The 56,851-nt window shown below is 66.8% G+C and carries 53 protein-coding genes (2 of these 53 only partly in view); 39 read left to right on the top strand and 14 right to left on the bottom strand.

Features of this window, described 5'->3' with window-relative positions; all coding sequences use genetic code 11:
• The 9 genes from FS885_RS05200 to FS885_RS05160 all read left to right on the top strand — a co-directional run.
• Positions 1–1,399, top strand: the 3' portion of a protein-coding gene (locus FS885_RS05200; protein ID WP_144744006.1) for an ABC transporter substrate-binding protein. The gene continues 218 nt to the left of window position 1, outside the view; the window shows 1,399 of its 1,617 coding nt (coding positions 219–1,617); its start codon lies off the left edge, out of view; it ends in the stop codon at positions 1,397–1,399.
• Between the two features lie 78 nt (positions 1,400–1,477).
• Complete coding sequence (locus tag FS885_RS05195; RefSeq protein WP_144744004.1) at positions 1,478–2,437, top strand: ABC transporter permease; 960 nt, start codon at positions 1,478–1,480, stop codon at positions 2,435–2,437.
• Positions 2,437–3,345 carry an ABC transporter permease gene (locus FS885_RS05190; protein WP_144744002.1) on the top strand — a complete coding sequence of 303 codons (909 nt, stop codon included), beginning with the start codon at positions 2,437–2,439 and terminating at the stop codon, positions 3,343–3,345. The genes FS885_RS05195 and FS885_RS05190 overlap by 1 nt, the downstream gene beginning before the upstream one ends.
• A gap of 12 nt (positions 3,346–3,357) precedes the next feature.
• Positions 3,358–4,386, top strand: coding sequence for an ABC transporter ATP-binding protein (locus FS885_RS05185; protein ID WP_144744000.1), 1,029 nt, complete (start codon positions 3,358–3,360; stop codon positions 4,384–4,386).
• Positions 4,383–5,411, top strand: a complete 1,029-nt coding sequence (locus FS885_RS05180) for an ABC transporter ATP-binding protein (RefSeq protein ID WP_246060797.1) — start codon at positions 4,383–4,385, stop codon at positions 5,409–5,411. Before FS885_RS05185 ends, FS885_RS05180 begins: the two co-directional genes overlap by 4 nt.
• Positions 5,412–5,638: 227 nt before the next feature.
• On the top strand, positions 5,639–6,901 hold the full coding sequence (locus tag FS885_RS05175; protein ID WP_144743998.1) for a M20 family metallopeptidase: 1,263 nt from the start codon (positions 5,639–5,641) through the stop codon (positions 6,899–6,901).
• Between the two features lie 12 nt (positions 6,902–6,913).
• Positions 6,914–8,380, top strand: a complete 1,467-nt coding sequence (locus FS885_RS05170; RefSeq protein WP_144743996.1) for a S10 family peptidase — start codon at positions 6,914–6,916, stop codon at positions 8,378–8,380.
• A gap of 92 nt (positions 8,381–8,472) precedes the next feature.
• The gene (locus FS885_RS05165) at positions 8,473–8,889 is read left to right on the top strand and encodes a peptide deformylase (protein ID WP_144743994.1); all 417 of its coding nucleotides are present in this window, start codon (positions 8,473–8,475) and stop codon (positions 8,887–8,889) included.
• Between the two features lie 15 nt (positions 8,890–8,904).
• Positions 8,905–10,242: a M18 family aminopeptidase gene (locus FS885_RS05160; RefSeq protein WP_144743992.1), complete on the top strand. Its 1,338-nt coding sequence runs from the start codon at positions 8,905–8,907 to the stop codon at positions 10,240–10,242.
• Between the two features lie 133 nt (positions 10,243–10,375).
• Here FS885_RS05160 and FS885_RS05155 read toward each other — a convergent pair whose 3' ends face one another.
• From FS885_RS05155 to FS885_RS05125, 7 genes are all read right to left on the bottom strand, one after another.
• Positions 10,376–11,170 carry an ABC transporter ATP-binding protein gene (locus FS885_RS05155; RefSeq protein ID WP_144743990.1) on the bottom strand — a complete coding sequence of 265 codons (795 nt, stop codon included), beginning with the start codon at positions 11,168–11,170 and terminating at the stop codon, positions 10,376–10,378.
• A gap of 2 nt (positions 11,171–11,172) precedes the next feature.
• The gene (locus FS885_RS05150; RefSeq protein WP_144743988.1) at positions 11,173–12,126 is read right to left on the bottom strand and encodes an ABC transporter permease; all 954 of its coding nucleotides are present in this window, start codon (positions 12,124–12,126) and stop codon (positions 11,173–11,175) included.
• Between the two features lie 314 nt (positions 12,127–12,440).
• Positions 12,441–13,472: an ABC transporter substrate-binding protein gene (locus FS885_RS05145; protein ID WP_144743986.1), complete on the bottom strand. Its 1,032-nt coding sequence runs from the start codon at positions 13,470–13,472 to the stop codon at positions 12,441–12,443.
• Between the two features lie 55 nt (positions 13,473–13,527).
• On the bottom strand, positions 13,528–14,535 hold the full coding sequence (locus tag FS885_RS05140; protein WP_144743984.1) for an ABC transporter substrate-binding protein: 1,008 nt from the start codon (positions 14,533–14,535) through the stop codon (positions 13,528–13,530).
• A 99-nt stretch (positions 14,536–14,634) separates the two neighbouring features.
• Positions 14,635–15,468 (bottom strand): helix-turn-helix domain-containing protein, encoded by an 834-nt coding sequence (locus FS885_RS05135; protein WP_144743982.1) that lies wholly within the window; start codon positions 15,466–15,468, stop codon positions 14,635–14,637.
• 185 nt (positions 15,469–15,653) lie between these two features.
• Positions 15,654–17,093: an asparagine--tRNA ligase gene (asnS, locus tag FS885_RS05130; RefSeq protein ID WP_144743980.1), complete on the bottom strand. Its 1,440-nt coding sequence runs from the start codon at positions 17,091–17,093 to the stop codon at positions 15,654–15,656.
• 108 nt (positions 17,094–17,201) lie between these two features.
• Complete coding sequence (locus FS885_RS05125; RefSeq protein WP_144743978.1) at positions 17,202–17,834, bottom strand: HAD family hydrolase; 633 nt, start codon at positions 17,832–17,834, stop codon at positions 17,202–17,204.
• 275 nt (positions 17,835–18,109) lie between these two features.
• On the opposite strand from FS885_RS05125, the gene feoB reads away from it, so the two are divergent.
• Positions 18,110–20,467: a ferrous iron transport protein B gene (gene feoB / locus FS885_RS05120; protein WP_144743976.1), complete on the top strand. Its 2,358-nt coding sequence runs from the start codon at positions 18,110–18,112 to the stop codon at positions 20,465–20,467.
• Between the two features lie 22 nt (positions 20,468–20,489).
• On the opposite strand, the gene FS885_RS05115 is transcribed toward feoB, so the two are convergent.
• Positions 20,490–21,023, bottom strand: coding sequence for a cysteine hydrolase family protein (locus tag FS885_RS05115; protein WP_144743974.1), 534 nt, complete (start codon positions 21,021–21,023; stop codon positions 20,490–20,492).
• 107 nt (positions 21,024–21,130) lie between these two features.
• Between FS885_RS05115 and FS885_RS05110 the strand changes: the two genes are divergently transcribed.
• Complete coding sequence (locus FS885_RS05110; protein ID WP_144743972.1) at positions 21,131–21,688, top strand: uracil-DNA glycosylase family protein; 558 nt, start codon at positions 21,131–21,133, stop codon at positions 21,686–21,688.
• 18 nt (positions 21,689–21,706) lie between these two features.
• On the opposite strand, the gene FS885_RS05105 is transcribed toward FS885_RS05110, so the two are convergent.
• Both FS885_RS05105 and FS885_RS05100 read right to left on the bottom strand, forming a co-directional pair.
• Positions 21,707–22,459 carry a hypothetical protein gene (locus FS885_RS05105; protein ID WP_144743970.1) on the bottom strand — a complete coding sequence of 251 codons (753 nt, stop codon included), beginning with the start codon at positions 22,457–22,459 and terminating at the stop codon, positions 21,707–21,709.
• Between the two features lie 14 nt (positions 22,460–22,473).
• On the bottom strand, positions 22,474–24,264 hold the full coding sequence (locus FS885_RS05100; protein ID WP_144743968.1) for an ABC transporter ATP-binding protein: 1,791 nt from the start codon (positions 24,262–24,264) through the stop codon (positions 22,474–22,476).
• Between the two features lie 397 nt (positions 24,265–24,661).
• Between FS885_RS05100 and rplJ the strand changes: the two genes are divergently transcribed.
• The 11 genes from rplJ (at position 24,662) to rpsJ (ending at position 41,333) form a co-directional block, all read left to right on the top strand.
• On the top strand, positions 24,662–25,183 hold the full coding sequence (gene rplJ / locus FS885_RS05095; RefSeq protein ID WP_144743966.1) for a 50S ribosomal protein L10: 522 nt from the start codon (positions 24,662–24,664) through the stop codon (positions 25,181–25,183).
• Between the two features lie 104 nt (positions 25,184–25,287).
• Positions 25,288–25,671: a 50S ribosomal protein L7/L12 gene (gene rplL / locus FS885_RS05090; protein WP_144743964.1), complete on the top strand. Its 384-nt coding sequence runs from the start codon at positions 25,288–25,290 to the stop codon at positions 25,669–25,671.
• Between the two features lie 610 nt (positions 25,672–26,281).
• A complete protein-coding gene (locus FS885_RS05085) occupies positions 26,282–27,187 on the top strand; it encodes a UTP--glucose-1-phosphate uridylyltransferase (protein ID WP_144743962.1) in 906 nt (301 codons plus the stop codon).
• Positions 27,188–27,198: 11 nt separating this feature from the next.
• Positions 27,199–28,008 carry a glycosyltransferase family 2 protein gene (locus FS885_RS05080; RefSeq protein WP_144743960.1) on the top strand — a complete coding sequence of 270 codons (810 nt, stop codon included), beginning with the start codon at positions 27,199–27,201 and terminating at the stop codon, positions 28,006–28,008.
• Between the two features lie 275 nt (positions 28,009–28,283).
• Positions 28,284–31,793, top strand: a complete 3,510-nt coding sequence (rpoB, locus tag FS885_RS05075; protein WP_186365790.1) for a DNA-directed RNA polymerase subunit beta — start codon at positions 28,284–28,286, stop codon at positions 31,791–31,793.
• Positions 31,794–31,799: 6 nt separating this feature from the next.
• On the top strand, positions 31,800–36,296 hold the full coding sequence (locus FS885_RS05070) for a DNA-directed RNA polymerase subunit beta' (RefSeq protein WP_186365785.1): 4,497 nt from the start codon (positions 31,800–31,802) through the stop codon (positions 36,294–36,296).
• 213 nt (positions 36,297–36,509) lie between these two features.
• Positions 36,510–37,655: a CPBP family intramembrane glutamic endopeptidase gene (locus FS885_RS05065; RefSeq protein WP_186365784.1), complete on the top strand. Its 1,146-nt coding sequence runs from the start codon at positions 36,510–36,512 to the stop codon at positions 37,653–37,655.
• Positions 37,656–37,901: 246 nt separating this feature from the next.
• Positions 37,902–38,276 (top strand): 30S ribosomal protein S12, encoded by a 375-nt coding sequence (rpsL, locus tag FS885_RS05060; protein WP_102372583.1) that lies wholly within the window; start codon positions 37,902–37,904, stop codon positions 38,274–38,276.
• A 67-nt stretch (positions 38,277–38,343) separates the two neighbouring features.
• Positions 38,344–38,817, top strand: a complete 474-nt coding sequence (gene rpsG / locus FS885_RS05055) for a 30S ribosomal protein S7 (RefSeq protein WP_144743952.1) — start codon at positions 38,344–38,346, stop codon at positions 38,815–38,817.
• Between the two features lie 18 nt (positions 38,818–38,835).
• On the top strand, positions 38,836–40,959 hold the full coding sequence (gene fusA / locus FS885_RS05050) for an elongation factor G (protein ID WP_144743950.1): 2,124 nt from the start codon (positions 38,836–38,838) through the stop codon (positions 40,957–40,959).
• Positions 40,960–41,024: 65 nt separating this feature from the next.
• A complete protein-coding gene (gene rpsJ / locus FS885_RS05045) occupies positions 41,025–41,333 on the top strand; it encodes a 30S ribosomal protein S10 (RefSeq protein ID WP_144743948.1) in 309 nt (102 codons plus the stop codon).
• 283 nt (positions 41,334–41,616) lie between these two features.
• Here the strand turns inward: rpsJ and FS885_RS10080 are convergent, their stop codons facing one another.
• Complete coding sequence (locus FS885_RS10080) at positions 41,617–42,138, bottom strand: GNAT family N-acetyltransferase (RefSeq protein WP_246060796.1); 522 nt, start codon at positions 42,136–42,138, stop codon at positions 41,617–41,619.
• 613 nt (positions 42,139–42,751) lie between these two features.
• On the opposite strand from FS885_RS10080, the gene FS885_RS05030 reads away from it, so the two are divergent.
• The 13 genes from FS885_RS05030 (at position 42,752) to rplX (ending at position 49,697) form a co-directional block, all read left to right on the top strand.
• A complete protein-coding gene (locus FS885_RS05030) occupies positions 42,752–43,717 on the top strand; it encodes a Gfo/Idh/MocA family protein (RefSeq protein ID WP_186365783.1) in 966 nt (321 codons plus the stop codon).
• Between the two features lie 286 nt (positions 43,718–44,003).
• Positions 44,004–44,624: a 50S ribosomal protein L3 gene (rplC, locus tag FS885_RS05025; RefSeq protein WP_102372578.1), complete on the top strand. Its 621-nt coding sequence runs from the start codon at positions 44,004–44,006 to the stop codon at positions 44,622–44,624.
• A gap of 45 nt (positions 44,625–44,669) precedes the next feature.
• Positions 44,670–45,296, top strand: coding sequence for a 50S ribosomal protein L4 (gene rplD, locus FS885_RS05020; RefSeq protein WP_144743944.1), 627 nt, complete (start codon positions 44,670–44,672; stop codon positions 45,294–45,296).
• Positions 45,297–45,584 (top strand): 50S ribosomal protein L23, encoded by a 288-nt coding sequence (rplW, locus tag FS885_RS05015; protein ID WP_144743942.1) that lies wholly within the window; start codon positions 45,297–45,299, stop codon positions 45,582–45,584.
• 152 nt (positions 45,585–45,736) lie between these two features.
• Positions 45,737–46,567, top strand: coding sequence for a 50S ribosomal protein L2 (rplB, locus tag FS885_RS05010; protein ID WP_144743940.1), 831 nt, complete (start codon positions 45,737–45,739; stop codon positions 46,565–46,567).
• A gap of 30 nt (positions 46,568–46,597) precedes the next feature.
• On the top strand, positions 46,598–46,858 hold the full coding sequence (rpsS, locus tag FS885_RS05005) for a 30S ribosomal protein S19 (RefSeq protein ID WP_022349932.1): 261 nt from the start codon (positions 46,598–46,600) through the stop codon (positions 46,856–46,858).
• A gap of 14 nt (positions 46,859–46,872) precedes the next feature.
• Positions 46,873–47,244, top strand: a complete 372-nt coding sequence (gene rplV / locus FS885_RS05000; RefSeq protein ID WP_144743939.1) for a 50S ribosomal protein L22 — start codon at positions 46,873–46,875, stop codon at positions 47,242–47,244.
• Between the two features lie 5 nt (positions 47,245–47,249).
• Positions 47,250–47,960, top strand: coding sequence for a 30S ribosomal protein S3 (rpsC, locus tag FS885_RS04995; RefSeq protein ID WP_144743937.1), 711 nt, complete (start codon positions 47,250–47,252; stop codon positions 47,958–47,960).
• Entirely contained in the window at positions 47,960–48,388 is a 429-nt protein-coding gene (rplP, locus tag FS885_RS04990; RefSeq protein ID WP_144743935.1) for a 50S ribosomal protein L16, read from the top strand. Before rpsC ends, rplP begins: the two co-directional genes overlap by 1 nt.
• Positions 48,388–48,603: a 50S ribosomal protein L29 gene (gene rpmC / locus FS885_RS04985; protein ID WP_144743934.1), complete on the top strand. Its 216-nt coding sequence runs from the start codon at positions 48,388–48,390 to the stop codon at positions 48,601–48,603. Before rplP ends, rpmC begins: the two co-directional genes overlap by 1 nt.
• A 16-nt stretch (positions 48,604–48,619) precedes the next feature.
• Positions 48,620–48,883 (top strand): 30S ribosomal protein S17, encoded by a 264-nt coding sequence (gene rpsQ, locus FS885_RS04980; RefSeq protein WP_102372569.1) that lies wholly within the window; start codon positions 48,620–48,622, stop codon positions 48,881–48,883.
• Between the two features lie 100 nt (positions 48,884–48,983).
• Positions 48,984–49,352, top strand: a complete 369-nt coding sequence (rplN, locus tag FS885_RS04975) for a 50S ribosomal protein L14 (RefSeq protein WP_019239652.1) — start codon at positions 48,984–48,986, stop codon at positions 49,350–49,352.
• Positions 49,353–49,370: 18 nt separating this feature from the next.
• Positions 49,371–49,697, top strand: coding sequence for a 50S ribosomal protein L24 (gene rplX, locus FS885_RS04970; RefSeq protein ID WP_144743932.1), 327 nt, complete (start codon positions 49,371–49,373; stop codon positions 49,695–49,697).
• A gap of 411 nt (positions 49,698–50,108) precedes the next feature.
• Here the strand turns inward: rplX and rpiB are convergent, their stop codons facing one another.
• Positions 50,109–50,570, bottom strand: coding sequence for a ribose 5-phosphate isomerase B (gene rpiB, locus FS885_RS04965; protein ID WP_144743930.1), 462 nt, complete (start codon positions 50,568–50,570; stop codon positions 50,109–50,111).
• A gap of 156 nt (positions 50,571–50,726) precedes the next feature.
• Positions 50,727–51,380 (bottom strand): ribulose-phosphate 3-epimerase, encoded by a 654-nt coding sequence (gene rpe, locus FS885_RS04960; protein WP_144743928.1) that lies wholly within the window; start codon positions 51,378–51,380, stop codon positions 50,727–50,729.
• A gap of 289 nt (positions 51,381–51,669) precedes the next feature.
• Between rpe and FS885_RS04955 the strand changes: the two genes are divergently transcribed.
• From FS885_RS04955 to FS885_RS04940, 4 genes are all read left to right on the top strand, one after another.
• Positions 51,670–52,608, top strand: a complete 939-nt coding sequence (locus FS885_RS04955; protein ID WP_144743926.1) for a sugar phosphate isomerase/epimerase family protein — start codon at positions 51,670–51,672, stop codon at positions 52,606–52,608.
• 138 nt (positions 52,609–52,746) lie between these two features.
• Positions 52,747–54,126: a PTS transporter subunit EIIC gene (locus FS885_RS04950; protein ID WP_144743924.1), complete on the top strand. Its 1,380-nt coding sequence runs from the start codon at positions 52,747–52,749 to the stop codon at positions 54,124–54,126.
• A gap of 129 nt (positions 54,127–54,255) precedes the next feature.
• Positions 54,256–54,999, top strand: a complete 744-nt coding sequence (locus FS885_RS04945) for a DeoR/GlpR family DNA-binding transcription regulator (protein ID WP_144743922.1) — start codon at positions 54,256–54,258, stop codon at positions 54,997–54,999.
• 110 nt (positions 55,000–55,109) lie between these two features.
• A complete protein-coding gene (locus tag FS885_RS04940) occupies positions 55,110–55,634 on the top strand; it encodes a PTS sugar transporter subunit IIA (protein WP_144743920.1) in 525 nt (174 codons plus the stop codon).
• Positions 55,635–55,776: 142 nt separating this feature from the next.
• On the opposite strand, the gene FS885_RS04935 is transcribed toward FS885_RS04940, so the two are convergent.
• Positions 55,777–56,851: the 3' end of a U32 family peptidase gene (locus FS885_RS04935; RefSeq protein ID WP_246060800.1), read on the bottom strand. The gene runs 1,412 nt beyond the window's last position; 1,075 of the gene's 2,487 nt are visible here — the last part of the coding sequence; its start codon lies beyond the right edge, outside the window; the stop codon is at positions 55,777–55,779.

The raw sequence follows: 56,851 nt of genomic DNA, 5'->3' as shown, positions 1-56,851 counted from the left end.
TGAGTCGCAGATCATCAACACCGTCTGCGACACGCTCGTCCAGTACTCCATGGACCTCACCGAGATCGTGCCCTGCTTGGCGACCGAGTGGACCATCTCCGACGACGGTCTCACCTATACCTTCACCCTGCGCGACGACGCGAAGTTCCAGCCCGGTGAATACCAGGATGGCCGCGCCATGACCGCCGATGACGTGAAGTACTCCCTCGAGCGCTCCAACGTCGAGTCCACCAACAACCGCCTCGACATGCTCGATCACTGCAACGTGATCTCCGACACCGAGATCGAGTGCGTCCTCAAGACCCCGAACTCCGCCTTCCTCACGGCGCTCACCGATGGCGGCAACGCCATCCTCCCCAAGGAGGAGGTCGAGGGCTGGGGCGACAACTTCGGCGAGCACCTGGTGGGCACCGGCCCCTTCCAGATGGTTCAGTTCACGCGCGACCAGCAGACCGAGCTCAAGCGCCACGAGGGCTACTGGGGCGACCGCCCGAACCTCGACGGCGTGGTCTGGAAGGTCATCACCGACTCCACGCAGCAGGCAAACGCCCTGTTCACCGGCGAGGTCGATCTCGTCACCGACCTGGGCGGCGAGTCGCTGCAGACCGTTTCGGAGAACTCTGACTACATCGTGGAACAGCAGGAGGGCCTGAACTTCAACTACATCTACATGAACATGGTCAATGGCCCCACGGCCAGCCTCGACGTGCGCCGTGCGATCCTCATGGCGATCGACCGCGAGGAGATCCTCGCTGCCGCCTACCCCTACGGCGGAGCGACCGTGGCATCGGTTCCGCTGCCGCGCGGTAGTTGGGGCTACGATGAGTCCATCGAGGAACTCGTCCCGGCGCACGACCCCGAGGGCGCCAAGGAGCTCCTTGCCAGCGCCGGCTATCCGGACGGTTTCGCGATCGATCTGTACACGGGGAACACCACGACGAGCCTCGATGTGGGCACGGTGCTCCAGCAGCAGCTTAAGGAGACCCTGAACATCGACCTCACGATCCATCAGAACGACTGGGCCACGCTCTCCTCGAACGCTTCGTCCGGCGAGAGCGACATGGTCGGCATGAGCTGGACGTGGTACCCCGATCCGTACTTCTTCCTGAACAAGCTGTTCAGCACCTCGGAGATCGGCGGCAACGGGAACTCCGGGCGCTTCAGCATGCCCGAGGTCGACGACCTGCTCCAGCAGGCTCTCGAGGTCACCGACCAGGATGAGCGCGCGGACCTCTACAAGCAGGCGCTGCGCATCATCGTGGAACAATGCCCCATGATCGTGTACAGCACGGCCAACTCCAAGAACGGTCTCTCCAAGAACGTCCAGGGCTTCGTGCAGCGCGCCGATAACCTGGTCTATGTCGTGAACTCCGAGGTCAACATCTCGAAGACCGCGTAGCGACCGCTGCGTGTGCCGCCGCGCGCGGTTTGGCGAGAGCCTGCCGCGCGCGGCGTTTGCTAAGAAAGGTAGGGATTCGTGGCTAAGACGATTCTCAAGAGGGTGCTGCAGGCGATCCCCGTGCTCTTCGTGGTGATCACTGCGACGTTCATCCTCACGCGCATGGTCCCCGGTGACCCCGCCGTCACCATGCTGGGACCCCAGGCATCTCCCGATGCCGTCGCCGAGCTGCGCGAGCAGCTGGGCCTCAACGAACCCATGTGGAAGCAGTACATCGACTACCTGCTCGGTGTGCTGCAGGGTGACTTCGGCTGGTCGACCTCGTATAACAGCGACGTCATGCCCCTCATCTTGAGCCGTCTTCCCGCCACGCTCTCCATCACCATGACCGGCCTCGTCATCGCGGCGCTCGTGGGCATCCCCATCGGCGTCGAGTCCGCCCTGCACCAGAACTCGGTGCTCGACTACGTGTTCATGGTCGTCGCGCTCGTTGGCGTCTCGATGCCGATCTTCTGGCTCGGCCTCATGTTGGTCCTCACGTTCAGCGTGAACCTGGGGCTTCTGCCCGCCATGGGCATGGGCTCGTTCGCCAACGGCGTCTGGGACGTGGTGAGCCATATGATCCTGCCGGTGTTCTGCCTTGCTACCATCCCCGCCGCGACGCTCGCGCGCATCTCGCGCTCGAGCATGCTGGACACGATCGGGACCGACTACATCAAGTCGCTGCGCTCGCGCGGTGTGCGCGAGACGCTTGTGATCTGGAAGCACGCGTTCAAGAACGCTCTGCCGCCCATCGTGACGGTCCTGGGCCTTCAGATCGCCTCCGCCTTCACGGGCGCCATCCTCACCGAGACGATCTTTTCGTGGCCGGGTCTCGGCACGCTGATCGTGAACGCCGTGAACGGCCGCGACTACTCGCTCATCCAGGGCACGGTGCTCTTCACTGCCGTGGTCTTCGTCGTGGTCAACCTGATCGTCGACATCGTCTACGCCGTGATCAACCCACGCGTGAGTTACGAGGGAGGTGGCCAGAACTGATGGCAGCCAACGAAACCAAGGGCGGCGCACTCGGCGTCGAGGCCCAGCTCGAGATGGTGCGCCGCGAGCGCAAGGCGAACAACGCCTGGCACAAGCTCTCGCGCAACAAGATGGCCGTCGTGGGCCTCATCATCGTCGTCGCGATGGTGCTTTTGGCGGTCTTCGCGAACCAGCTCGCGCCGTATGACCCCAACGCCATCGACATGACGAACGCCTATGCGGCGCCGGGCAGCGCCGGCCATATCTTCGGGACCGATAACTACGGGCGCGACCTGCTCTCGCGCATCATCTACGGAGCCCGGATCTCAATCTTCGTCGCCGTGGGCGGCACGCTCGTGGGAGCGTTCGTGGGAGTCCTCATCGGTCTTGTCGCCGGCTTCTTCGGCGGGCTCCTCGACTCGATCATCATGCGCATCATGGACGGCATGATGTCCTTCCCGTTCGTCCTGCTCGCGCTCATCCTCATGACCATCCTGGGCCAGGGTGCCATCAACGTAGTCATCGCGCTCGGCATCGGGAACATCCCCTACTTCGCGCGCGTGGTCCGCGGCCAGGTGCATATCGTCAAGAACGAGGAGTACTGCAACGCCGAGCGCGTGCTCGGGGCCTCGCCGGCGCGCATCCTGTTCACGCACATCCTGCCCAACGCGATCTCGCCCATCATCGTGTACTTCACGCTGAACGTCGCGAGCGCCATCATCTCCGAGGCGGCGCTGTCGTTCCTCGGCATGGGCATCACCCCGCCCACCGCGTCCTGGGGCAATATTCTCTCGGGCGGGCGCACCTGCCTGCGCACCTCCCCGCACATCGCCACCATCTCGGGCATCTTCATCCTCGTCACGGTGCTCGGGTTCAACCTTCTGGGCGATGGTATCCGCGACGTGTTCGACCCCAAGCAGAAGCAGTAAGGAGGGTGCCGCATGGCTGAAATCGCACAGGACGGGGCCCGTGAGCACCTTCTCTCGGTGAAGGACCTCAAGACGTACTTCCACACCTCCGCAGGAATCTCCAAGGCGGTCGACGGCGTGAGCTTCACGCTCGACCGTGGCAAGACGCTCGGTATCGTGGGCGAGTCGGGCTCGGGCAAGAGCGTGACCGCCTCCTCGGTCATCCGCCTGCTGCCCAAGACGGGCTCCATCGAATCCGGCGAGATCGAGTTCGACGGCAAGGACATGGTCACGATCGACATGAAGGAGCTGCTGGAGATCCGCGGCAAGGACATCGCGATGATCTACCAGGACCCCATGACCTCGCTCGACCCGGTCTTCAAGGTCGGCAGCCAGATGATCGAGCTCATCCGCGCCCATGAGGACGTGAGCCGCGAGGAAGCCCGCAAGCGTTCGATCGAGATGCTGCGCCTGGTGGGCATCCCCGAGCCGGAGCGCCGCATGGACTCCTACCCGTACGAGCTCTCGGGCGGCATGTGCCAGCGCGTCATCATCGCCATGGCCATGAGCCTGCACCCCAAGTTCATCATCGCCGACGAGCCCACCACGGCCCTCGACGTGACGGTGCAGTCGCAGGTGCTCGACCTGCTCAAGGGCCTGCAGGAGAAGTTCGGCACCGCCATCCTGCTCATCACCCACAACCTCGGCATCGTGTGGAAGATGGCCGACGACGTCATGGTCATGTACGCCGGCCGCACCGTCGAGCACGCGTCGACGCCGGAGCTCTACGCCAACCCCCTGCATCCCTATACCTGGGGCCTTCTGGACTCCATGCCCAAGCTCTCGGATGACGAGAACGCCGACCTCAAGACCATCCCCGGCGTCCCGCCCGATCTGAGGCTCACCGGCACGTGCTGCAACTTCTGCAACCGCTGCCCGTACGCGAAGGAAATCTGCGAGCGCGAGGTGCCGCCCTTGAAGGAGGTCGCGCCCGGCCACCTGGTCGCCTGCCACCTGCAGGACGGCAAGGGCGGTCTTGTGAGAGGAGAGGTGAATCGATGAGCGAGATGACTCAGGCTCCCGCAGCCGAGCAGGCCGAGGAGCGCCAGCCGATCCTTTCCATCCGCCATCTGAGCAAGGACTTCCGCCTGCGTGGCGAGGGGCTGTTCGACAAGCCCAAGACCCTCCATGCCCTCTCGGACGTCTCGCTCGACGTGTACGAGGGCGAGACCCTCGGCATCATCGGCGAATCGGGCTGCGGCAAGTCGACGCTCGGTCGCTGCGTGGTGCAGCTGCACCAGGCGACCGCCGGCGAGATCCGCTACAAGGGCAAGGATATCAACGGCCTCAAGGGCCCCGAGCTCAAGGCCATGCGCAAGAACATCCAGATGGTGTTCCAGGACTCCTACTCCTCGCTCGACCCGCGCTTCACCGCCGCCCGTGCCATCGAGGAGCCGCTGCGCATCTACAACCTCGTGCCCGACAAGGCCGAGCGCGAGAAGATCGTCTTCGACCTCATGAAAGAGGTCGGCCTCGATATCCAGCATATGGAGCGCTACCCGCATGAGTTCTCGGGCGGCCAGCGCCAGCGCATCAACGTGGCGCGCGCGCTCGTGCTCGACCCCAAGATCATCGTGTGCGACGAGCCCGTCTCTGCCCTCGACGTGTCGATTCAGGCGCAGGTACTGAACCTCTTCCGCCGCCTGCAGCGCGACCGCGGCCTCACGTATCTGTTCATCAGCCACGACCTCTCGGTCATCAAGCACATCTCGGACCGCATCGCGATTATGTACCTGGGCCGCGTGGTGGAGCTCTGCCCCGCGCATCGCGTCTACGAGAACCCGATGCACCCCTACACGCAGGCGCTGCTCTCGGCGGTGCCGCCCGAGAGCCCCTTCCAGAAGACCGAGGAGCTCAAGCTCAAGGGAGAGATCGCGAGCCCGGTAGGGGAGCAGGTGGGCTGCCCGCTCGCCGGCCGCTGCCCGTACTGCGAGGAGCGCTGCCGCAAGGAGCGCCCCGCCCTCACCGAGGTGGAGCCGGGGCACCAGGTCGCGTGCTTCCGCTACCACGACGCGGCGACCGCGTAGCGCGCGGGGAGTCGCGCTGGATCTAGCGGGGTGTAGCAGCCCCGAGCCGATAGGGCTCATCCCGTGCGGCGGTTCCGTGCCAGCGCTTCGCACGCGCGGCACGCTCGCGTAGGCTTTGTGCTTAGTCCGTATCGTATGGCCCGCTGCCGTTTGCTGGCGGCGGGCCGTTCTATGATGGGAGGCGTAACGCCTCCGGTGTCCATCGACCAAGAAAGGCGGGTGCTCCTATGGCCCCAACGAAGGAATCCCTGCATCAGGCGGTGCTCGACCAGCAGGACGAGCTGCTCGAGCTCTGCCGCGACCTGATCCGCATCAAGAACCAGAGCCCCATCGACAGCCAGGCGCCGGCTATCGCGTTCGTGCGCGACTACCTCGAGCGCGCCGGCATCGAGAGTGAGGAGATCGTCGGCGACGGCGGCGAGGACTACCCGGTCGTCTACGCGCAGATGGGCGACCCGTCGGGCTTCCGCGTGGTGCTGAACGGGCACGTGGACGTGGTGCCCGTAGGCCAGCTCTCGGGCTGGGACTTCGACCCCTTCGGAGCCGAGATGCACGACGGCAAGATCTTCGGCCGAGGCGCGTCCGATATGAAGTGCGGCCTCGCGGTGCTGCTCTTCAGCATGAAGATGCTCCGGGCCTCCGGCGCGAAGCTCAAGGGCGACATCCGCCTGCACATGGTGTGCGACGAGGAGATCGCGGGCAGCGGCACCAAGTGGTTCTGCGAGAACGGCTACGCGGACGGCGCCGACGCGGTCATGGTGGGCGAGCCCACCGGGCACGAGACCATCGAGATCGGCCAGAAGGGCATCCTGCACCTCACGCTGACCGCCCACGGCGTGCCCGGCCACGGCTCGACCAACAACTACAAGGGCGACAACGCCATCGTGAAGCTCGCCCGCGTGCTCGTGAACATCGACCAGATCATCTCCGTGCCGGGTCATTTCCTGCCCGAGCACGCCCGCGCGGTCGAGAACTCGCGCATCGTTGCCGAGCGGACCATCCCCGCCGATGGCGTGGGCAACGTCGTGGACCACATCTCGTGCAACGTCGGCATTATCCAGGGCGGCGGCAAGATCAACCAGGTGCCTGACCTCGCGACCGCGCAGATCGATGTGCGCCTGCCCTATGGCACGGACCACGACGAGGTCGTCGCCGCCGTGGAGCGCGTGATCGCCGAGAGCGGCGTCGAGGGCGTCGAGCCCACCTTCGAGTGGATTACCGAGGGCAACGTGACTTCCGACACCTGCACGCTCGTCACGAGCCTCAAGAAGAACATCGAGGAGGTCTGGGGCGAGGAGTGCCTGCCGGCCTACCAGTGGGCCTCGAGCGACGCGGCAAACTACCGTCTGCTGGGGTGCCCCACGATCCAGTTCGGGCCGTGCAACAACGACGGCATCCACGGCTACAACGAGGACGTTGACGTGATCGACGTCGTGCACGCTGCCGAGATCTACATGCTGACGCTCTGCGACATGCTCGGCATCGAGTAAAGGAGGCTACCCATGGCAGATATGGAGACGGCGGCTCAGGCGAACGCCGTGCCCGAGAGCGCCGAGGCGCGCCTCACCTGGAGCGCCGGCGGCCGCGAGATCGGCTATACCGCCCGCGCGGGACACGTGGACGTCTTCGATGCGGGCGGCGTGCTCGAGGGCAAGATGTTCAACGTCGCCTACCTGGCGGACACCGTGGACGGTGCCGCGGTGGACGCGCGGCGCCGCCCGGTGAGCTTCTGCTTCAACGGCGGCCCGGGCTCGGCCTCGGTGCCCATCAACTTCGGCGGCATCGGGCCCCGCCGCGTGGTGCCCAACGGCTGCGGCTTCGTCGATGCGGCGGCCTATGAGGTGGAGGACAACCCGGGCACGCTCCTCACGGAGAGCGACCTGGTGTTCCTCGATGCGCTCGGCACAGGCTGGTCGTTCGTCGCCGAGGGGTACGACAAGGGGCGCGTGTACGGCCTCGAGGGCGATGCGCACGCGTTCTGCCGCGCCATCTGCCAGTGGCTCGAGGACAACGGCCGCTGGGGCTCGCCGCTCTACCTGGTGGGCGAGTCGTACGGCACCATGCGCAACTCCGTGCTCATGCGCTACCTCGGCGAGGCGGGCGTGCCCGTCGCCGGCGTGGTCATGGTGTCGGCGCTCTTCGACTGGACGCAGAACCTGCCGGGCAACGACCTCTACTACGTGGGCATGATGCCCTCGTTCGCGGCGACGGCGCAGTTCTTCGGCCTTGCGGGCGAAGGCGTCGACGAGGACGAGTGGTTCGACCGCGCCTCCGAGTTCGCGGGCGGCACGTACGCCCTGGCGCTGCTTCAGGGCGACCGCATCGACCCCGAGCGCCAGCGCGCGGTGGCCGAGGAGCTCTCTGCCTTCATCGGGCTGCCTGCCGACTACCTCGTCGAGCGCAACCTCCGCGTGTCGCTCGAGGAGTTCAGGCGCGACCTCATGGCCTCAGACGACAAGGTGATCGGCCGGCTCGACATGCGGTTCGCCGGCAGCGCCCTGCTGCCGCTGCAGACCGCCTCGTTCTACTTCGCCTGCGACGACCCGGCGAGCCACGCGATCGAGAGCGCCTGGTACGCGGCGTTCCGCGCCTTCCTCCACGACGAGCTGGGCTACCGCGGCCCTGCCGGCTACCGTCTGAACGTGTGGAGCGAGATAGGCATCGGCTGGAGGTGGGTGCATGACGAGCCCGGCGTCGACGAGACGACGGTCGCCGCGCCCAACGTGGCGCTCGACATCGCCGTGGCGCTCCGCCGCAGCCCCACGACCAAGCTCATGATCATGGGCGGCCGCTTCGATGCGGCGACGCCCTGGTGGAACATGGAGCACACCATCTCCCAGCTGTACCTGCCGCGCGAGCTGCGCGACAAGATCCGGTTCTGCCGCTACGGCTGCGGGCACATGTGCTACGTCGACGAGCCCACGCTGGCCCGCATGACCGAGGACTTCCACGAGTTCTACCAGGCCTGATCTAAGGGAAACCGACCCGGGCCATGGGCCGCCCCCATGGCCATGCGACGATCGGCCCCGCCCGGCGTCCCGACCAACAAGAGAGGAAGAAGATGATCAAGGAGATCGTGAAAGACCGTGAGTTCCTGTCCAAGCCGGCGGAACCCGCGACCATCGACGATATGGAGGTCATGCAGGACCTCCGCGACACCCTCGAGTCGCTCGAGGACGCCGTGTGCCTCGCGGCGAACCAGATCGGCTCGCTGAAGGCCATCATCGCCTACGAGGACGGCGGCCGCACCTACACGATGATGAACCCCAAGATCAAGATCGCGGCGCAGCCCTACACCGCGCAGGAGAGCTGCCTCTCCCTCGAGGAGGTCACGGAGGTCAAGCGCTTCCGCATGATCACGGTCGCCTACCAGGTGCCCCAGGACGGCAACCTCGTGCGCCGCACCAAGCGCTTCAGCGGCTGGACCGCCGAGGTCGTGCAGCACGCGATCGACCACTGCGCCGGCAAGCTCGTCTAGCGAAAGGACCAGAGCATGGTTGAAGAGCAGGATGTGAGGGCCGCCGAGGAGCTCATCGGCTTCATCCAGGCGTGTCCGAGCATGTTCCACACGACGCGGACCATCGCCGAGCGCCTCGATGCGGCCGGCTTCACCCGCCTCGCCGAGGGCGACGCGTGGGAGCTCGCGCCCGGCGGTAGGTACTACACCACCCGTAACGGCTCGAGCGTCATCGCCTTCAAGGTGGGGGAGCGCGCCGCGGTGCCGGAGCGCTATCACTTCCAGGTCACCGCCTCGCACGGCGACTCGCCCACCTTCAAGCTGAAGGCGCTGCCTGTCATCGAGGGCCCGGACGGGATGCTCCGCCTGGACGTCGAGGCTTACGGCGGCATGATCGACTACACCTGGTTCGACCGGCCGCTCTCCATCGCGGGCCGCGTGCTCGTGGAGACGGGCGGCCGCGTCGAGAGCCGGCTTATCGCCCCCGACCGCGACCTCGCGATGATCCCGAGCCTCGCGATCCACCTCGACCGCGGCATGAACGACGGCTTCTCGCCCAACCGCGCGACGGACGTCGTGCCGCTCGTCTCCGCCGGCGAGCTCACGGCCGAGGGCTTCGACGCGCTCATCGCCCGCGAGGCCGGCGTCGCGCCCGAGCAGGTGCTCGCCCGCGACCTCTTCCTCGTGAGCCGCGTTCCGGCGCGCGTGTGGGGCGCCGAGCGGGAGTTCGTCTCGTCGCCCAAGCTCGACGACCTGATGTGCGCCTTCACCTCGCTCAAGGCCTTCCTTGCGGCCGAGAACCCCGCGAGCGTCAACATCTACTGCTGCTTCGACAACGAGGAGGTGGGCTCCAACACCAAGCAGGGCGCGATGTCGACCTTCCTGCCCGATACGCTCACCCGCCTCACCGGCGCGCTCGGCCTTACGCCCGAGGACTACCGCCGCGCACTCGCGCGCTCGATGATGGTGAGCTGCGACAACGCGCACGCGCTGCACCCCAACAAGGCCGACAAGTACGATGGCCTGAACCGCTGCCACCTGAACGGCGGCATCGTGATCAAGGAGGCGGCGAACCAGCACTACTGCACCGACGCCTTCAGCCGCGCCGTCTTCATCGCCGTGTGCCGCCGCGCCGGCGTGTCGTTCCAGACGTTCGCGAACCGCAGCGACATGGCCGGCGGCTCCACACTGGGCAACCTGTCCAACATGCAGGCGAGCATGCATGCCATCGACGTGGGCTGCGCCCAGCTGGCGATGCACTCGTCCTACGAGACCGCGGGCACGCGCGATGTGGCCCAGGTCGCCTCGGCGCTCAAGGCTTTCCTCGAGGCCGACCTCGCCATCGAGGGCGCCGAGTCGGTCGAGCTGGGGTAGTCAGCCGGCGATCGAAGCGACAGGGCGCTTGGAGCGTCTGCGCATAGCGAACAGGGCCCTGCGGGATGGATCCCACAGGGCCCTGCGTGCATATGGGAGCGGTTGCAGCTGCGCTTGGTACAGTTGCAGCCGTCTAGTTCAGCAGCATGCGGTCGTTCGCGAGCTCGCCGCCCGAAACCTGCTCGAACTTTTGCAGCAGGTCGGCCACGGTGAGCGCGGCCTTCTCGGCACCGGCGACGTCGTAGATGACGCGGCCCTCGTGCATCATGATGAGGCGGTTGCCGAGGCGGATCGCGTCGTTCATGTTGTGCGTGACCATGAGCGTGGTGAGCTTGCGCTCCGAGACGATCTTCTCGGTGAGCTCGAGCACCTTCGCGGCGGTCTTGGGGTCGAGCGCCGCCGTGTGCTCGTCGAGGAGCAGCAGCTTGGGGTCGGTGAGCGTGGCCATGAGCAGGGTCAGCGCCTGGCGCTGGCCGCCCGAGAGCAGGCCGACCTTGGCGGTGAGGCGCTGCTCGAGGCCGAGCCCGAGCTCCTTCAAGCGCTCGGCGTACTCGTCCTTCTCGGCCTTGGTGACGCCCCAGGCGAGCGTGCGGGTCTTGCCGCGGCGCTTGGCCATGGCGAGGTTCTCGATGATCTGCATGTCGGCGGCGGTGCCCATCATGGGGTCCTGGAAGACGCGGCCCAGGTACGTGGCGCGCGCGGGCTCCGAGAGCCGCGAGATGTTCTTGCCGTCGAGCGTGATGGTGCCCGCGTCCATGGGGTAGACGCCGGCGATGATGTTCATGAGCGTCGACTTGCCGGCGCCGTTGCCGCCGATGACGGTGACGAAGTCGCCGGGCGCGAGGTTGAGGTCGATGTCCACGAGCGCGCGCTTCTCGTTGATGGTGCCCGCGTTGAAGGTCTTGCTGACGCGTGCGAGGTCGAGCATGGTTAGCGCCCCCCTTCGGTGGTGGTGTCGCCCGAGGCGGCCAGCGCCTTCGAGGCGCGTGCGTAGGAGCGCCTGAGCTGGTACTTCTCCCACACCACGGGCACGCAGAGCGCGAGCGCCACGATGACGGCCGAGATGAGCTTCATGTCGTTGGCGTCCATGCCCAGCTGCAGCACGATGGCGCGGATGAGGAAGTAGACCACCGAGCCCACGACGGCGGCGGTGAGGCGGCTGCCGAAGGAGCGGAGCTTGCCGGGGGTGAGGCGCCCCAGGACCTCGCCGATCACGATGGCGGCAAGGCCGATCACGATGGCGCCCGTGCCCATGCCGATGTCGGCGTAGCTCTGGCTCTCGCACACCAGGCCGCCCGAGAGGCCCACGAGGCCGTTCGAGAGCGTGAGCGCGATCATCTTGGTGACCTTGGTGTTCACGCCGAGCGCGCGCACCATGGCCTCGTTGTTGCCCGTGGCGCGGCAGGCCGAGCCGATCTCGGTGCCGAAGAACCAGTACAGGCCCACGATGATGAGCACGGCGAAGATAAGGCCCACGAGGATGGAGGCGACGTTCTGCGCAAGGCCGGTCGCCTCGGTCACCGTGGAGAAGAGCGTGTCCACGCGCAGGAGCGGCGTGTTCGACTTGCCCATGATGCGCAGGTTCACCGACCAGAGCGCGATCTGCGTGAGGATGCCGGCGAGGATGGCCGGGATCTCGAACACCGTGTGCAGAAAGCCGGTGACGGCGCCGGCGAGCATGCCGGCGAGCATCGCCATGATGATGGCGAGCGTGGGGTCCATGCCTCCCACGACAAGCACGGCGCACACGCAGCCGCCGAGCGCGAAGCTGCCGTCGACGGTGAGGTCGGCGATGTCGAGCAGCTTGTACGTGATGAAGACGCCGAGGACCATGACGCCCCAGAGAATGCCCTGCGAGACGGCGCCAAGCATGGCGAGTCCCATAATCTCCTCCAACCTATTCCTGACGCGCGGGCGCCTTCCCGCGCGCATGCGGTGCAATCACAGCGACTCTACAGTCTAGCATGCCGGCGCGCTGCCCGCGACAGGGCCCGGGAGCTGAACGGCGGGTTGTAATCGAGCCGAAATGTAGGGGTTGGCAGCTTCACGCGAGGGAGGCGGGAGGTGGGGAGCGGCACAGGGCGCCGATGCCGGCCCGTCTGCCGTGCGGGCGGCGCCGCATCAAGAGAGCGCCCCGTGCGGAGGTGATCCACACGGGGCGCTCGGAGTGCGCTTGATGGGAACGCGACGCCGGGAGGTTAGGCCGCGGAGACGTCCTCGCCGCCCTCGTCGGCGAGCGCGGAGACGTCGACGCCGATCTCGTCGGCCGTGGCCTGGTTGTAGACGAGGTCGCACTCGTCGGCCGTCATGGTCTCGACGGGCATCTCGGCGGGGTCGGCGCCCTCGGCGAGGATCTGGACGGCCATCTCGCCGGCGCGGTAGCCGAGCTCGTAGTAGTTGATGCTCACCGAGGCGAGGCCGCCGGCCTCGACCTGGCCGACCTCGCCGCAGATCGTGGGCACGCCGGCTTCGTTGGCGATGCTCGCGATCTGGGTCATCGCGGACGCGATGGTGTTGTCGGTGGGCGTGTAGACGACGTCGACCTGGTTGACCATCGCCTCGACGACGCTCTGGATCTCGTTCGAGCTCGAGACGGTGTAGCGCTCGTGCGCGATGCCCGCGGCGTCGAGCTCCTCCTCGGCGAGCGCGATCTGGATCTCGGAGTTGCTCTCGGCGGTGCAGAAGAGCAGGCCGACGTTCGCCGCGTCGGGGACGAGCTGCTGGAGCAGAGCGATCTGGTCCGCGACGGGGTTCATGTCGGAGGTGCCGGTGAGGTTGCCGCCGGGCGCGTCGTTCGCGTCGACGAGGCCCGAGGCGGCGAAGTCGGTGATCGCGGTGCCGATGATGGGGATGTCGCTCGTCGCGCCGAGGGCGGCCTGGGCGGCGGGCGTCGCGATGGCGAGGATGAGGTCGCAGCCGTCGTTCGCGAAGGTCTGCGCGATGGTCTGGCAGGCGTTCTGGTCGTTCGACGCGTTCTGCTGGTCGGCGTCGTAGGCGATGCCGGAGTCGTCGAGCGCGGCGATGAAGCCCTCGTTGGCCTGGTCGAGCGCGGCGTGCTGCGTGAGCTGGAGCACGCCGATGCGGAACGTGCCGGACGCGGCGGCGGAACCGGAGCCGGCGCTCTCGCCGCCGCTGCAGCCGGCAAGGCCGATCATGCCGCCGAAGGCCGCGACGGCCGTGCCGGCGAGCCCGGCCGAGAATGAGCGGCGGGTGAGTTCGAAGCGGTGCATGGTCTTCTCCTAGCGTGAGAGACGGCGATGGGGGAGCTCCCCCATCGCCTGGGGTTTAGACGATCTCGGGGCTGTCGAGAACCGAGAGGTCGATGCCGCAGGCATCGGCCGAGCCCTGGTTGGCGATGAGCGTGCACTCGCTCGCGTCGAGGTACTCGATGGGCATCTCGGCGGGGTCGGCGCCCTCGGTGAGGATGCGCACGGCCATCTCGCCGGCGCGGTGCCCCAAATCGAAGTAGTTGATGCTGTACGACGCGGTGCCGCCGTCCTCCACCATGGTGTCGCAGCCCACGATCGCGGGGACGCCCGCCTCGTCGGCGATGGAGGACACCTGCGCCATCGCGGCCGCGATGGTGTTGTCGGTGGGTGCGTAGACGGCGTCGACCTGGCCGACCATCGTCTCGACGACGGACTGGATCTCGTTCGAGCTCGAGACGGTGTACTCCTCGTAGGCGATACCGGTCCCGTCGAGCGCCTCCTTGGCGAGGTCGATCTGGACGGTCGAGTTGCTCTCGGCGGTGCAGTAGAGCAAACCGACGGTCGCCACGTCGGGCACGAGCTGCTGCAGGAGGTCGATCTGGTCGGCGACGGGCGTGAGGTCCGAGCTACCGGTGACGTTGCCGCCGGGGGCGTCGTTGGTCGCCACGAGGCCGACGGACTCGAAGTCGGTGATGGCGGAACCCACGATGGGGATCTCGTCCGTCGCCGAGGCCACGGCCTGCGCCGCCGGCGTGCCGATGGCGAAGATGAGGTCGCAGCCGCCGTTCACGAAGGTCTGCGCGATGGTCTGGCAGGCGTTCTGGTCGTTCGAGGCGTTCTGCTGGTCGGCGTCGTAGGCGATGCCCGACTCGTCGAGCGCGGCGATGAAGCCCTCGTTCGTCTGGTCGAGCGCGGCATGCTGCGTGAGCTGGAGCACGCCGATCTTATACGAGCCGGCGGCCGGTGCGGAGCCTGCCGCCGAACCTCCTTCGGACGAGGTGCCGCCGCAGGCGGTGAGCGGCAGGGCGCCCGCGAGGGCGAGCGAGGCGATGAGGCCGCGACGGGTCAGGACGGGTGTGTTCATGGGCGTCCCCCGAAGGTCGTGCAGCCGCCGGTCGCGCTCGCGCCGTCGGCCGCGATGGATGGTGCTCGTGCCCGTATCGGGCTGAGACCTCCATCATACCTACGCGCCCGCGCCCTCCGGCGCCTCTTCACCAACTGTTAACCTTGGTCCGCGAAGCGTGTCGGCGGCGATGAGGACGGTCCCCGAGGGGTGCCGGCACGCGAGGTTCGAAAGCCGGTCGACGCGGACGGTCCTGAGGCCGCTCCGCTCGACGCCGGACCCCTCGACCTCGCCCTCGACGAACGGCACGTCGCCTGCGGTGAAGACGGCGATCGGCCTCATGCGCCGCGTGCCCGAGGCGAGCTCGAACGTGACGTGCGCGCCGGAGAGCATGCAGCGCCGCAGCAGCTCCTGCGCCGGCACGGTGACGAACTCCATGGTGGCGCGCCGGCGCTGCAGGCCGCGCCCGCGGCCCCGACGCAGGAGGGATTCGAGCTCCGCGCGCTGGTCGGGCCCCGCGAGGGGGAGGAGCGCCTCGACGAGATGCAGGCGGCGGGCGTTGCCGAGCGAGCCTCCCAGAAGCGCCCGCACGATCTCCTGCAGGTCGGCGGACGAGACGCTGCGCGACACGAGCGCGTAGCCGCGGTTTTTCATCGAGCGGATGTCGATCCCCGCCGCGCGCAGCGTCGCGACCGAGTTGCGCACCGAGCTGGGCGACGCCGTCAGTGGCTGGGGGAGGTCGGGCCTGCCCTCGGCGAGCAGCCGCGCGATGTCCGGGGCCGAGAGATGGTTGCGCTCGTCGGTGTAGCGCTCGAGCGCGCGCAGGACGGCGAGGGTCCTCAGGTCGGAGGGTGCGCGTCGGCACGCGGGCGGGTCGGAGGCGCCGCCCTCGTCCATGACCCGCTTCGCGCCCGCGTTGCTTCCGGCGCCCGTGCCCACCCGCGTCTCGTCCATGGCATCCCCCGTTCGTCCGCGGCACGCGTCCGCGCCCGCCTACGGCACCGGTCCGCCCGATGCTGCCATCACGGTAGGCGCGCGGGCACCTCAAACGGAAAAGCCCGCCGCATGCGGTCGCGTGCATGCGGCGGGCGGTAGGCCCGGTTGTCAACCGTTCCGGAATCTAACGGGAATCAAACCCCTTAGAACTCGGCGTTGCCGACGGTGCGCGGGTGCGGGATGACGTCGCGGATGTTGCCCACGCCGGTGAGGTACATCACGAGGCGCTCGAAGCCCAGGCCGAAGCCCGCGTGCGGGCAGGTGCCGTAGCGGCGCAGGTCGCAGTAGTACTTGTACTGCTCCGGTTCCATGCCGAGCTCCGCGATGCGGCGCTCGAGCACGTCGAGGCGCTCCTCGCGCTGGCTTCCGCCCACGATCTCGCCGATGCCGGGCACCAGGCAGTCGGCCGCGGCCACCGTCTTGCCGTCATCGTTCAGGCGCATGTAGAACGCCTTGATCTCGACGGGGTAGTCGGTCACGAACGTGGGCCGCTTGAAGTGCTGCTCGGTAAGGAAGCGCTCGTGCTCGGTCTGCAGGTCGATGCCCCAGCTCACGGGGTAGTCGAACTTCTGCCCGGCGGCGACGGCGGCCTCCAGGATGTCAATCGCCTCGGTGTAGGTCACGCGCGCGAAGTCGGAGCCCGCCACGTGCTCGAGGCGCTCGATGAGCCCCTTGTCCACGAAGCGGTTGAGCATTGCGAGCTCGTCCGGGCAGCGCTCCATCACGTCGCGGATGACGTACTTGAGCATGTCCTCGGCGAGGTCCATGTCGTCCTCGAGGTCGGCGAAGGCGATCTCGGGCTCGATCATCCAGAACTCGGCGGCGTGGCGCGTGGTGTTGGAGTTCTCGGCGCGGAACGTCGGCCCGAAGGTGTAGACGTCGCCGAACGCCATGGCGAAGTTCTCGGCGTTGAGCTGGCCCGAGACGGTGAGCGACGCCGGCTTGCCGAAGAAGTCCCGGCTCCAGTCGACCTCGCCCGCGGTGAGCGCGCCCATCGAGGCAGCCGCCTGCTCCTCGGTCACGCGCGGTGCGGTCGCGGGGTCGAAGGTGGTCACGCGGAACATCTCGCCGGCGCCCTCGCAGTCCGAGGTGGTGATGATCGGCGTGTTCACGTAGACGAAGCCGCGGTCCTGGAAGAAACGGTGGATGGCCGCCGCGGCGACCGAGCGCACGCGGAAGACGGCGCGGAAGAGGTTCGTGCGCGGGCGCAGGTGCTGCTGCGTGCGCAGGAACTCGACCGTGGCGCGCTTCTTCTGGAGGGGATAGTCCGGGGCGGAGGGGCCCACGACCTCGATGGTCTCGGCTGCGAGCTCGAAGGGCTGCGGTGCGTCGGGCGTGAGCTTGAGCGTGCCCGTGGCGGTGATGGCGGCCGACACGTTCTGGTGGGCGACCTCGTCGTAGTTCGCGAGGGCGTCGCGGTTCATGACGATCTGCAGGTCCTTGAAGCAGCTGCCGTCGTTCACGGTGACGAAGCCGAAGTTCTTCATGTCGCGGACGGACTTGATCCAGCCGGCGACGGTGACGCTCTGGCCGCCGAGGTTCTCGGAATCGGCATAGAGCTGGGCGATCTTGGTGCGGTTCACGTGGTGCTCCTTTATCGTGCGGGCGGCAGGCGCTGCGCCCGCCGCCGAGTGCTACCGGCTCACCATGATAGCAGGCTGCGCAGCCGCCCGCTCGCAGCGCCGCGCCCGTCACCGCGCGAGGATCGCGCGCTCGAGTGCGGCGGTGCAGCCGTCGATATCGCCTGTAGCGACGCCGGTGAAGTGGAACGAGCGCATGCCCGCCGCCTCGGCGCCGGCGCAGTTGTCCGCGCTGTCGTCCACGAACAGACAGCTCGCGGGGTCGAGTCCGTAGCGCTCGCACAGCAGCAGGTAGATGGCCGGGTCGGGCTTCATGATGCGCTCGAGGCCCGAGACGACGCAGCCGTCCATGAGCGGCCAGGCGGGCATGCGGTCGAGCTGCTCGTGGATGCGCGTGCTCGCGTTCGAGAGCAGGTAGACCCCGAGCCCCCGCTGCTTGAGGCGCGCCGCCAGGTCGTTCACCGCTCCGATGGGCTCGGAGCGCTCGGGCCAGCGCGCGATGCACTCGTGCAGGGCGGCGTGCAGCCGCTCGGGAAGCGCGGCCTCGGCGAGCCGGCGCATGGTGTCGTGGCCGATGACCCCGGCGTCGAGCAGCGCCCACTCGGTACGGCCGAAGAGCGCGGCGTGGAGCAGCCGGGCGTCGTCCTCGTTCTCGGTGAAGGCGCGGGCGAAGCGCGCTCCGTCAAACGTCATGAGGACGTTGCCCATGTCGAAGATGACGTTCGCGATGGGTGTGTTCGGCATGGATCCCTCCTTATGCAGGGCGGGCGCCCGGGGTTCGCATCCCATGTGATTGTACGCCAGCCGCCCGCCGTCGCGGTCGCTCCGCCGCTCGCCGCCGCGGGCGGGCGCAAAAGCATCGCACCATCGTCAAAACCGGTGGAATTGCCGGCGGATTTGACGGGCATGCGATGCTTTTGCGGGACCGGGGCGGCCGCTCTGGCGGTGCGGCGATACTTCACTACAATCTCGTAGGGAACCATGCAGGGGAGATTCGCCTGCCAACAGAGGGGACACGCATGAAGCTCGATGAGCTCGAGATAGGCAAGGACGCCGTCATCGCGTCGGTCGCGTCGGACGACGCGTCGCTGCGCCAGCACATCATGGACATGGGGCTCACGCCGGGCACCGAGGTCACCATGATGAAGTACGCCCCCATGGGCGACCCGCTCGAGATCCGCCTGCGCGGCTACGAGCTCACGTTGCGCCGCGTCGACGCCGCCCGCATCGGGCTCGTCGACGTGCACGACGCGCACAACTGCCCGCGCAAGAACCCCGAGGTCCGCGCGACCGCTCACCCGGCCTTCGGTGAGGACGCCCGCCGCCCGCGGCGGGAGGGGGCGGCGCTGCCCGAGTCCGCGCCCCTCACGTTCGCGCTCGCCGGCAACCAGAACTGCGGCAAGACCACCCTCTTCAACCAGCTCACCGGCTCGAACCAGCACGTGGGCAACTTCCCCGGCGTGACCGTCGACCGCAAGGACGGCCAGATCAAGGGCCATCCCAACGCCACGATCACCGACCTGCCGGGCATCTACTCGCTCTCGCCCTACACGAGCGAGGAGGTCGTGAGCCGCCAGTTCATCCTGGAGGAGCGGCCCGACGCGATCATCGACATCGTCGACGCGACGAACATCGAGCGCAACCTCTACCTGACGCTCCAGCTCATGGAGCTCGACCGGCCGATGGTGCTCGCCTTGAACATGATGGACGAGCTCACCGAGAACGGCGGCACCGTCGACGTGAACGCCCTCGAGGCGGCGCTCGGCATCCCCGTGGTGCCCATCGCCGCCGCGAAGAACGAGGGCATCGGCGAGCTCACCGAGCACGCGCTGCACGTCGCGCGCTACCGCGAGCACCCGGGGCGCGTCGACTTCTGCGACGAGCACGGCGCGGACGGCGGCGCGCTCCACCGCTGCATCCACGGCATCATCCACCTGATCGACGACCACGCCGAGGCGGCGCACCTGCCCGTGCGCTTCGCCGCGACGAAGCTCATCGAGGGCGACCGGCTCGTCACGGACGCGCTCGCGCTCGATGAAAACGAGCTCGACGCCGTGGAGCACATCATCCACCAGATGGAGGAGGAGGCCGGTCGCGACCGCATGGCGGCACTCGCGGACATGCGCTTCGGCTTCATCGAGCGGGTCTGCGGCGCCTGCGTGGTGAAGCCGCACGAGAGCCGCGAGCACCTGCGCTCCGTCGCCGCCGACCGCATACTCACCGGCCGCTACACCGCCATCCCGGTGTTCCTCGGCATCATGGCGCTCGTCTTCTGGATCACCTTCGACGCGGTGGGCCAGCGCCTCTCCGACCTGCTCGAGCTCGGCATCGGCGCCTTCACGGACGCGGTCGACGCCGCGCTCACGTCGTTCGGCCTGAACCCCGTGGTGCACTCGCTCGTGATCGACGGCATCTTCGCCGGCGTGGGCAGCGTGCTCTCGTTTCTGCCCATCATCGTGGTGCTGTTCTTGCTGCTCTCCATCCTCGAGGACTCGGGCTACATGGCGCGCGTGGCGTTCGTGATGGACAAGATCCTGCGCAAGCTGGGCCTTTCCGGCCGGAGCTTCGTGCCCATGCTCATCGGCTTCGGCTGCAGCGTGCCCGCCATCATGGCCACGCGCACGCTGCCCTCCGAGCACGACCGCAAGATGACGGTGATGCTCACGCCGTTCATGAGCTGTTCGGCGAAGCTGCCGGTCTACGCGCTCTTCTCGGCGGCGTTCTTCCCCGAGCACGCGGCGCTCGTCATGATCGCGCTCTACCTCATGGGCATGGCCGTGGGCGTCGCCGTGGCGCTCGTGCTCAAGGGCACGGCGTTCAAGGGCGACCCGGTGCCGTTCGTGATGGAGCTGCCCAACTACCGCCTGCCGAGCGCGAAGACCACGGTGCGCCTCGCATGGGATAAGGCCAAGGGTTTCGCGACCAAGGCGTTCACCATCATCTTCGTGGCGAGCGTGGTCATCTGGTTCCTGCAGACGTTCGACATCCGCTTCAATCTCGTCGCCGACCAGGCCGACAGCATGCTCGCCGCGCTCGGCACGCTCGTGGCGCCGCTCTTCGCGCCGCTCGGCTTCGGCAACTGGATCGCGGCAGCGGCCGTCGTGGCGGGCTTCGGCGCGAAGGAGAACGTCGCGGCCACGCTCACGGTGCTCATGGGTGGCTCGGTCGCGGCGCTCTCGACGCTGTTCACGCCGCTCACCGCGTTCGCGTTCCTCACGTTCGTCCTGCTCTACACGCCGTGTGTGGCGGCGGTCTCCGCCGTGCGCAACGAGCTGGGGACGCGCATGATGTTCGCGGTGGTGCTCATGCAGTGCGGCGTGGCGTGGCTCGTGGCGTTCGCCGTGCACGCGGCGGGGTTGCTGCTGGGCCTCGCCTAGGGCGGGGCGGCCGGCTCCGCCCCTAGCGTTCCATCTCGATCTGGCAGCTGCGCATCGTGGCGAGCGCCGCCTCGTGCGCCTCGGGCGTGACGCCGGCGCAGAGGGCGGGATCGACGCTCACGGGCACCTCGGGCAGCGCCGCCTTGATGAGCAGCGCATTCGAGACCACGCAGATGTCGGTGCACACGCCCACAAGCTCGATGGACTCGATGGGCTCCGCGGCGTTGCGCTGCACGAGGTAGTGCGCGAGCTCCGTCGAGCCGAACGTGGGCTTCTCGAAGACGCGCGCGTCGCGCTCGCGCTGGAGCTCGGCGAGCGCGGGGATGAGCTCCCAGCCCGGCGTGCCCTTGATGCAGTGGGGGACGGGCAGGTGTGCGCCCTCCTGCGTGGCGAGGTAGTTCTCGCTGTGCGTGTCGAGCGTGAAGATGAGCTCGCCGTCGAAGGCGCGGGCCGCCTTGACGAGCGCGGGTGCGATGGCCGCGGCCTCCGGCGTGCCGAGCGTGCCGTCGACGAAGTCGTTCTGCATATCGATGACGATCAGGTAGCGCTTGCCCATGGTTCCTCCCCGGGGTGCATAATGGATGTGCCCGCGCCGCCGGCAGGCGCCGCCGCGGGTCTCATGCCTTCAGATTATGCACCAGGTCCCGCGGGGGAGGGTCGAGGATGGCGTCCGGTTACCAGCACATTTCGCATGGCTTCGAGCCGGTGTTCGACGAGCGCTCGCGCGTGCTCGTGCTGGGGTCGTTTCCCTCGGTGCTCTCGCGGGCGAACGCGTTTTTCTACGGCAACCCCCAGAACCGCTTCTGGCGCGTGATCGCCGCGTGCACGGGCGAGCCGGTGCCGCCGAACGAGGGGGAGCCGTTGCCCGGCTCGGGTGCGGCCGCGTCGCTCGGCGAGTCGATCGCGGCGAAGCGCGACCTTCTGCTGCGCCATGGCATCGCGCTCTGGGACGTGATCGAGAGCTGCGACATCAAGGGCTCCTCGGACGCGAGCATAAGAAACGTCGTGCCGGCGCGCATCGAGCGCGTGACCGGCGCCGCGCCCGTGGGGGCCGTGGTGTGCAACGGCGGCACGGCCGCGCGCCTGTACAACCGCTACCTGTGGGAGCGCACGGGTATCGAAGCGGTGGCCCTGCCGTCGACGAGCCCGGCGAACGCGGCATGGAGCTTGGAGCGGCTCATCGCGCGCTGGGGCGAGGAGCTCACCCGGCTGCAGGTGTAGACCTCGCCGCGGCGCCCGCTAGCGCGCGAGCCCGCGGAGCCGCAGCCAGAGCCGCGAAGGCGAGGCGATGATGGGCGCGTCGAGCGCGCTTCCCATGCGCATGGCGCCGATGAGGCGGTCGATGGCCTCCGCGACCGGACGGCGCCACATACCGAGCCGTGGCGTGCCCATCAGCGCGGGGATCTGCCCGCCGTGCGTGACGATAACGGCACCCGACAGGACGATCCCGTAGGGGAGGAGCTCACCGCTGAGCCTCTCGAGCGCGTGCAGCCCTTCGCAGCCGTCCGCCGATGGGCAGACGACGACCAGGTACGCGCGCGCCGCGCCGTCCGCGGCGACGGGGGAGGCGCCGTGGGAAGGAGCGCTCGCAGCGGAGCGTGAGGCGCCGAGGGCCGCGGCGATGGCGGCGGCTTGGGGCATGGCGCCTACCGCGCAGGCCGCAATCGCCGTGTTGCACGGGGCCCCGCCGGCTTCCAGGAACGCGGTCGGTTCCGCATCGTCGCCCCGGTAGGAGGACATGCGCTCGTAGGCCGCATAGGCGTCCTCGAGGTCCGCCAAGAGCAGCGCCGCCGCCTGCCCGAGACCTGCCGCCTGCCCGGGACCCGCTGCGCGCCCGCGCGCGCCTGCGTCCCCGCCCGGCTCGAGCACGGCGATGCGCCGCCCAGGCGCGCGCCCCGCCCCGCCCCGCTCGGCAGCGTCCCGCTCGGCACGGTTCCCCGCAAGACGCTTCCCGCCGTCACGCTCGGCACGGCGCTCCGCAGGCTCCGCCATAGGGCCGCCCACGGCTACTCGCTCCCCAAAAACGCGCCGGACTGCCGGCTCCACAGCTGCGCGTACTCGCCGCCGGCGCTCACCAGCTCCTCGTGGCGGCCGTCCTCGACGATCTCGCCGTCGCGGATGACCACGATGCGGTCGAGCGCGGCGACGGTCGAGAGCCGGTGCGCGATGACGAGCGACGTGCGTCCGCGCATGAGGTTCTCGAGCGCGTCCTGGATGAGCTTTTCGCTCTCGGAGTCCAGTGCGCTCGTGGCCTCGTCGAGCACGAGGATCGGCGCGTCCATGAGGATGGCGCGCGCGATGGCGATGCGCTGGCGCTGCCCGCCCGAGAGCTTCACGCCGCGCTCGCCCACCTGCGTGTCGAGGCCGGCAGGCAGGCGCTCGATGAACTCGAGCGCGTTGGCCTCGCGCGCGGCGCGCCAGATCTCGTCCTCCGTGGCGTCCGGCCGGCCGTAGGCGATGTTCTCGCGCACCGTGCGATGGAAGAGCAGTGGCTCCTGCGGCACGTAGGCGATGTGCTGGCGCAGGCTCACCTGGCTCACGTGCGCGATGTCCTGCCCGTCGATCTCGATGCTGCCGCCCGAGAGGTCAGCGAGGCGCAGCAAGAGCGTGGTGAGCGTCGTCTTGCCCGAGCCGGAGCGGCCCACCAGGCCCACGCGCTGGCCCGCAGGGATGTGCAGGTTGAAGCCCCGGAACACCGTGTCCTCGGCGCTCGCGTCGGCATAGTGGAAGTCGATGTCCGTGAAATCGATCGCGCCCGCGGTGACCTCGAGCGCCGGCGCGTCCGGGTCGTCGTCGACCAGGCGCGGCTCGTCGAGCGCGACGGTGAGGTCGTGCGCCTCGCCGAACGAGCGGTTGATCTGCTGGAACATCTGCGACAGCATGTTGAAGCGGCCGGTGAGCGAGTTCGTGTAGGTGAACATCATGACGAGCGTGCCCGCCGAGATGCCGAACCACGCGTTGCCGCCCGCGATGAACACCGCGACGAGCCCCATCATCATCACGATGAGTGAACTCGTGACGGCGCCGGTTTTGACGGTGCGCTGCATGCGGCGGCTGTCGGCCGCCTTCACCTCCTGGTTGGCCTGCTCGAAGAGCCCCTGCTCGTAGGCCTCGCGGCCGGCGGTTTTCACGGCGAGGATGTTGGTGATGGAATCCGACAGCTCGCCCGAGAGGCGGTTCTGCGCGGCGCTCGCCGCGGCGTTGATGGGCAGGATCTTGCGGTACAGCCTGAAGACGATCGCCACGTAGGCGACGAGCACCACGGCGAGCACGGCGACGTAGGCGGGCGCGAGCGGGACGAGCATGGCGACGGTGAGCACCGCCGTCGCCGCGGTGGGCAGCGCCGAGTAGGTGAAGTTGTCCATGAGCAGGCTGTAGGCCGAGATGAACTTCTGGGTGGAGCTCACGAGCGACCCGCCGAAGCGGTTGGTGTGGAAGGTCATCGACTGGTTGGAGAGCGTATCGAACGCCTGCCGCCCGAGCTCGTACCCGGCGCGGATCTCGAGCTTGGCGCAGGCGTAGTCCTGTAGCTTGCTGCATACCTGGCCGGCGACGTTCACGGCGATGAGCGCGGCGATGTAGGGACCGAACACCGGGAGCACGTCGCGTGCGCCGACGCCGCCCGCGCCCACCATGTCGACGATCATGCCGACGATGAGCGGGCTCGCGAACGTGAGGAAGAATACGTAGCCGAGTGTGACGGCGACGTCGAGGATGAACATGGGCAGCTGTATCTTGGTGACGCCCCAGAAGTAATGGAGCGTGCGCAGGGTGGTGGAGGGGTTGCGCGCGGCCATGAGGCTCCCATCGACGGCGGCGGGACGTGGTATCGCTCAGCAGCATACCCCGCATCGCCCGACGCATGCACGAAGCGCCCGCACGGCGCGGGCCGGGACGTGCCGCTTGCACACATTTCCTGCATCCGATGCGCGCCGCGGTTGACGCGGGCATGCGTGGGCGTCATACTATCCATCGGTTCACGCACGAACCCGCTGCCAGAGACAGCCGGTGCCAAGGCGCATGTCGCCGAGGCTCAATGGGGAAACCCGCCAGCCGAGGTGGTCGAGCAGATAGCTCCTATGTCTTCTCGCCCCCGTCGCTCACCGCAGCGCGGGGGTTTTCTTTTCCAAGACATCCCCGCAGGTCTTTTGGCGGGTCGTGCCTGGGAAAGAATACGAGGAGGTGTAACAACAGATGCCACAGCAGTACAAGATCGACAAGGTCGCCGAGATCGAATCCAAGATCGAGGCGAACAACGGCGTGTTCGTCGTCGGCTACAACGGCCTTACCGTGAAGCAGGCGCAGGAGCTGCGCCACCAGCTTCGCGAGGCCGGTGCCGAGATGAAGGTCTACAAGAACAACCTCGTCCGTCTCGCGCTCCAGAACCAGGAACAGCCTGCCATCGACGAGATTCTCGCCGGCCCGCTGGCCTACGTGTTCTATGAGAACGAGCCCGTCGAGGCTGCGAAGGCGCTCAAGGAGTTCGCTACGAAGTCCAAGGGCGTTCTCGAGATCAAGGGCGGTATTTCCGAGGGCAAGGCGGTCACGGCTGAAGAGGTCAACGCCATCGCCGAGCTCCCCACGAAGGATCAGCTTCTTGGTCAGATCGCTGGCCTCATCAACGGCTTCGCCCGCGACATCGCGGTCTGCGTCAACGGCGTTTCGAGCGGTCTCGCCCGCACCGTCCAGCAGATCTCCGAGCAGAAGGCTGCCTAGCCTTTCGCTCCGCGCGGCTTGGACGCCGCGCACCCTGGCGCGATCGCGCCGCATGATTAGTTCACTACCGCGCATGCGCGCGGCAACTGAAAGGAATGCTTACCATGGCTAAGCTTACCAACGAAGAGATCATCGAGGCTCTTAAGGAAATGACCCTGCTCGAGGCTTCCGAGCTCGTGAAGGCCATCGAGGAGACCTTCGGCGTCTCCGCCGCCGCCCCCGCCGCCGTCGTGGCCGGCCCGGCTGCCGCCGGCGCTGGTGCCGCCGAGGAGGAGAAGACCGAGTTCGACGTCGTGCTCGAGGGCTTCGGCGATCAGAAGATCCAGGTCATCAAGGTCGTCCGTGAGCTCACCAGCCTCGGCCTCAAGGAGGCCAAGGAGGTCGTCGAGGGCGCTCCCAAGGCCGTTCTCGAGGGTGTCAAGAAGGAGGAGGCCGAGGCCGCCAAGGAGAAGCTCGAGGCTGCCGGCGCCGCCGTCTCCCTCAAGTAACTCGGCGCAGGCCATGCGCCTGCACCATAGGGCGGCATGAGCCGCCGCGAACACCGTTCGCAGACGGGGTCCGGGCAACCGGGCCCCGTTTTTCGTTCGGGTCGCGGCTGTGGAGCGCGCTCGACGGCCGCTGCCGCCCTTACGGTCGCCCAGATGGGGTATCCCGCCCGCTTCGTTAGACATATTTTTCGATTTTGCACGATTGGGTGCTTTTGGGCATCATGTTGGGCTCACGCCAACTGGCATTTTGATGGCCGGTATCCACCGGGTGGAGAAACCGCACCGGTAAATCCCGAGGTACGGTCGCGCAAAATCGAAAAAAGTGTCTAGGCAGCCGAGTTCACGCCGTGGAAACGGGGGTCGCAGGGCGGCAGGCATGCGTCGATCAATGCGCGGCGAGGAGGGCGGGCGTCGTTTTCGCTCCGCATCTTAAGCAGTCGCGATGCGATCTCAGGTGTGATATGGATCGCGCGAGCGCGCCAAGCGCGTTCGTGCGGAAAACCTGGAAAAGGAGACCGGGGGGAGACGGATGGGCGCTGCGGCGCTAAGATGCTGCCAGCAAGGCAACGCCGGGCCGGGCCGCCCGGCGCGTCGAAAGGAACACCCGCCCATGAAGGCCATCATCCCCGCAGCGGGCCTCGGCACCCGCTTCCTGCCGTCCACGAAGTGCACCCCCAAGGAGATGCTCCCGGTGCTCGACAAGCCGGTCATCCAGTACGTGGTGGAGGAGGCGCTCGAGCCCGAGGGCGTCGACGACGTGATCATCGTCACGTCGCCGGGCAAGCCGGAGCTCCTGAGCTACTTCCAGCCCGACCGGTCGCTCGAGACCCTCCTGCGCGAGCGCGGCAAGGCGGCCTACGCCGACGCCGTCGCCGCGGCGGGCTCCATGCCCGTCGACTTCCGCTACCAGTACGAGCCGCGCGGCCTCGGCCACGCGATCCGCTCGGCCGCCGACGCCGTCGCCGGCGAGAGCTTCCTGGTGCTGCTCGGCGACTACGTGGTCCCCGGGCGCGACATCTGCACGCGCATGCTCGAGGTCTCGCGCGCCCACGGCGGCGCGAGCGTGATCGCGGTGGCGCCCTGCGCGCCCGACGAGGTCTCGCGCTACGGCGTCATCGCCGGCGAGCGCGCCGGCTCGCTCGAGGGCGCCGAGGGCGCCAGCGACGGGGAGCCGGGCGCGGTGTGGCGCGTCTCGGGCCTGGTGGAGAAGCCCGCCCCCGAGGAGGCGCCCTCCAACCTCTACATCGTCGGCCGCTACCTGCTGAGCCCGCTCGTGATGGACCTGCTCGCCGACCAGGAGCCCGGCGCCGGCGGCGAGGTGCAGCTCACCGACGCGATGGCCCGCTCGCTCGACCGCGAGAACATGTACGCCGTCGTCATCGACCCGCTGTCGGGCTACGACACGGGCACGCCCTCCGGCTGGATGGCCACCAACGCCCTCATGGCCGCGGAGGACCCGCGCTTCCGCGACGCCTTCTGGGACGCCATCGAGGAGCGCGGCGGACTCAAGCGGTAGGCCGCCTGCCCATGACGGAACGGGACACGCCGCGAAGCGCCTTCTCGCGGCGCGCATCTACAACCGATACTCCCGAGGGGCGGGAGCGCGGAGCGCACGTCGCTTCGCGCCCCGCCCCTCTTCTGGCGCTCGTCGCCCCCTGCTATGACGAGGCGGAGGTGCTCCTGCTCACGGTGCCGCGCTTCGTCGCGGAGCTCGAGCGCCTGGTCGCGGCTGGTTCCATCCATCCGGCGAGCTTCCTTCTGCTCGTGGACGACGGTTCGACGGACGGCACCGCGGCGTGCATCGATGCGGCGGCCGCGGCGCATCCCGGGCGGGTGCGGGGCGTCCGGCTCGATGCCAACCGGGGGCAGCAGCGCGCGCTCGCCGCGGGGCTCGCCCGGGTGCGCGGCGAGGTCGATGCGGCGGTCACGCTCGATTGCGACGGGCAGGACGACCCGGCGGCGATCGGCGAGATGGTGGCGCGCTACCGCGAGGGCTTCGACGTCGTGTGCGGGGTGCGCCGCGCGCGGCCGGTGGACTCCTTGGCGAAGCGCGCGACGGCCCACGGGTTCTACCGGCTGCTCTCCCTGCTGGGCGGTCAGGTGGTCTTTGACCACGCCGACTTCAGGCTCATGGCCGCATGCGTGCTGGACCGCCTGGCCGAGCTGGACGACGCGCACCTCTACCTGCGCGGGCTCGTGCCCCGGCTGGGCTTCAGCCTGTGCACGGTCGCCTACGAGCGCGGCGAGCGCGCCGCCGGCAGCACCCGCTACTCGGCGCGCAAGATGCTGCGGCTCGCGCTCGACGGTCTCAGGTGCGCGCGGCACGGTGAGCGGTAGGTGCCCGCCCACACAAAACACATGAACATACGTTCGTTTTAAAGCCGATACCAGCAGTTTAGGCACAAAAGAATTCCGCTACTTCAGATGCGTACGCAAGTCAAGGCTTTTCTTGCTAAACGGTAGTCGATTGATAAACTAATAGGTTGCGATACATGGCCCTCGGCGTCGCTTCGCTGAAAGAAGCCGAGGGTCTGAAAGCCGCCTTTCCAAGAAGGAGGAAACTGCTGGTGCCAAACGCAACCCCCACCCCGCACATCACGGCGACCGAGCGCATGCGCCTGAACTTCGGGAAGATCCCGCAGGCGATGGAGCTGCCCAACCTCATCTCCGTCCAGAAGCAGTCCTTCGACCGCTTCATGAACGAGGGCCTTCGCGAGGCCTTCAAGGAGTCAAGCCCCATCCAGAGCCAGAACCATGTCCTCGAGGTCACTTTCGGCGAGCATCAGTTCGGCGATCCCGCGCACAGCGTCGACGAGTGCCGCGAGAAGGACATGACCTACCAGGCGCCGCTGCTCACCGACGTCCGTCTCACCAACAAGGAGACCGGTGAGATCAAGGAGCAGCTCGTCTTCATGGGCGACTTCCCCATGATGACCGAGCAGGGCACCTTCATCATCAACGGCACCGAGCGCATCGTCGTCTCGCAGCTCGTCCGCAGCCCGGGCGTGTACTACAGCTCCGAGGTCGAGAAGGACGCCGCCACCGACGAGGACGGCAACAAGACCGACAAGATGGTCTACAAGGCCCAGGTCATCCCCGCGCGCGGCGCGTGGCTCGAGTTCGAGGTCGACAAGCGCGACCAGCTCGTGGTCTCCATCGACCGTAAGCGCAAGCAGAGCGCGACCATGCTCCTGCGCGCGCTCGGCATCGCCGTCACCAACGACGAGATCATCGAGCTCCTCGGCGACTCCGACGTGGTGCGCCGCTCCATCGAGCGCGACGCCGCCCTCACCCGCGAGGACGCCCTCATCGAGATCTACCGCCGTCTGCGCCCGGGCGAGCCGCCCACCGTCGACGCCTCGCGCAGCCTCCTCGAGGGCCTGCTCTTCAACCCGCAGCGCTACGATCTGGCGCGCGTGGGCCGCTACAAGGTGAACAAGAAGCTCGGCCTCACCACCGACGAGGAGGTGCAGATCCTGACCGACGAGGACATCGTCGCCACCCTGCGCTACCTCCTCGCCCTCGCCGCCGGCGAGCCCGGGTTCAAGACCGACGACATCGACCACTTCGGCAACCGCCGCGTGCGCACCGTGGGCGAGCTCGTCCAGAACCAGTTCCGCATCGGCATGAGCCGCATGGAGCGCGTGGTCCGCGAGCGCATGAGCTCCCAGGACATCGATGAGATCACGCCGCAGTCGCTCATCAACATCCGCCCGATCACGGCCGCGATCAAGGAGTTCTTCGGCTCCAGCCAGCTGTCGCAGTTCATGGACCAGGCCAACCCGCTCACCGGCCTCACCCACAAGCGCCGCCTCTCGGCGCTCGGCCCCGGCGGTCTGGCCGGTCACAAGTCGGGCTCCAGCCGCCGCACCAACGTGCCCACGGCCGTCCGCGACGTCCACAACTCGCACTACGCCCGCATGTGCCCGATCGAGACGCCCGAAGGCCCCAACATCGGCCTCATCGGCTCGCTCGCCCTCTACGCGCGCGTGAACGAGTACGGCTTCATCGAGGCCCCGTACCGCCGCATCGTCGACGGACGCGTGACCGACATCATCGACTGGATGACGGCCGACGAGGAAGAGGACCACATCATCGCGCCGGCGAACACGCCGATCGACCCCAAGACCGGTGAGTTCGTGACCACCGACGCCGAGGGCAACCTCGTGCGCCCGCACACCGTGGTCGCCCGTACCCGCGACTTCGACGGCTCCTTCGGCGCGCCCGCCGACGTGCCCGTCGACGACGTCGACTACATGGACGTGAGCCCGCGCCAGATGATCTCGGTCGCGGCCACGCTCATCCCGTTCCTCGAGCACGACGACGCCAAGCGTACCCTCATGGGCGCCAACATGCAGCGTCAGGCCGTGCCGCTGGTGCATCCCGCCGCGCCCTACGTGGGCACCGGCATGGAGCGCCGCGCCGCCATCGACTCCGGTGAGGTCACGCTCGCCAAGCACGCCGGCGAGGTCATCTTCGCCGACGCCTCCAAGATCACGGTGAAGACCGCCGACGGCATGGACGAGTACAAGCTGCCCAAGTACCAGCGTTCCAACCAGTCGACCTGCATCAACCACCGCCCGCTCGTGCGCGTGGGCGACGAGGTGGAGGAGGGCCAGCCGCTCGCGGACGGCCCCAGCACCGACCACGGCGAGCTCGCGCTCGGCCAGAACCTGACCGTCGCGTACATGAGCTGGGAGGGCTACAACTACGAGGACGCCATCGTCGTGTCCGAGCGCGTGGTGGCCGAGGACCTGCTCACGACCATCAACATCTCGCGCCACGAGATCGACGCCCGCGACACCAAGCTCGGCCCCGAGGAGATCACCCGCGAGGTCCCGAACCTCTCGGAGGACATGCTCGCCAACCTCGACGAGGACGGCATCATCCGCATCGGCGCCGAGGTGGGCCCCGGCGACATCCTGGTGGGCAAGGTCACGCCCAAGGGCGAGAGCACCCAGACGGCCGAGGAGCGCCTGCTCAAGGCCATCTTCGGCGCTAAGGCCCACGACGTGCGCGACACCTCGCTCAAGATGCCGCACGGCGCCTACGGCCGCGTCATCGACGTGGTGCGCTTCAGCCGCGAGAACGGCGACGACCTCGCGCCCGGCGTGAACGAGCAGGTGCGCGTCTACGTGGCGCAGCGCCGCAAGATCCAGCAGGGCGACAAGATCGCCGGCCGCCACGGCAACAAGGGCGTCATCTCCGAGATCCTGCCCGTCGAGGACATGCCCTACATGGCCGACGGCACGCCTGTCGACGTCATCCTGAACCCGCTCGGCGTGCCCTCGCGTATGAACGTGGGCCAGCTGCTCGAGTGCCACCTCGGCTGGGCCGCCGCCTCCGGCTGGGACGTGGACGACGCCGACTCCAAGAAGTACGTGCCCGGCCCGTTCTTCGTCTCCACGCCCGTCTTCGACGGCGCGAGCGAGGACGAGATCGCCGAGGTCATCCGCCGTGCCAACAAGAACCTCCTCAATCTCGCGAGCGAGCGCTACGGCGAGCACATGCGCCCCGAGTTCGTGACGCAGCTCGACGAGCGCGGCAAGACCACGCTCTTCGACGGCCGCTCCGGCGAGGAGTTCCGCGAGCCCATCACCGTGGGCACGAGCTACATCCTGAAGCTCGGCCACATGGTCGACGACAAGATCCACGCGCGCTCGACGGGCCCCTACAGCCTCGTGACCCAGCAGCCGCTGGGCGGCAAGGCGCAGTTCGGCGGCCAGCGCTTCGGCGAGATGGAGGTCTGGGCGCTCTACGCGTACGGCGCCGCCAACGTCCTCCAGGAGATCCTGACCGTCAAGTCCGACGACACGATCGGCCGCGTCAAGGCCTACGAGTCCATCGTCAAGGGCGAGAACATCCCGACGGCCGGCCTGCCCGAGTCCTTCAAGGTCCTCGTCAAGGAGATCCGCTCGCTCGCGCTCGACATCGAGCCGCTGCACGACGCCGAGCCCGCGCCCGCGCCGGCGGAGGCCGTCTCCGAGGGCGACGAGGTCGAGGTCGACCCGTTCGCCGACTACGCCGTGCTCGACGAGGACGCCGCCGACGCCGAGGCCACGGCCGAGGCCGCCGAGGCCATCCTCGGTGATGAGTTCGCCACCACCACTGATAAGGAGTAGTTGACCGTGGCAGATTTCGAAGCTACCGATTTTGATGCGGTGAAGATCTCCCTTGCCAGCGCCGACCAGATCCGCTCCTGGTCCAAGGGTGAGGTCAAGAAGCCGGAGACCATCAACTACCGTACCCTCAAGCCCGAGAAGGACGGCCTGTTCTGCGAGAAGATCTTCGGTCCCGCGAAGGACTGGGAGTGCTCCTGCGGCAAGTACAAGGGCATCCGCTTCAAGGGCATCGTCTGCGAGCGCTGCGGCGTCGAGGTGACCACCTCGAAGGTCCGCCGCGAGCGCATGGGCCACATCGAGCTCGCCGCGCCGGTGAGCCACATCTGGTTCTTCAAGAGCCCCACGAGCTTCCCGATGAGCCGCCTGCTCGACATCAAGAGCAAGGACCTCGAGAAGGTGCTCTACTTCGCGAGCTACATCGTGACCCACGTCGACTACGAGGCCCGCGAGGCCGACGCCGACGACCTGCGCGAGGAGCTCGCCGCCGACCTCGAGGAGCTGGACGCCGAGTGCGCCCGCCAGATCGAGGCCCTGAAGGAGCAGGGCGACCCCGCGAACTTCGACGAGTTCAGCGACGAGGAGCCGCTGACTCCCGAGGAGATCGCCGCCGGCATCATCGACATCGAGGAGGAGACGAAGGACGAGAAGCAGCTGCGCTCCGACGCCTTCGACGCCTTCATGAAGCTCCAGGAGCGCGACCTCATCTCCGATGAGCCGCTGTTCCGCGAGATGAAGCGCTACTACTCCATGTACTTCCAGGGCGACATGGGCGCCGAGGCCATCCGCGACCTGCTCTCCGCCATCGACCTCAAGCAGGAGGCCGAGACCTTGAAGGCGATCATCGCCGACGAGGAGGGCCAGAAGCAGAAGAAGGAGAAGGCCGTCAAGCGCCTCGAGGTGGTCGACGCCTTCCTCAAGGGCGGCAATGACCCCGCGAACATGATCCTGGACGTCATCCCCGTGATCCCGCCCGACCTGCGCCCCATGGTGCAGCTCGACGGTGGCCGCTTCGCCGCGTCCGACCTGAACGACCTGTACCGTCGCGTGATTAACCGCAACAACCGCCTGAAGCGCCTGCTCGACCTCGACGCGCCCGCGATCATCGTGAACAACGAGAAGCGCATGCTGCAGGAGGCCGTGGACGCCCTGTTCGACAACGGTCGCCGTGGCCGCCCGGTCTCTGGCCGCGGTGGTCGCCCGCTCAAGTCGCTCGCCGAGGCCCTCAAGGGCAAGCAGGGCCGCTTCCGTCAGAACCTGCTCGGTAAGCGCGTCGACTACTCCGGCCGTTCGGTCATCGTCACCGACCCCAAGCTCAAGCTGCATCAGTGCGGCCTGCCCAAGACCATGGCGCTCGAGCTCTTCAAGCCGTTCGTCATGAAGCGCCTGGTGGAGCTTGGCAAGGTCGAGAACATCAAGGGCGCCAAGCGCGCCATCGACCGCAACGCCAGCTTCGTCTGGGACATCCTCGAAGAGGTCATCGACGGCCGTCTGGTGCTGCTCAACCGCGCACCGACCCTGCACCGCCTCTCGATCCAGGCCTTCGAGCCCGTGCTCGTGGAGGGCAAGGCCATCCACCTGCACCCGCTCGTCTGCGAGCCCTTCAACGCGGACTTCGACGGCGACCAGATGTCGGTCCACGTGCCGCTCTCGCAGCAGGCTCAGGCCGAAGCGCGCGTGCTCATGCTCTCGAGCAACAACCTGCGCTCGCCGGCGTCCGGCAAGCCCGTCAACACCCCGCGCCAGGACATGATCATCGGCGTGTACTACCTCACCCAGGAGCGCTCCGGCCTCACGGGCGAGGGCCACGTGTTCGCGAGCTTCGATGACGCGCTCAACGCCTACGACGCCCGCGCCGAGATCGACCTCCAGGCCAAGATCCAGGTGCGCGTCTCCGCCGCCGACGCCAACGTCGTCGAGGAGGACGGCACGGCGAAGTTCGTGGTGAACAACGGCGGCGGCGACTACCTCACGCTCGACGTCACCGGCAACAGGACCGCGCGCTTCGAGACCACCATCGGCCGCATCATCTTCAACCAGCAGTGCCTGCCCGCCGACTACGAGTTCATCAACTACAAGATGGGCTCCGGCGACGTGAAGCGCCTCGTGGCCGAGTGCTGCGACCGCTACCCGCAGGCCGAGGTCGCGCCGATCCTCGACAACATCAAGTACACCGGCTTCCACTACGCCACCCGCGCCGGCCTCACGATCTCGCTATGGGACGCCCTCATCCCCGATGAGAAGCCCGAGATCCTGGCCAAGACGCAGGCCGACGTCGACCAGATCAACGAGTACTTCGAGGACGGCTTCATCAACGAGGCGGAGCGCCACAACGAGGTCGTCAAGGCGTGGAACCAGGCGACCGACAAGGTGGCCGCCCTCATGCTCGACATGTTCGACGAGGAGAACCCGCTCTACATGATGGCCGACTCCGGCGCCCGTGGTTCCAAGACGCAGCTGCGCCAGCTCGGCGGCATGCGCGGCCTCATGGCCGACATGTCCGGCGACACCATCGACCTGCCGATCAAGGCCAACTTCCGCGAGGGCCTGCTGCCGCTCGAGTACTTCATCTCGACCTACGGCGCGCGCAAGGGCCTCGTCGACACCGCGTCGCACACCTCCGACTCCGGTTACCTCACCCGCCGTCTCGTCGACGTGGCGCAGGACGTCATCGTCCGCGAGGAGGACTGCGGCACGACCGAGGGCGTGACCTACCAGCTCACGCTCCCCGAGAGCGGCGAGATCAACGCCGACCTGGTGGGCCGCTGCTTCATCGAGGACGTCGTGGCGCCCGACGGCACCGTGCTCTTCGAGCGCGACGGCTACATCGAGAGCACCGACGACATCAAGCGCATGCTCGACGCCGGCCTGACCGAGGTCACGCTCCGCGCGCTGCTCACCTGCCGCTCCAAGTACGGCGTGTGCCAGAAGTGCTACGGCTGGGACCTCTCCACCCGTCGCCCGGTCGCCATCGGCACCGCGGTGGGCATCATCGCCGCGCAGTCCATCGGCGAGCCCGGTACGCAGCTGACGATGCGTACCATCCACTCCGGTGGCGTCGCGGGCGTCGAGGACATCACCCAGGGCCTGCCCACGGTCGGCCGCATGTTCGACGTCGTCGGCAACGTGAACGAGAAGATCCTCGGTCGCGAGGCCGACCTGGCGCCGCACTCCGGCGTGCTGTCCGTCAAGCCCGAGAAGTCCGAGTTCGTGCTCACCATCACCGACGCCGACGACCCGAGCCGCGTCATCGACGAGATGCGCGTCCCCGGTTCCGTGCGCTTCATGCCCGGCATCAAGGACGGCTGCACCGTGCGCGCCGGCGACCAGATCACCAAGGGCTTCGTGAACTTCCGCAACCTCCGCAAGCTCACGGACATCGAGAGCACCATGCACACCTTCGTGCAGAGCGTGAAGGAGGTCTACACCTCGCAGGGCGTCGACCTGAACGACAAGCACATCGAGGTCATCGCGCGCCAGATGCTGCGCCGCGTCCAGATCACCAACCCCGGTGACTCCAAGTACCTCCTCGGCCAGTACGTCGACCGCTACGAGTTCGCCGACGAGGTGGAGCGCGTCGCCCGCCTGGGCGGTGCCGCGCCCGCGGCCGAGCCCGCGATCCTGGGTACGCTCAAGGTCGCCTCGAGCATCGACTCCTGGCTCAGCTCCGCGTCGTTCATCCGCACCGCGGGCGTCCTCACCGAGGCCGCCATCGAGGGCAAGGTCGACCACCTGCTCGACCTCAAGTCCAACGTCATCGTGGGCAAGAAGATCCCCGCGGGCACCGGTCTCAAGCCGTACGCCAACGCGACGCTGACCTACCGCACGCCCGAGGGCTACGTGGCCATCGACGGCCCGAAGGGCCCCGCCGCGAACGCGTTGCCCGACTGGGCCCCGGCCGAGCTCAAGGAGCTCGAGGCCGAGGTGCCGGCTCAGCTCGAGTGGGCGAGCTACGACGAGTTCGGCGGTGCCGACGGCTCGTTCACCCGCAACGGCCGCACCATCTCCGCCGAGGACGCGCGCCTGTACCTCTTCGACGACCTGGGCGTGTCGCAGCGCTGGACCAACAAGTTCAGCGAGGTGGGCATCGAGACCGTGGGCGACCTCGTGGGCAAGAGCGAGGAGGACCTGCTGCGCATCGACGGCATCGGCGCCAAGGCGATCGAGGAGCTGCGCGACGGCCTCGAGGAGCACAACCTGCTCTACATCCTCGACAACAACGACGACGTCGCCGACGAGGAGGACCTCTCGCAGCTGCTCCAGATGGTGTTCAGCCCGGACGGCCCGGACGACATCCTGCTGGGCACGAGCGCGCCGCGCCACCACTTCGACTCCGACGAGGAGATGATCGGCGGCCCCGTCGAGGGCACCGCGAAGGACGGCGCCTCCTCCGGCATCATCAACGAGGACATGGCCTCGCTCGACGAGCTGCTGAACCAGCTCGTGGATTCGGACGACGGCGACAACCCCGACGACCCGAACGGCCACAACTCGATCGACGAGTAGCGCTCGCCGGCATAGCTGCCAGGCTCACGGGCCCGCTTCCGAGAGGAGGCGGGCCCGTTTTCGCGTCTTGGCGCCCGGCCGCCACCCTTGAGGCCGGCTCCCCTGCGTGTAAGAAATAAGCCTCCCATGGGAAGAAACGTCATATGGCGTACCCCGCGTCCGTGCGGGCGATTGCTACACTGGTGTGAGGCCTGCCGGGAAGAGAGGGGCACCATGACGATGGATCCGGTCTTGAAATCGCGTGTGCGCAACGTCGTGCTCGCCCTGCTGGCGCTCGGCCTCATGTGCGCTTTGCCCACGGCGATGAGCTTCGTGCTCGCGTTCGGCTTCGTCCTGCTCCCGTCGATATTCGGCGGCAGCATGGCCGGCAACGCCGCCGCGGATTTCCTGATGGCGAACTCGAACCTGTTCACGGCGCTCGTGTACGTGGCCTTCGGCGCGCCGATGCTCGCGTGGCTCTACGTGATGAGGGACAACGCGCGCCGCACGCACGCGCTCGCCCCCGAGTTCCGCTGGCGCGAGCTCGGCTGGATGCCGATGCTCAAATCCGCTTTCCTGGCCTTCGCCATGACGCATTTCACGACGATCGTCATGATCGTGATCGCCATCGCGCTGCCGCATATCATGGACCAGTACACCGACCTCGTCGAATCGTCGGGGATGAGCGATTACGGCATCATGTGGGTCTTCTCGACGGTCATCCTGCCGCCGCTCGTCGAGGAGACGGGCTTCCGGGGCTTAGGGCTCACCTACCTCAGGCGGGCCGGAATCCCCTTCTGGGCGGCGAACCTCATCCAGGCCGTGCTCTTCGGTGTCTTCCACCTGAACATCGTGCAGGGCATCTACGCCGGCATCCTGGGGCTCGTCCTGGGCTACCTCGCGCACCACTACCGCTCGCTCGCGCCCGCCATGGTCATGCACGGCGTCTACAACATCTGGGGCACGCTCGGCACCGACATCGAGAACATGCTGATCGGCGGCGCCCCCGACATCGTGTTCATCGTGCTCGGCATCGCGTTGCCGGTGCTCGCGTTCCGCCTCATCATGGGGGAGGGGAGCCGGCCGCAGCCGTATGCGGTGCCGCAGCAGCCCGTCTACGGTGCCATGCCGCAGCAGCCGGCGACCTATGGGGCGCCCTGGCAGCCCCCGTATCCCACGGCGCCGCAGCAGCAGGCACCCTACGGTGCCCCGCAACCCTCGGCCTGGCAGCAGGCCCAAGCGGCGCCTCAGCCGCAGCCTATGAGCTGGCAGCAGCCGCAGCCCGCGCCGTCACCGCAAGCGCAGCCCACAACTCAGCAGCAAGCCCCTTCCGCCCCGCAGCAGCCGCTTCCGCCTTCCGATCCCACGCGGATGCCGTAGGCGCCCGCAACGTCCCGCAGCGCCTCGCCTCGCGTCATCCCGGCATCTCGAGTGCAGTCGCTCTCGGGACTGTGGAGATTTTGGGAGAATCGACCAAAATGAGGAAACGCCCGGGCGCGTGGTCTGTTGACAAGAGGTCCCGGCACAGCTAATGTAGCGAGTCGCGTGTTTCGAAGGTGGATGCTGACGCCTCGATTCAAGCCGTTGCACCAAGTGAAGCTGGAATCATCGAAGAAGGAGTACGCTTTGCCTACAATCAACCAGCTGGTCCTTCAGGGCCGTAAGTCCAAGCCCGCGAAGTCCAAGAACGCGGCGCTGCAGCACAACCCGCAGAAGCGCGGCGTGTGCACCCGCGTGTTCACCACGTCCCCCAAGAAGCCGAACTCGGCTCTTCGTAAGGTCGCCCGTGTGCGCCTGGTCAACGGTATCGAGGTCACGGCCTACATCCCCGGCGAGGGCCACAACCTGCAGGAGCACTCCATCGTGCTCGTGCGCGGCGGCCGTGTGCGCGACCTCCCTGGTGTGCGTTACAAGATCATCCGCGGTGCCTACGACTGCGCTGCCGTCAACAACCGCAAGCAGTCCCGCTCCCGCTACGGCGCCAAGCGCCCCAAGAACTAACGCAATCGTCACGCTTCGCCGCGTGCTGAGAGTGCGTTAGGCGAACAGATCCAAGAGGAGATACACCATGCCGCGTCGTGCGTCTAAGAATCATCGTCGCGAGGTCATGCCGGACGCTGTGTACAACAACCGTCTCGTGACCCAGCTCATCAACAAGGTCCTGCTCGATGGTAAGAAGGCTACCGCCGAGCGTATCGTCTACGGTGCCTTCGATATCGTCGCCAAGAAGTCCGAGCAGGACGCTCTCGCCGTCTTCAAGAAGGCCATGGAGAACGTCAAGCCCACGCTCGAGTGCAAGCCCAAGCGCGTCGGCGGCGCCACCTACCAGGTGCCCATGGAGGTCAACTCCCGCCGCTCCACGCAGCTCGCCATCCGCTGGATCGTGAACTTCTCGCGTGCCCGCAAGGAGAAGACCATGGCCGAGCGCCTGGCCAACGAGATCCTCGACGCCTCCAACGGCGTCGGCGCTTCCGTGAAGCGTCGCGAGGACGTCTTCAAGATGGCCGAGGCCAACCGTGCCTTCTCGCACTACCGCTGGTAATTCTGGGAGGAATTGAAAGTGGCTAAGAAGAAGTACAACCTTGCCGATACCCGCAACATCGGCATTATGGCGCACATCGATGCTGGCAAGACCACCACGACCGAGCGCATCCTGTACTACACGGGCAAGACCCACAAGATCGGCGAGGTCCACGAGGGCGCTGCCACCATGGACTGGATGATTCAGGAGCAGGAGCGCGGCGTTACCATCACCTCCGCCGCCACCACGTGCTTCTGGCACAAGGGCGGTAAGGCCGGCGAGGGCCCCGCGTACCGCATCCAGATCATCGACACCCCGGGCCACGTGGACTTCACGGCCGAGGTCGAGCGCTCGCTGCGCGTCCTCGACGGCGCCGTGGCCGTCTTCGACGCCGTCGCCGGCGTCCAGCCGCAGTCCGAGACCGTGTGGCGCCAGGCCCGCAACTTCAACGTTCCGCGCATCGCCTTCATCAACAAGTACGACCGCGTCGGCGCCGACTTCTGGCACGCGATCGACACCATGAAGGAGCGCCTGAACGCCAACGCCGTCGCCATCCAGGTGCCCATGGGCGCCGAGGACCAGTTCTGGGGCGTCATCGACCTCGTCACCATGACCGCGTGGGACTTCAAGGCCGACGACAAGGGCATGACCTACCCCGAGCCGATGGACGCGATCCCGGCCGAGTTCGAGGACATCGCCGCCGAGAAGCGCGAGGAGCTCCTCGACGCCGCCGCCAACTACGATGACGAGCTGATGGAGCTCATCCTCGAGGAGCAGGAGATCCCCGTGGAGAAGCTCAAGGCCGCCATCCGCACCGGCGTGCTCGCCAACGAGCTCAACCCCGTCCTCGTGGGTTCCGCCTACAAGAACAAGGGCGTGCAGGAGCTGCTCGACGCCGTCGTCGACTACCTCCCCAGCCCGCTCGACGTTCCCCCGGTGGAGGGCACCAACCCCAAGACCGGCGAGGTCGACTCCCGCAAGGCCGACGACGCCGAGCCGTTCTCCGCGCTCGCCTTCAAGATCGCGACCGACCCCTACGTCGGTAAGCTCACCTTCTTCCGCGTGTACTCCGGTCACGTGGACGCCGGCTCCTACGTGGTGAACGCCACCAACGGCCAGCGCGAGCGCTTCGGCCGCATCCTCGAGATGAACGCCAATGACCGCGTGGACGTCGACGGCGCCTCCACGGGCGACATCCTCGCCGCGGTGGGCCTCAAGAACACCACCACCGGCGACACCCTCTGCGAGGAGGGCAAGGAGATCATCCTCGAGTCCATGGAGTTCCCCGACCCCGTCATCGACGTCGCCGTGGAGCCCAAGACCAAGGCCGAGCAGGACAAGATGTCGATCGCGCTCACCAAGCTCGCCGAGGAGGACCCGACCTTCCAGGTGCGCACCAACCACGAGACCGGCCAGACCATCATCGCCGGCATGGGCGAGCTGCACCTCGAGATCATCGTCGACCGTCTGCTCCGCGAGTTCAAGGTCGAGGCCAACGTCGGTAAGCCGCAGGTCGCCTACCGTGAGGCCCCGGGCCACGATGTCGATCGCGCCGAGGGTAAGTTCGTCCGCCAGTCCGGCGGCCGCGGCCAGTACGGCCATTCCGTCATCAAGCTCGAGAAGATGGAAGAGGGCTTCGGCTACGAGTTCGTCAACGGCATCGTGGGCGGCGTCGTGCCGAAGGAGTACATCCCCTCCATCGACAAGGGCATCCAGGAGGCCCTCGAGACCGGCGTCATCGCCGGCTACCCGGTGGTCGACGTCAAGGTGACGCTCTTCGACGGCTCCTACCACGAGGTCGACTCCTCCGAGGCCGCCTTCAAGATCGCCGGCTCCATGGCGATCAAGGACGCCCTCAAGAAGTCCGACCCGATCCTCCTCGAGCCCATGATGGCCGTCGAGGTCGAGACCCCCGAGCAGTACATGGGCGACGTCATGGGCAACCTGTCCGGCCGTCGCGGCAAGATCGAGGGCATGGACGACCGCTCCGGCAACAAGGTCATCCGCGCCAAGGTGCCGCTGGGCGAGATGTTCGGTTACGCCACCGACCTGCGCTCGCAGACCCAGGGTCGCGCGTCCTACACGATGCAGTTCGATTCCTACGAGCCGGCGCCCAAGTCCGTGGCAGAGGAGGTCGTCAGCAAGGCTGGCGGCAACGCGTAAGTTCTCGCGATCGCTCGCTTTCAGGTTCTATCGCGAGGATGCCCTCGCATATCAAGGAGGTAACGTTGTCTAGCCAGAAGATCAGGATCCGCCTCAAGGGCTATGATCACGAGGTCGTGGACCAGTCCGCCAAGCTCATCGTCGAGACGGCGCAGAAGACCGGCGCTCGCGTGTCCGGCCCCATCCCGCTGCCCACCGAGCGCAACCTCTACACGGTCATCCGCTCGCCGCACGTGGACAAGGACAGCCGTGAGCAGTTCGAGATGCGCACCCACAAGCGCCTCATCGACATCCTCGACACCACGGCCGGCACTGTCGACTCGCTCATGCGCCTCGACCTGCCCGCCGGTGTGGACATCGAGATCAAGCTCTAAGCTTTCGGTTCCTGCATAACGCTCGAACGTGAAGAGGGCTCCTTCGGGAGCCCTCTTTCGTTTGTCCTTACGGTAGTAGTTTTTAGCAGAACGCTCATGATGCCCGTCCCCTCGCTGAAGCGCGGGAGGACAGGCATCATATGTGGCTCGGGCTGCCATCTGGGGTGGCGAGCGTCTCGACTGCGTGCAAGTCGAAAGCGCCTTAGCGGTCAGATTTGCAGTCGCTTTGGGTACCGCCTCCTCAAGGTGAGACCTCCCAGGATGATTACCGTGTCGAAGCTCCTTATGCCAGCAGCTGCTGCCACTCGGGATGTTTCTCGAACCAGCTCACGGCGTAGCTGCAGGTGGGGTGCGCCTTGAGACCGGCGCGCTCAAGTTCCTGCACGCACGCGTCCATGAGCTTGCCCGCCATGCCCTGGCCGCGCAGCGCCTCGTCGACGAAGGTGTGGTCGATGTTGACGGTGCCCTCGCCATCAGCGGGAAACGTGACCTCGGCGAGGACCGCGCCGTTCTCCGAGCGGTACCTGATCGCGTGGTCCTCGACCACGAGCTCGCGGGGAGCGTCGACGACGAAGGCCTTCTCGAGGTAGGCGATGATGTCATCGGATTCGTACAGCGGTTTCCCGTCGATGAAGAGGCAGGGCACCTGCACCTTGCCGCCGACGCGCTCGAGCGTGGCACGAGCTTCGGGATCCTCGTTGATGTCGCGTAGCGGCAGGTCGATGTTGTGCTGGTACATGAAACGAATGACCTTACGGCAGAACGGGCAGGTCTTCATGATGTAGAGCTCATAGGCGGTTGCCATTTGATCCTCCGATCTTTAGGTGTCTCCTACCATGTCTTGACGTGCTTATACCCAATGTTATGGACGCGGTAGCAATTATGGCGCTCACATTGTTCTAGCGAGTTGCGGGATTTTGTGGACGAATCCGGGGGCGCCCCTTGCGTTTCTCTAGCCCGAACAAGTAAGTAGGAAGCGGATCGCGAAGCTTTTTCAAGAAGTTGGTACCTTTATCGAAAACCTCTGGGTAGAGGAATAGAACAAATAAAGAATATGCAGGTAAAACGAATGCGATAAACCTTCCGAGGACCGGATAGTCCATGGTTGGCGTAAAAGGTACCGACTAGTTGAATTTTGTTCCGGAGAGTTCAGACCGTTGTTTCCAAAAGCGGGCGCCAATGTGGAGCAGCCATAAGTATCATGCAGTCGAGAATAATAAAACGGCCGGTAGAGAGTATAGGCTTTACTGAGCGAATCTTTTCACGCGCACGGCGCAATGAATGGGGCCGGCAACTGGAAAAGCCCAAAGCCGGATGCTCGTGGGGCCTAGAGCATACGAAAACGTAGCCATGGCATGGTTTGCTGGGATTATCGCTTGCTATACTGGGGCGCAGCGGAGCCAACGCAAGGAGGGCACATGATTCGCTGGGGTATCTTGGGTGCGGGAAACATCGCGCATCGGTTCGCGGCGAGCCTGGCGCACGTCGAGGGCGCGGAGCTCGTGGCGGCAAGCTGCCGGAGCGAGGGGAAGGCGCACGCGTTCCTCGACGCCGTCCCCTGCGCCGAGGGCGCCAACGCGTACGGTGACCATGCCGCCCTTCTCGCCGATCCGGACGTCGATGCGGTGTACCTCGCGACCCCGCACGCGTTCCACCGCGCGTGGGCGCTGGCCACGATCGAGGCGGGCAAGGCAGTGCTCTGCGAGAAGCCCGCCATGCTCACGGCGGAGGAGGCCCGCGAGGTCACGGCTGCCGCGCATGATGCGGGAGTCCTCTTCATGGAGGCCATGAAGACGCGCTTCGTGCCCCTGCATGATACCGTCGTGCGCCATGTGGGCGAGCTGGGGCGCATCGAGCGCGTCGAGGCGTCGCTCTGCAACGATTCGCTCGGGCACTACATCGGGACCGATGTCTACGTGCTCGGCGGGGGAGCGGGCTCGGGCGTGCTGCTCGACTGCGGCATCTACTGCGCGAGCTGGCTCGAGGAGCTGCTGCCCGGGTCCATAGGCGTGACCGGCGCCGCGTGCACCCGCTACGAGGACGGCTCGGACGTCTACTGCGACGGCGAGCTTACGATCGGCGGCGTTTCGGCCGAGCTCGAGTGCGCCTGCGACCGGGCCAAGCCCCGCGAGCTGCGCGTCACGGGAACCAACGGGACCCTGGTGGTCGAGGACCTGCACCGTCCGCAGCGGGCGCGCCTCGTCGCAGCGGATGGCTCGGAGCACGCGATCGAGATGCCCTACGAGGTCGACGACTTCTACGGCCAGATCGCCCATTTCTGCGGTCTCATGCGTGCGGGGGCGACCGAGAGCCCGGTGATGCCGCATGCGGCGACCGTGCGGTGCGCCCAGATCCTCGACGCGGTTTCGGGTGCGATGGACTGATCTGGCGCCACGGCGACGCGACGGGGTGCGTGGGGTCTCTATGCAGGCGAAAGGCCATTGCGAAGACTTTGTGGAAACGTATGGATACGCCCGTGCGCGTGTATACTGAACAGGCTGTGCTTATGGGGCGTATTCTGTCTCGCCGGCGCGCATCGCAAATGGGTTGCGCGATCGGGCAGGTGGGGCAGGGTGCAAACCGGGGCGCAACATGTCAGTAGTGGTCCGCTGGGGGCGAACGCAAGGGGCGTTCGCGGGTCCCAAGACCACCGAGGGTTAGGATCATCGCATGATCAGTATGATTCTCGGCCGCAAGATCGGCATGACCCAGGTATGGGATGACGACGACAACGTCGTGCCCGTCACGGTCATCCAGGCTGGCCCCTGCGCGGTCTCGCAGGTTAAAACCAAGGCCACCGACGGCTACGATGCCGTCCAGATCGGTTTCGGTGAGATCAAGGCCAAGAACGTGAACAAGCCCATGGCTGGTCACTTCGCCAAGGCCGGCGTCGAGCCCGTCCGCTACCTCCGCGAGGTCCGCGTCGAGAACGGCGAGGACCACAAGGTCGGCGAGGTCGTCACCGTCGCCGATTTCGCCGATGTCGCCAAGGTCGACGTTATCGGCACCTCCAAGGGTAAGGGCTTCCAGGGTCGCATCAAGCGCTGGGGTCAGCGTCGCGGTCCCATGACCCACGGTTCCCACTTCAAGCGTCATCCGGGCTCCATCGGCCAGTGCGCCTACCCCGCGCGCGTCCTCAAGGGCGTCAAGATGGCCGGCCACATGGGCAACGAGCGCGTGACCGTGAAGAACCTGTCCGTTGTTCGCATCGATGCCGAGCAGAACCTGATTCTGGTCAAGGGCGCTGTCCCGGGTGCCAAGAACGGTCTGGTCGCCATCCGTATGGCGTAATCGCTCTAGTTCGATAAGCCAACGTCATACCAAGGAGAACACCAAATGGCAAAGTTTGAAGTCAAGAACAGCGAGGGCAAGAAGGTCACCGAGGCCGAGCTCGCTGCCGAGGTGTACGGCATCGAGCCGAACACCCACGTGATGCATCACATCGTGAAGTGCCAGCTGGCCAGCTGGCGTGCCGGCACCCAGTCCACCAAGGGCCGCAGCGAGGTCTCCGGTGGCGGTGCCAAGCCGTGGCGCCAGAAGGGCACCGGCCGTGCCCGCCAGGGCTCCATCCGCGCCGGCCAGTGGCGTCATGGTGGCGTCATCCACGGGCCCAAGCCCCGTTCCTACGCCAAGCGTATGAACAGCAAGGAGGTCAAGCTCGCCATGCGCTCCGCGCTCTCCGCGAAGGTGCGCGACAACGAGCTCGTGCTCGTGGACGACTACGGTTTCGAGAAGCCGTCCACCAAGGCCGCCGTCGCCATGCTCAAGGCTCTCGGCCTTGAGGGCAAGCGCCTCACCATCATCGTCCATGAGGACGACATCAACGCGTTCCTGTCGTTCCGCAACATCCCCAAGACGTTCATCATCACGCCGGACGAGGCCAACACCTACGACCTCATCAACAACGGCGCCCTGCTGATGCCCGCCGATGTTGCCGCTCACTTCGGGGAGGTGCTTGCATAAATGACCGCCCACGAGATCATCATCCGCCCGATCGTGTCCGAGCGCTCGTTCGACCTCATGGAGGAGAACAAGTACACCTTCGAGGTCGCCCGCGACGCGAACAAGTATCAGATCAAGGATGCCATCGAGGAGCTCTTCGACGTTAAGGTCACCTCGGTGAACACCATCAACGTGAAGCCCAAGACGAAGCGCGTGCGCTACGTGGCCGGCAAGACCCGTCAGTGGAAGAAGGCCATCGTCACGCTCGCCGAGGGCGACTCGATCGAGATCTACGGCAACCAGGCCTAAGGCCGGCGCCGTACGGCTTCCGCAAGGGAGCAAGTCGTATCGGGCGCCCAAGATGGAGCCGCCCGGTACCGTGGTAATCCGGTGTCGATACACCCCGGGGGAACCCGGATCCCTGATGTATCGGCCAACGGAGAGAGACGAAAGGGATTGTAATGGCTGTCAAACACCTCAAGCCGACCAGCGCGGGTCGTCGTTGGCAGACGATCTCCGACTTCGCGGAGATCACCACGACGAAGCCCGAGAAGTCGCTTCTCGAGCCGCTGCCCAAGAAGGCCGGTCGTAACAACCAGGGACGCATCACCGTCCGTCACCAGGGCGGCGGCGTGAAGCGTCGTTACCGTCGCATCGATTTCAAGCGCAACAAGGACGGCGTGCCCGCCAAGGTTGCCACGATCGAGTACGACCCCAACCGCTCCGCCCGCATCGCGCTGCTCCACTACGTGGACGGCGAGAAGCGCTACATCCTGGCCCCGAAGGGCCTCAAGGTCGGCGACACCGTGCTGTCCGGCCCCGAGGCCGACATCAAGCCGGGTAACGCGCTCGCGCTCGCGGATATCCCCGTGGGCACCCTCATCCACGCGATCGAGTTCCAGCCCGGCAAGGGCGCTGCCATCGCGCGTTCCGCCGGCACCGCCTGCCAGCTCATGGGCAAGGAGGGCAAGTACGCCATCCTGCGCATGCCCAGCTCCGAGATGCGCCGCGTGCTCATCACCTGCCGTGCCACGGTGGGCGAGGTCGGTAACGCCGACCACGCCAACATCGTGATCGGCAAGGCCGGTCGCAAGCGCCACATGAACGTGCGCCCGACCGTCCGCGGTACGGTCATGAACCCCGTCGACCACCCGCACGGCGGCGGCGAGGGCAAGAACCACACCTCCGGCCGTCCGTCCGTGACCCCGTGGGGCAAGCCGACCAAGGGCTACCGTACGCGCAAGAAGAAGAAGGCTTCGAACAGCCTCATCATCCGTCGCCGCAAGAAGTAGCCTGAGATACCGAGAAGGAGTTAAGCACCTATGAGCAGAAGTCTCAAAAAAGGGCCGTTCGTGGAAGCTCGCCTGCTCTCGCGTATCGTCGCGATGAACGAGGCCGGCAAGAAGGACGTCGTGAAGACCTGGTCCCGCGCGTCCACGATCTTCCCCGAGATGGTGGGTCACACCATCGCCGTCCATGATGGTCGCAAGCACGTCCCCGTGTACGTGACCGAGTCGATGGTCGGCCACAAGCTCGGCGAGTTCGCGCCGACCCGTACGTTCCGCGGTCACAAGGCCAAGTAGGGGGTTTCACGTAAATGGCAACTAAAGCTACCGATACCGAGACCCGCGAGGTCCGCGCCGTCGCCAAGTTCGTGCGCGTCTCGCCGTTCAAGGCTCGCCTCGTGGTCGATCTCATCCGTCGCAAGTCTGTCGCGCAGGCTTTCGACATCCTGCATTTCTGCGAGCGCGCCGTGGCGGTCGACGTGGAGAAGTGCCTCCGCTCCGCTGTGGCCAACGCCGTGAACAACAACGGCATGCGCGCCGATGACCTCGTGGTCGCCGCGGCCTACGTGGACGAGGGCCCCACGCTCAAGCGCATCCGCCCGCGCGCCAAGGGCTCCGCTTCGCGCATCCTCAAGCGCACGAGCCACATCACTATCGTCGTCGCTCCGCGAAAGGAGGCATAAGCGCTATGGGTCAGAAAGTCTATCCCACCGGCTTCCGTCTTGGCATCACCGAGAACTGGCGCTCCCGCTGGTTCGCCGATAAGGATTACGCCAAGACGCTCGGCAACGATCTCGAGATCCGTAAGTTTTTGGGCAAGCGTCTCCGTCGCGCTGCCGTCTCCCGCGTGGAGATCGAGCGCGCCGGTGACAAGGTGAAGGTCATCATCTACACCGCCCGCCCGGGCATCGTCATCGGCAAGAAGGGCTCCGAGATCGACGCCCTGCGCACCGAGCTCGAGAAGGTCGCCGGCGTGGCCAAGGGCCAGCTCTCGGTCGACGTGATCGAGATCAAGCGCCCCGAGCTCGACGCCGTCCTCACCGCCCAGTCCATCGCTGAGCAGCTCGAGGGCCGTGTCGCCTTCCGTCGCGCCATGCGCAAGGCCGTCCAGTCGGCCCGCAAGGCCGGCGCCAAGGGCATCCGTATCCAGTGCTCCGGTCGTCTCGGCGGCGCCGAGATGGGTCGTCGCGAGTGGTACCGCGAGGGTCGCGTGCCGCTGCACACCCTGCGCGCCAAGATCGACTACGGCACCGCCGTCGCTCACACCACCATGGGTGCCTGCGGCGTGAAGGTGTGGATCTACCTGGGCGAGAAGCTGCCCGGTCAGCCCGTTCCCAACCCGGCGCTCGAGGGCTCCAGCCGTCCGCGTCGTCGCAACTCCGAGAGGAGGGGTCAGTAGTGCTTGCCCCTAAGCGTGTCCTTCACCGCAAGGTGCAGCGTGGCTCCATGAAGGGCCAGGCCAAGGGTAATACCGAGCTGCATTTCGGTGACTACGGCATCAAGGCCCTCGAGGCCCATTGGATCACCAACCGCCAGATCGAGGCCGCTCGTGTTGCCATGACCCGTTATATGCGTCGTGGCGGCCGCGTGTTCATCACGATCTTCCCCGACAAGCCCATCACCAAGAAGCCTGCCGAGACCCGCATGGGTTCCGGTAAGGGCAACCCCGAGGAGTGGGTGGCCGTCGTCAAGCCGGGTCGCATCATGTTCGAGATCTCCGGCGTGTCCGAGCCCATCGCCCGCGAGGCGCTGCGTCTTGCCCAGCACAAGCTGCCCATCAAGACCAAGATCGTGTCCCGCGCTGACCAGGACGGGGAGGATAAGTAATGAAGCCCGCAGAGATTCGTGAGCTTTCGGACGCCCAGCTTGTCGACAAGCTGAAGGAGATGCGCGCCGAGCTCTTCAACCTTCGTTTCCAGATGGCCACCAGCCAGCTGGACAACACCGCTCGCGTCAAGACCGTCAAGAAGGACATCGCGCGTGTTCTCACTGAGCAGCGCGCCCGCGAGATCGCGGCTGAGAAGGCCGCTGCGGCAGAGTAGAGCTTAAGGAGATAACATGAGCGACACCACGCGCAATACGCGCAAGGTCCGTCAGGGAACGGTCATCTCCATCTCGGGCAACAAGACCATCGTTGTCCAGACCGAGGAGCGCAAGCGCCATCCCAAGTACGGCAAGATGATGACCACCACCAAGAAGCTTCATGCGCACGATGAGGAGTGCACCGCAGGCGTGGGCGACAAGGTTCGCGTCATGGAGACCCGTCCTCTGTCCAAGATGAAGCGCTGGCGTCTCGTCGAGATCATCGAGCGCGCCAAGTAGGCTGCTTTGACTGTTCATGCCAGCGATGTGCGCGGCTTGAGGCAAACCGCCCGCATAAGGGCCGCGCACCTCTCCCTGGCCTAGGTTCGGAGGAACTACCATGATTCAAATGCAAACCATGCTGAACGTCGCCGATAACTCCGGTGCGCGCAAGGTTCGCTGCATCAAGGTGCTCGGTGGCTCCAAGCGCCGCTATGCGGGAATCGGTGACGTGATCGTGGCTGCCGTCCAGGAGGCCACTCCCGGCGCCAACGTCAAGAAGAAGGACGTCGTGAAGTGCGTCGTCGTCCGCACGGTGAAGGAGGTCCGTCGCAAGGACGGTTCCTACATCCGCTTCGACGACAACGCCTGCGTCGTCATCAACAACGACGGCTCGCCCGTGGGCACCCGTATCTTCGGGCCCGTGGCGCGCGAGCTTCGTGACAAGAAGTACATGAAGATCGTCTCGCTTGCTCCCGAGACCCTGTAAGGAAAGGAGAGGTCACGTATGGCTAAGATGTCCATCAAGAAGGGCGACACCGTCAAGATTCTCTCCGGCAAGGATCGCGGCAAGCAGGGCACCGTTCTGCACGCGTACCCCGCCGAGGGCAAGATCAAGGTCGAGGGTGTGGCCATCGTCAAGAAGGCCGTCCGCCCCAACCAGCAGAACCAGACCGGCGGCATCGTGTCGCAGGAGGCCAAGATCGACGCCTCCAACGCGCAGCTCGTCTGCCCCAAGTGCGGCGCTGCCACCCGCGTCGGCCACAAGCAGGGCGAGATCGACGGTCACAAGACCTCGATCCGTGTCTGCAAGAAGTGCGGCGCCGAGTTCTAATCGCGCGCCCGCGCACGCCATCAAGGCATCTTGGGAGCCGGTTCACCTTCGGGTGGCCGGCTCCTTTCTTCTATGGAATCGCAGGCCCTCTTGCTGTTTCGCCGCGATCTGATGTGCAGGCTGATCGCCTTTCCGCATTGCTGCAACTCGGCATACAAATGAACCCCGAATTGCAGAAATCGCGCCATTCGGGGTTCATATGAACATCGAGTTGCATGAAAGCCCATTCGATGAATTATTGTACAAACGGCCGCGTGTGACCGGATGATCAGCAATTAATCTACCTGCATATATGTTCCTGATTACAACTCGAATTGCAATTCGAGCACTTATTGAACGGGGATTTCTCTACAGAAATCATTCGAGTTGCAGAGAGCTGCGAGCAACGTGGAAGCACAGGGCGGAAAACCGCTACTCGGCGGCCTCGAGACCCTGCGTCTGCTCGATTTCGGCGATCATGTCGATGCGGTGCTGGTGACGCCCGCCCTGGAACTCGGCGTCGAGCCATTCGTCGACGATCATCTTGGCGAGCTCCGTGCCGACCACGCGCGCGCCGAAGGCGATGATGTTCGTGTTGTTGTGCTCGCGGCTGAGCTTTGCCGTATAGGGGTCGGAGCACGCGCAGGCGCGGATGCCGTGGACCTTGTTCGCGGCGAGGCTGATGCCCACACCGGTTCCGCAGATGAGCACACCGAGGTCGACGGTTCCGTCCGCCACGGCGCGGCCGACCTTATAGCCCGAGATGGGGTAGTCGAAACGGTCGGTGCCCGCGCAGCCGAAGTCGACGACCTTGAGGCCGCGGTCCTCGAGGTGCGCTTTGATTACCTGCTTGAGCTCGACGGCGACATGGTCGTTTCCGATTCCGATCTTCATGGAAGGCCTCCTTGGTCCAACGAATCGCCCGGCCGCCTCTTGCGACCGGGCGTGGGTACCGATGCTGTGCCCGCACGTTGCAGGCGCTTGCCAGAGCGGCAGGCCGGGTAGGCGGTGTGCGGGGTTATGCGGTTCATGCGCTGCGCGCGCGGGAGCCTATGCTGCCGAGCCCTCACGAAGCGCGCGGATGCAGGCGGCATACCCCGCTTCCTTGCCGAAGAGCGCGCTCGTGCCCAGGATGAAGCCGTCTGCGCCGAGCGCGGAGAGCTCGCGGATGCGCTCGGGGCTGCAGGCGCCGTCGATGGTAAGCGTGAAGCCGTAGCGGTCCTTGAGTTTGGCGAGGCGAGCGATCTTGTCCTTGGTGAACTCGACGAACGCCTGTCCGGCAAACCCGGGGTTCACGGTCATCACCATGACGTAGTCGCAGAGGTTGAGGATCTCCTCGACGGTGGCGATGGAGGTGTCGGGGTTGATGGCGATACCGGCTTTCGCCCCGCGGGAGCGGATCGCCTGGAGGGTCTTCACGGTGTAGCGCTCGGACTCGGGATGGATGTAGATGAGGTCCACACCGGCGTCGATGAAGAGGTCGACCTTGGATGCCGGGTTCTCGATCATGAGGTGGCAGTCGACCGGTACATGCGAGAGCGATGCGATGGCGCGCACGTCGGTGAGGCCGAGTGCGAAGTTGGGGACGAACGACCCGTCCATGACATCGCAGTGGAACATGTCGATGCCGGCGCTCTCGAGCTCATCGATCTCGTCGCGCAGCTTGCCGAAATCGGCGCACATCATGCTGGGGCAGAGAAGCATAGGGGTACCTCCCGGGTGGTTTTCGACTCCTCATAACAAGGATAGCGCGCCTAGCGCAAAAATCAATCAGAGAGTGTCAAAACATTCCATTCATCTCATTACCTTAAATACCTGCAAGAATATTTAGAAAGCCTGAGCACTTGCAGATACATTCTGCAAAAAACTGAAAACTAGTGACAAATTGTTGAGAAATCCTATTGCAAATGAAAATCTCTGGAATAGAATGATTGTCGATGGAAGAGAGGTTGCCCAAGGCGCCTCGGGGACGCGACAGGACAGGAGGAGTGATATGAAGTTTGCAACCCGCATCAACTCGTATTTCCGTGCGGGCGACAAGGACCTCGACCGCGTGTTCGCGCAGTTCGAGGAGGTGGGGCTCACGCACGTGGACCTCAACTATCCCGAGCATGTGGGGGGTATCCCCGCAGATGAGATGAAGGCCCTGCTCGAGCGGCACAAGCTCGCGCTCAACGGCGTGGCGCTGCGCTTCCGCGGCGACTTCATCAACGGCGAGCTCGGCAACGCGGATCCCGCGATCGCCCAGCGCGCACTCGAGCTCTGCCATGAGGCCTGCGACTACTGCCGCGCCGTGGGCGGCACGACCGTGACCATCTGGCTCGGGTTCGACGGCTTCGACTACAGCTTCCAGATCGATTACACCCGCGTGTGGAAGCAGATCGCCGCTGCGTACCGCGACGTGTGCGACTATGCGCCGGACCTCTCGATCAGCATCGAGTACAAGCCCTACGAGGAGCGCGCCTACGCCTTCATCGACAGCATGGGCATCACGGGCATGATGCTCGCCGAGGTGGACCGCCCCAACCTGGGCGTCACCCTCGACTACTGCCACATGCTCATGAAGCACGAGAACCCCGCTTTCGCGTGCGACCTCTTCGGCGGGCGCGGGAAGCTCTTCGGCGTGCACCTGAACGACGGCTACGGCGCGGTCGATGACGGCCTCATGATCGGCACGGCCACCCCCGTGAAGACGCTCGAGTTCCTCTACTACCTCAAGAAGCACGGCTACGACCGCGCGATCTACTTCGACACGTTCCCGGTCATCGAGGACGCGGAGGAGGAGTGCGCGCAGAACATCGCGATGATCTCGATGCTCGACCGCGCGCTCGACGCGGTGGGAGCCGACGAGGTGCAGCGCGTCATCGACGCGAACAGCGGCACCGAGGCCGCAGCGCTCATGCGCCGTCTGCTGTGCGCCTGCTCGGAGTGATCCCGCGCCCGCATGCGGCGGCGCTGCGGACGCGAGCCGCATCCCCCGGGATCCCCGGGCGGCGCCGAGACGGCATCAGAGGGGACAGGGCCGGAACGCCGGCTATACCGTAAGATAGATGGAAAGGAAGGAATCCCTATGGCAAAACACGATTGGGATGCGATGGCCCAGGGCATCCTCGCCGCGGTGGGCGGTGCGGAGAACATCTCCGGCCTCACGCACTGCGCGACGCGCCTGCGCATCAACCTCAAGGACGACGCCGCGTGCGACGACGCGGCCGTGAAGGAGGTCGACGGCGTGATCAACACGGTCAACTCCGCCGGCCAGTACCAGATCCTCATCGGCACCGAGGTACCCAAGCTCTACGAGAAGTTCCTCGCGCTCGTCGAGGGCGCCGGTGCCGAGCTCTCCACCGACTCGTCCTCGAGCGGCGAGGGCGTCATCTCCAAGATCTTCGGCGCTGTCTCGGGCATCTTCGCCCCGCTTCTGCCCGCCATGGCCGGCTCCGGTATCCTGCGCGGCATCCTCATCCTGCTCACGCAGCTCGGCGTCATCACCGAGGGCGGCGGCACCTACGTGATCTGGTACACCCTCTCCATGAGCGTGTTCTACTTCCTGCCGGTGCTTCTGGCCTTCTCGGCCGGCCGCCGCTTCGGCGCGAGCCCGTACCTCTCGGCGCTCATCGGCGCGTGCCTGCTCTATCCCGACTTCATCAACCTCATGGGCGAGGTCGGTAACGGCGCCACGACCGACTTCTTCGGCATCCCCGTCGTGCTCATGAGCTACAACTCGACGGTCGTGCCGGCCATCCTCGCCGTGTGGGCCTATTCGTTCCTGTACAAGTTCCTCGACGAGAAGATCCCCGAGACCCTGAAGCTCGTGGTCCTGCCCGCCGTCTCGCTCATCATCATGGTCCCGCTCACGATGATGGTCATCGGCCCCATCGGCGTGTACGCCGGCGAGGGCGTCGCCTTCGTGGTCAACTGGCTCATCGAGCGCAGCTCCGTGCTCGCCGGCATCCTGGTCGGCGGCGGCTGGTCGGTGCTCGTGTCCATGGGCATCCACTGGGCCGTGAACCCCATCATGATCAACAACATCGCCCAGAACGGCTTCGACTTCATCTGCCCGTTCACCTTCGCGTGCAACTTCGGCGTGATCGGCGTGGCCCTCGGCGTGCTGCTCAAGGCCCGCAACCAGAAGCTCAAGAGCTTCGCGGCCTCCGGCGTGGTCACCATCGCGCTCTCGGCCATCATCGAGCCCACGCTCTTCGGCATGCTCGTCAAGAACAAGAAGCTCTGGGGAGCCCAGATCATCGCCGGTGCCGCCGGCGGCGCGTTCTGCGGCCTCACCCACGTGGTCTGCACGGCGTTCGTCTTCGGTTCGGTCACCACGTTCCCGGCCTTCGTGAGCCAGGATGCGATGAACTTCGCCTTCGCTATGATCGGCATGCTCATCGCGACCGTGGTCGGCGCGGTGCTGGGCTTCATCTTCACCGGCAAGGACGACCAGCTGGCGTAAGGTTCCATGCCCAATCGTCCGAACGCGCCCGAGCGGACAGGGGCGGTCGTCTGCGGGCGGCCGCCCCGTCGGCGCTTGCGCGGCGCGACGCGGTACAATGCTCGTGAGAAAGACGAGAAGGAGGCGCGCATGATCCCCTATGAGCGGCAGCAGGCCATACTCGGGCACCTGGACGAGTCGAACATCCTGAAGCTCGAGGAGCTCCAGGAGCTCCTGCCAGAGGCGTCGGTCTCGACCATCAGGCGCGACCTCAAGGAGCTCGAGAAGCAGGGGCGCGTCGAGCTGCTCGTCGGCGGGGCCGTGCGGCTCAGGACCGTCTCGCACGAGCTCGGGGTCATGGTGACGAGCGCCCTGCACGCCGCCGAGAAGGAGGCCATCGCGCAGCGCGCCGCGCGCGAGGTGCAGGACGGCGACACCGTCTACGTCGATTCCGGCACGAGCTGCACCGCGCTGCTGCGGCACCTGGTCGACCGCGACGTCACGATCTACACCGGCAACGGCAGCGTCTGCTACGTGACGGGCGCGATCCGGGCGCACGTGCTCATGCTGGGCGGGGAGTACAACCCGCAGACGCTCTCGGTCACCGGCCCCATCACGGAGCGGATCTTGGGCGAGCTCTACTTCGACAAGTCGTTTCTGGGCGTGAACGCCGTGAGCGTCGAGCGCGGCGTGACGAACCCGAGCTTCGACGAGGCGGCCAAGAAGAAGCTCGTCCGGCAGAACTCCGAGAAGACCTACGTGCTCTGCGACAGCAGCAAGTTCCACCGCGTGTCCAACGTGAAGGTCTTCGACCTCGAGGGGCTCACGATCATCTCGGACGCGACCGACGACCACCTGATCAAGCACGTGCCGATCCTCACGCCGGGCGACTGACGGGGCTCACCTTCGCGCCCCATCGCCCAGCGCCCATGCATCATAAGGTCCGACCGGGCGCCCGCCTGGGTCGGGCCGCATTCCGCCATCCATTCGTTAAGGAGCTGACCATGGGTCTCTTCGATGCCTTCAAGAAGAAAGCCGCCCCGGCCAAGCCGGAGGCGATCCAGGTTTCCGCGCAGGCGGGCACGCTCGCCGCGCCCGTCGCCGGTCGCGTGATCGCGATGACCGAGGTCCCCGACCCGATCTTCAGCAGCGAGGCGCTCGGTCGCGGCTGCGCCGTCTGGCCCGAGGGGGACACCGTGTACGCCCCGGTCGCGGGCACCGTGAGCGTGGCCATGGGGCACGCCGTGGGCATCGTGTCACCCGACGGGGTCGAGGTGCTCGTGCACATCGGCGTCGACACGGTCGACATGCAGGGCAAGGGCTTCACGGGCTACGTGGCGCAGGGCGATGCGGTCGCGGCGGGCGACCCGCTCATCACGATGGACCGCGCCGCCATCGCCGCCGCGAGCCATCCCGACTGCGTGGTCGTCGCCGTGTCGAACACGGCGGATCTGGCAGGCGTGGAGCTCGCGGTCGAGGCGGGCGCCACGGTCGCCGCGGGCCCCGCCCTGATCGCGGTCGCGAAGTAGCGATGCGGCGAGCGCTCCGTCAGGGGCGCCCGCCCGGGTCGCCCTGCGGGGCGGCCTGACATAAGCGCGCCGCGCGATGGTCGCGCCCGTCCGCATGGGAGTTCGGCTTCCGGCGGGCGGGCGCGTGCGCTATCGGCCGCCCTCAGTCGACTCCCACGAAGAGGCAGCCGCTCGAGCAGCCCTTCTGGCGCGGTGCGGGGCGCCTGCCCTCGCGTGCGGCCTCGAGGGCGCGTCGCGCGCGGGCGACCTGGCTCGCGAGGCCGCGCGCGTCGAGCAGCGTGCCGTCCACGAGGAAGCGCGAGATGCCGGCCTCGATGAGCTGCGGCACCTGCGGCGCGAGGTCGAGCGGATAGGCCTCGTAGAGCCGCGAGCGCCCGTGGATATCGGTGCGTACCGGCAGGAGCTTGTCGTCGATGTTGTGCAGGACGAGCTCGCGGCGCCGCAGCGCGCAGCGCGCGCAGTCGTCGATGCAGGCGTCGGCGACCTTCAGGATGCAGTGCTCGCTCGTCATCACGCGCGGCCGGCCGTAGACCATAAGGCCGAGCGGCACCGGGGCGCCGGCGGCGAGCGCGGCGAGCTCGTCGAGCGAGATCTCGGGCGAGAGCCACGCGGCCGCGGCTCCCTGCTTGTGCAGGAACGCGAGGCAGGCGGCGTTGTGCACAGGGATGCAGGAGCGCAGCTCGGGCATGGCACCGAGCTCTCGGGCGTACGCCAGCTCGGAGATGTTGCCCACGGCGACGGGCGCGCCCGCGGCCACCCAGGCATCGAGGCGCTCGCGGTCGCGCGCGCGGCAGACCTCGTCGAGGACGGGGATGTAGCCGCGCTCGCGCGCAGCCGCGGCGTCGAGCCCGGCCTCGGCGAGTGCATCGGAGGAGAGGTAGACGCGCGTCGCGCCCGCCTCGCGTGCGGCCTCGGCGGCCTCGGGCGTGGCGGCGATGGCGCAGAGCTCGGGCTCGCGCGCGGGGGCGGCGCCTTCCGCCGCGCGCGGGGCGATCTCGATGCGCGCGAGCTCATCGGCATGGCGCCTCCAGGGCCCGATCAGCGCCTCCTCGAGGGCGGCGCACGCCTCGGCGCGCACGCGGTGCACGGCGGAGAAGCCCATGCCGCAGCCCTCGTCGAGCTCGACGTCGAACGCGGCGGGCGCAAAGGGCGTCGAGCCCATGCGGCCCACGTGCTCGATGAGGTCGTCGGCGGTGACCGGCCGCGTGCGCGCTGCC

The organism is Enorma burkinafasonensis, assembly GCF_902150035.1.
GTDB lineage: Bacteria > Actinomycetota > Coriobacteriia > Coriobacteriales > Coriobacteriaceae > Enorma > Enorma burkinafasonensis.
This window is presented reverse-complemented; position numbering and strand designations above follow the sequence as displayed.

Bases quoted from the DNA above. Each gene is read 5' to 3' on its own strand.
- FS885_RS05190 (WP_144744002.1), top strand. From the start codon at position 2,437: ATGGCAGCCAACGAAACCAAGGGCGGCGCACTCGGCGTCGAGGCCCAG.
- FS885_RS05185 (WP_144744000.1), top strand. From the start codon at position 3,358: ATGGCTGAAATCGCACAGGACGGGGCCCGTGAGCACCTTCTCTCGGTG.
- FS885_RS05180 (WP_246060797.1), top strand. From the start codon at position 4,383: ATGAGCGAGATGACTCAGGCTCCCGCAGCCGAGCAGGCCGAGGAGCGC.
- FS885_RS05175 (WP_144743998.1), top strand. From the start codon at position 5,639: ATGGCCCCAACGAAGGAATCCCTGCATCAGGCGGTGCTCGACCAGCAG.
- FS885_RS05170 (WP_144743996.1), top strand. From the start codon at position 6,914: ATGGCAGATATGGAGACGGCGGCTCAGGCGAACGCCGTGCCCGAGAGC.
- FS885_RS05165 (WP_144743994.1), top strand. From the start codon at position 8,473: ATGATCAAGGAGATCGTGAAAGACCGTGAGTTCCTGTCCAAGCCGGCG.
- FS885_RS05160 (WP_144743992.1), top strand. From the start codon at position 8,905: ATGGTTGAAGAGCAGGATGTGAGGGCCGCCGAGGAGCTCATCGGCTTC.
- FS885_RS05155 (WP_144743990.1), bottom strand. From the start codon at position 11,170: ATGCTCGACCTCGCACGCGTCAGCAAGACCTTCAACGCGGGCACCATC.
- FS885_RS05150 (WP_144743988.1), bottom strand. From the start codon at position 12,126: ATGGGACTCGCCATGCTTGGCGCCGTCTCGCAGGGCATTCTCTGGGGC.
- FS885_RS05145 (WP_144743986.1), bottom strand. From the start codon at position 13,472: ATGCACCGCTTCGAACTCACCCGCCGCTCATTCTCGGCCGGGCTCGCC.
- FS885_RS05140 (WP_144743984.1), bottom strand. From the start codon at position 14,535: ATGAACACACCCGTCCTGACCCGTCGCGGCCTCATCGCCTCGCTCGCC.
- FS885_RS05135 (WP_144743982.1), bottom strand. From the start codon at position 15,468: ATGGACGAGACGCGGGTGGGCACGGGCGCCGGAAGCAACGCGGGCGCG.
- FS885_RS05125 (WP_144743978.1), bottom strand. From the start codon at position 17,834: ATGCCGAACACACCCATCGCGAACGTCATCTTCGACATGGGCAACGTC.
- feoB (WP_144743976.1), top strand. From the start codon at position 18,110: ATGAAGCTCGATGAGCTCGAGATAGGCAAGGACGCCGTCATCGCGTCG.
- FS885_RS05115 (WP_144743974.1), bottom strand. From the start codon at position 21,023: ATGGGCAAGCGCTACCTGATCGTCATCGATATGCAGAACGACTTCGTC.
- FS885_RS05110 (WP_144743972.1), top strand. From the start codon at position 21,131: ATGGCGTCCGGTTACCAGCACATTTCGCATGGCTTCGAGCCGGTGTTC.
- FS885_RS05105 (WP_144743970.1), bottom strand. From the start codon at position 22,459: ATGGCGGAGCCTGCGGAGCGCCGTGCCGAGCGTGACGGCGGGAAGCGT.
- FS885_RS05100 (WP_144743968.1), bottom strand. From the start codon at position 24,264: ATGGCCGCGCGCAACCCCTCCACCACCCTGCGCACGCTCCATTACTTC.
- rplJ (WP_144743966.1), top strand. From the start codon at position 24,662: ATGCCACAGCAGTACAAGATCGACAAGGTCGCCGAGATCGAATCCAAG.
- rplL (WP_144743964.1), top strand. From the start codon at position 25,288: ATGGCTAAGCTTACCAACGAAGAGATCATCGAGGCTCTTAAGGAAATG.
- FS885_RS05085 (WP_144743962.1), top strand. From the start codon at position 26,282: ATGAAGGCCATCATCCCCGCAGCGGGCCTCGGCACCCGCTTCCTGCCG.
- FS885_RS05080 (WP_144743960.1), top strand. From the start codon at position 27,199: ATGACGGAACGGGACACGCCGCGAAGCGCCTTCTCGCGGCGCGCATCT.
- rpoB (WP_186365790.1), top strand. From the start codon at position 28,284: ATGCGCCTGAACTTCGGGAAGATCCCGCAGGCGATGGAGCTGCCCAAC.
- FS885_RS05065 (WP_186365784.1), top strand. From the start codon at position 36,510: ATGACGATGGATCCGGTCTTGAAATCGCGTGTGCGCAACGTCGTGCTC.
- rpsG (WP_144743952.1), top strand. From the start codon at position 38,344: ATGCCGCGTCGTGCGTCTAAGAATCATCGTCGCGAGGTCATGCCGGAC.
- FS885_RS10080 (WP_246060796.1), bottom strand. From the start codon at position 42,138: ATGGCAACCGCCTATGAGCTCTACATCATGAAGACCTGCCCGTTCTGC.
- FS885_RS05030 (WP_186365783.1), top strand. From the start codon at position 42,752: ATGATTCGCTGGGGTATCTTGGGTGCGGGAAACATCGCGCATCGGTTC.
- rplC (WP_102372578.1), top strand. From the start codon at position 44,004: ATGATCAGTATGATTCTCGGCCGCAAGATCGGCATGACCCAGGTATGG.
- rplD (WP_144743944.1), top strand. From the start codon at position 44,670: ATGGCAAAGTTTGAAGTCAAGAACAGCGAGGGCAAGAAGGTCACCGAG.
- rplW (WP_144743942.1), top strand. From the start codon at position 45,297: ATGACCGCCCACGAGATCATCATCCGCCCGATCGTGTCCGAGCGCTCG.
- rplB (WP_144743940.1), top strand. From the start codon at position 45,737: ATGGCTGTCAAACACCTCAAGCCGACCAGCGCGGGTCGTCGTTGGCAG.
- rpsS (WP_022349932.1), top strand. From the start codon at position 46,598: ATGAGCAGAAGTCTCAAAAAAGGGCCGTTCGTGGAAGCTCGCCTGCTC.
- rplV (WP_144743939.1), top strand. From the start codon at position 46,873: ATGGCAACTAAAGCTACCGATACCGAGACCCGCGAGGTCCGCGCCGTC.
- rpsC (WP_144743937.1), top strand. From the start codon at position 47,250: ATGGGTCAGAAAGTCTATCCCACCGGCTTCCGTCTTGGCATCACCGAG.
- rpmC (WP_144743934.1), top strand. From the start codon at position 48,388: ATGAAGCCCGCAGAGATTCGTGAGCTTTCGGACGCCCAGCTTGTCGAC.
- rpsQ (WP_102372569.1), top strand. From the start codon at position 48,620: ATGAGCGACACCACGCGCAATACGCGCAAGGTCCGTCAGGGAACGGTC.
- rplN (WP_019239652.1), top strand. From the start codon at position 48,984: ATGATTCAAATGCAAACCATGCTGAACGTCGCCGATAACTCCGGTGCG.
- rplX (WP_144743932.1), top strand. From the start codon at position 49,371: ATGGCTAAGATGTCCATCAAGAAGGGCGACACCGTCAAGATTCTCTCC.
- rpiB (WP_144743930.1), bottom strand. From the start codon at position 50,570: ATGAAGATCGGAATCGGAAACGACCATGTCGCCGTCGAGCTCAAGCAG.
- rpe (WP_144743928.1), bottom strand. From the start codon at position 51,380: ATGCTTCTCTGCCCCAGCATGATGTGCGCCGATTTCGGCAAGCTGCGC.
- FS885_RS04955 (WP_144743926.1), top strand. From the start codon at position 51,670: ATGAAGTTTGCAACCCGCATCAACTCGTATTTCCGTGCGGGCGACAAG.
- FS885_RS04950 (WP_144743924.1), top strand. From the start codon at position 52,747: ATGGCAAAACACGATTGGGATGCGATGGCCCAGGGCATCCTCGCCGCG.
- FS885_RS04945 (WP_144743922.1), top strand. From the start codon at position 54,256: ATGATCCCCTATGAGCGGCAGCAGGCCATACTCGGGCACCTGGACGAG.
- FS885_RS04940 (WP_144743920.1), top strand. From the start codon at position 55,110: ATGGGTCTCTTCGATGCCTTCAAGAAGAAAGCCGCCCCGGCCAAGCCG.